General features: G+C 53.4%; 51 protein-coding genes and 3 pseudogenes (1 of these 54 running past the window's edge). 23 read left to right on the top strand and 31 right to left on the bottom strand.

What is annotated here, in order from left to right; genetic code table 11:
- Positions 1-135: 135 nt before the first annotated feature.
- Complete coding sequence (locus ACWWFX_RS19120; RefSeq protein ID WP_473224491.1) at positions 136-999, top strand: LysR family transcriptional regulator; 864 nt, start codon at positions 136-138, stop codon at positions 997-999.
- Between the two features lie 165 nt (positions 1,000-1,164).
- Here the strand turns inward: ACWWFX_RS19120 and ACWWFX_RS19125 are convergent, their stop codons facing one another.
- Both ACWWFX_RS19125 and ACWWFX_RS19130 read right to left on the bottom strand, forming a co-directional pair.
- The gene (locus tag ACWWFX_RS19125; RefSeq protein ID WP_473224492.1) at positions 1,165-2,466 is read right to left on the bottom strand and encodes an HNH endonuclease; all 1,302 of its coding nucleotides are present in this window, start codon (positions 2,464-2,466) and stop codon (positions 1,165-1,167) included.
- A 22-nt stretch (positions 2,467-2,488) separates the two neighbouring features.
- Positions 2,489-2,995 (bottom strand): hypothetical protein, encoded by a 507-nt coding sequence (locus ACWWFX_RS19130; protein WP_473224493.1) that lies wholly within the window; start codon positions 2,993-2,995, stop codon positions 2,489-2,491.
- A gap of 551 nt (positions 2,996-3,546) precedes the next feature.
- Here ACWWFX_RS19130 and ACWWFX_RS19135 point away from each other — a divergent pair.
- From ACWWFX_RS19135 to csiR, 8 genes are all read left to right on the top strand, one after another.
- Positions 3,547-3,804, top strand: coding sequence for a YjhX family toxin (locus ACWWFX_RS19135; RefSeq protein WP_276220308.1), 258 nt, complete (start codon positions 3,547-3,549; stop codon positions 3,802-3,804).
- A gap of 15 nt (positions 3,805-3,819) precedes the next feature.
- Positions 3,820-4,566, top strand: coding sequence for an SAM-dependent methyltransferase (locus ACWWFX_RS19140; RefSeq protein ID WP_473224494.1), 747 nt, complete (start codon positions 3,820-3,822; stop codon positions 4,564-4,566).
- A 205-nt stretch (positions 4,567-4,771) separates the two neighbouring features.
- Complete coding sequence (gene glaH / locus ACWWFX_RS19145; protein WP_473224495.1) at positions 4,772-5,749, top strand: glutarate dioxygenase GlaH; 978 nt, start codon at positions 4,772-4,774, stop codon at positions 5,747-5,749.
- A gap of 19 nt (positions 5,750-5,768) precedes the next feature.
- Complete coding sequence (gene lhgO, locus ACWWFX_RS19150; RefSeq protein WP_473224496.1) at positions 5,769-7,037, top strand: L-2-hydroxyglutarate oxidase; 1,269 nt, start codon at positions 5,769-5,771, stop codon at positions 7,035-7,037.
- A gap of 22 nt (positions 7,038-7,059) precedes the next feature.
- Positions 7,060-8,508, top strand: a complete 1,449-nt coding sequence (gene gabD, locus ACWWFX_RS19155; protein ID WP_473224497.1) for an NADP-dependent succinate-semialdehyde dehydrogenase — start codon at positions 7,060-7,062, stop codon at positions 8,506-8,508.
- 13 nt (positions 8,509-8,521) lie between these two features.
- A complete protein-coding gene (gabT, locus tag ACWWFX_RS19160) occupies positions 8,522-9,802 on the top strand; it encodes a 4-aminobutyrate--2-oxoglutarate transaminase (protein ID WP_473224498.1) in 1,281 nt (426 codons plus the stop codon).
- Positions 9,803-10,038: 236 nt separating this feature from the next.
- Positions 10,039-11,439: a GABA permease gene (gene gabP, locus ACWWFX_RS19165; RefSeq protein WP_276220312.1), complete on the top strand. Its 1,401-nt coding sequence runs from the start codon at positions 10,039-10,041 to the stop codon at positions 11,437-11,439.
- A 46-nt stretch (positions 11,440-11,485) separates the two neighbouring features.
- Positions 11,486-12,163: a DNA-binding transcriptional regulator CsiR gene (gene csiR, locus ACWWFX_RS19170; protein WP_473224499.1), complete on the top strand. Its 678-nt coding sequence runs from the start codon at positions 11,486-11,488 to the stop codon at positions 12,161-12,163.
- On the opposite strand, the gene ACWWFX_RS19175 is transcribed toward csiR, so the two are convergent.
- Positions 12,160-13,077, bottom strand: coding sequence for a LysR family transcriptional regulator (locus tag ACWWFX_RS19175; RefSeq protein WP_473224500.1), 918 nt, complete (start codon positions 13,075-13,077; stop codon positions 12,160-12,162). The genes csiR and ACWWFX_RS19175 overlap by 4 nt on opposite strands.
- Positions 13,078-13,243: 166 nt before the next feature.
- Here ACWWFX_RS19175 and ACWWFX_RS19180 point away from each other — a divergent pair, with 166 nt between their 5' ends.
- Positions 13,244-14,353, top strand: coding sequence for an AI-2E family transporter (locus ACWWFX_RS19180; protein WP_473224501.1), 1,110 nt, complete (start codon positions 13,244-13,246; stop codon positions 14,351-14,353).
- A gap of 234 nt (positions 14,354-14,587) precedes the next feature.
- Here the strand turns inward: ACWWFX_RS19180 and ACWWFX_RS19185 are convergent, their stop codons facing one another.
- Entirely contained in the window at positions 14,588-16,105 is a 1,518-nt protein-coding gene (locus ACWWFX_RS19185; protein ID WP_202212812.1) for a DHA2 family efflux MFS transporter permease subunit, read from the bottom strand.
- A complete protein-coding gene (locus ACWWFX_RS19190) occupies positions 16,105-17,136 on the bottom strand; it encodes an HlyD family secretion protein (protein WP_473224551.1) in 1,032 nt (343 codons plus the stop codon). Before ACWWFX_RS19190 ends, ACWWFX_RS19185 begins: the two co-directional genes overlap by 1 nt.
- Positions 17,137-17,253: 117 nt before the next feature.
- On the opposite strand from ACWWFX_RS19190, the gene ACWWFX_RS19195 reads away from it, so the two are divergent.
- Complete coding sequence (locus tag ACWWFX_RS19195; RefSeq protein WP_276220316.1) at positions 17,254-18,042, top strand: AraC family transcriptional regulator; 789 nt, start codon at positions 17,254-17,256, stop codon at positions 18,040-18,042.
- Positions 18,043-18,181: 139 nt separating this feature from the next.
- On the opposite strand, the gene uraH is transcribed toward ACWWFX_RS19195, so the two are convergent.
- Positions 18,182-18,583 (bottom strand): hydroxyisourate hydrolase, encoded by a 402-nt coding sequence (uraH, locus tag ACWWFX_RS19200; protein WP_473224502.1) that lies wholly within the window; start codon positions 18,581-18,583, stop codon positions 18,182-18,184.
- A gap of 349 nt (positions 18,584-18,932) precedes the next feature.
- Here uraH and ACWWFX_RS19205 point away from each other — a divergent pair, with 349 nt between their 5' ends.
- Complete coding sequence (locus ACWWFX_RS19205) at positions 18,933-19,535, top strand: TetR/AcrR family transcriptional regulator (protein ID WP_473224503.1); 603 nt, start codon at positions 18,933-18,935, stop codon at positions 19,533-19,535.
- Between the two features lie 80 nt (positions 19,536-19,615).
- Complete coding sequence (locus tag ACWWFX_RS19210) at positions 19,616-20,770, top strand: MFS transporter (RefSeq protein WP_276220319.1); 1,155 nt, start codon at positions 19,616-19,618, stop codon at positions 20,768-20,770.
- 21 nt (positions 20,771-20,791) lie between these two features.
- On the opposite strand, the gene ACWWFX_RS19215 is transcribed toward ACWWFX_RS19210, so the two are convergent.
- The 21 genes from ACWWFX_RS19215 to ACWWFX_RS19315 form a co-directional block, all read right to left on the bottom strand.
- Positions 20,792-21,700 (bottom strand): LysR family transcriptional regulator, encoded by a 909-nt coding sequence (locus ACWWFX_RS19215; RefSeq protein ID WP_473224504.1) that lies wholly within the window; start codon positions 21,698-21,700, stop codon positions 20,792-20,794.
- Positions 21,701-21,784: 84 nt separating this feature from the next.
- The gene (ccmI, locus tag ACWWFX_RS19220) at positions 21,785-22,588 is read right to left on the bottom strand and encodes a c-type cytochrome biogenesis protein CcmI (RefSeq protein WP_473224505.1); all 804 of its coding nucleotides are present in this window, start codon (positions 22,586-22,588) and stop codon (positions 21,785-21,787) included.
- Positions 22,585-23,043, bottom strand: coding sequence for a cytochrome c-type biogenesis protein (locus ACWWFX_RS19225; RefSeq protein WP_473224506.1), 459 nt, complete (start codon positions 23,041-23,043; stop codon positions 22,585-22,587). Before ACWWFX_RS19225 ends, ccmI begins: the two co-directional genes overlap by 4 nt.
- Positions 23,040-23,597 carry a DsbE family thiol:disulfide interchange protein gene (locus ACWWFX_RS19230; RefSeq protein ID WP_276220323.1) on the bottom strand — a complete coding sequence of 186 codons (558 nt, stop codon included), beginning with the start codon at positions 23,595-23,597 and terminating at the stop codon, positions 23,040-23,042. Before ACWWFX_RS19230 ends, ACWWFX_RS19225 begins: the two co-directional genes overlap by 4 nt.
- The gene (locus ACWWFX_RS19235; RefSeq protein ID WP_473224507.1) at positions 23,587-25,548 is read right to left on the bottom strand and encodes a heme lyase CcmF/NrfE family subunit; all 1,962 of its coding nucleotides are present in this window, start codon (positions 25,546-25,548) and stop codon (positions 23,587-23,589) included. The genes ACWWFX_RS19230 and ACWWFX_RS19235 overlap by 11 nt, the downstream gene beginning before the upstream one ends.
- A complete protein-coding gene (gene ccmE, locus ACWWFX_RS19240; protein ID WP_276220325.1) occupies positions 25,545-26,012 on the bottom strand; it encodes a cytochrome c maturation protein CcmE in 468 nt (155 codons plus the stop codon). The genes ACWWFX_RS19235 and ccmE overlap by 4 nt, the downstream gene beginning before the upstream one ends.
- Positions 25,996-26,229 (bottom strand): heme exporter protein CcmD, encoded by a 234-nt coding sequence (gene ccmD, locus ACWWFX_RS19245; protein ID WP_473224508.1) that lies wholly within the window; start codon positions 26,227-26,229, stop codon positions 25,996-25,998. The genes ccmE and ccmD overlap by 17 nt, the downstream gene beginning before the upstream one ends.
- Positions 26,226-26,963 (bottom strand): heme ABC transporter permease, encoded by a 738-nt coding sequence (locus tag ACWWFX_RS19250; protein ID WP_456145216.1) that lies wholly within the window; start codon positions 26,961-26,963, stop codon positions 26,226-26,228. The genes ccmD and ACWWFX_RS19250 overlap by 4 nt, the downstream gene beginning before the upstream one ends.
- A 31-nt stretch (positions 26,964-26,994) precedes the next feature.
- Complete coding sequence (gene ccmB, locus ACWWFX_RS19255; RefSeq protein WP_231827785.1) at positions 26,995-27,651, bottom strand: heme exporter protein CcmB; 657 nt, start codon at positions 27,649-27,651, stop codon at positions 26,995-26,997.
- Positions 27,648-28,271: a cytochrome c biogenesis heme-transporting ATPase CcmA gene (gene ccmA, locus ACWWFX_RS19260; RefSeq protein ID WP_276220328.1), complete on the bottom strand. Its 624-nt coding sequence runs from the start codon at positions 28,269-28,271 to the stop codon at positions 27,648-27,650. The genes ccmB and ccmA overlap by 4 nt, the downstream gene beginning before the upstream one ends.
- A 41-nt stretch (positions 28,272-28,312) precedes the next feature.
- Positions 28,313-29,641, bottom strand: a complete 1,329-nt coding sequence (locus ACWWFX_RS19265) for a c-type cytochrome (protein ID WP_276220329.1) — start codon at positions 29,639-29,641, stop codon at positions 28,313-28,315.
- Between the two features lie 11 nt (positions 29,642-29,652).
- Positions 29,653-31,437: a GMC family oxidoreductase gene (locus ACWWFX_RS19270; RefSeq protein ID WP_276220330.1), complete on the bottom strand. Its 1,785-nt coding sequence runs from the start codon at positions 31,435-31,437 to the stop codon at positions 29,653-29,655.
- Positions 31,438-31,439: 2 nt separating this feature from the next.
- A complete protein-coding gene (locus ACWWFX_RS19275) occupies positions 31,440-32,177 on the bottom strand; it encodes a gluconate 2-dehydrogenase subunit 3 family protein (protein ID WP_276220331.1) in 738 nt (245 codons plus the stop codon).
- 181 nt (positions 32,178-32,358) lie between these two features.
- Entirely contained in the window at positions 32,359-32,772 is a 414-nt protein-coding gene (locus tag ACWWFX_RS19280; RefSeq protein WP_015965035.1) for a DoxX family protein, read from the bottom strand.
- Between the two features lie 558 nt (positions 32,773-33,330).
- Positions 33,331-34,362, bottom strand: coding sequence for a methionine synthase (locus ACWWFX_RS19285; protein ID WP_473224509.1), 1,032 nt, complete (start codon positions 34,360-34,362; stop codon positions 33,331-33,333).
- Between the two features lie 27 nt (positions 34,363-34,389).
- Positions 34,390-35,367, bottom strand: coding sequence for a DUF1852 domain-containing protein (locus tag ACWWFX_RS19290; protein ID WP_276220333.1), 978 nt, complete (start codon positions 35,365-35,367; stop codon positions 34,390-34,392).
- Between the two features lie 289 nt (positions 35,368-35,656).
- Entirely contained in the window at positions 35,657-38,887 is a 3,231-nt protein-coding gene (locus ACWWFX_RS19295; protein WP_473224510.1) for a peroxidase family protein, read from the bottom strand.
- Positions 38,888-39,313: 426 nt separating this feature from the next.
- Positions 39,314-41,161: a diol dehydratase reactivase subunit alpha gene (locus ACWWFX_RS19300; RefSeq protein WP_473224511.1), complete on the bottom strand. Its 1,848-nt coding sequence runs from the start codon at positions 41,159-41,161 to the stop codon at positions 39,314-39,316.
- Positions 41,162-41,173: 12 nt separating this feature from the next.
- Entirely contained in the window at positions 41,174-41,605 is a 432-nt protein-coding gene (locus ACWWFX_RS19305; protein WP_456145211.1) for a diol dehydratase small subunit, read from the bottom strand.
- Positions 41,602-42,192 carry a propanediol/glycerol family dehydratase medium subunit gene (locus ACWWFX_RS19310; protein WP_049273373.1) on the bottom strand — a complete coding sequence of 197 codons (591 nt, stop codon included), beginning with the start codon at positions 42,190-42,192 and terminating at the stop codon, positions 41,602-41,604. Before ACWWFX_RS19310 ends, ACWWFX_RS19305 begins: the two co-directional genes overlap by 4 nt.
- A 13-nt stretch (positions 42,193-42,205) precedes the next feature.
- Entirely contained in the window at positions 42,206-43,873 is a 1,668-nt protein-coding gene (locus ACWWFX_RS19315; protein ID WP_276220336.1) for a propanediol/glycerol family dehydratase large subunit, read from the bottom strand.
- 393 nt (positions 43,874-44,266) lie between these two features.
- On the opposite strand from ACWWFX_RS19315, the gene ACWWFX_RS19320 reads away from it, so the two are divergent.
- The 4 genes from ACWWFX_RS19320 (at position 44,267) to ACWWFX_RS19335 (ending at position 46,881) form a co-directional block, all read left to right on the top strand.
- A complete protein-coding gene (locus ACWWFX_RS19320) occupies positions 44,267-44,695 on the top strand; it encodes a GlcG/HbpS family heme-binding protein (RefSeq protein WP_473224512.1) in 429 nt (142 codons plus the stop codon).
- A 37-nt stretch (positions 44,696-44,732) separates the two neighbouring features.
- Positions 44,733-45,896, top strand: a complete 1,164-nt coding sequence (gene dhaT, locus ACWWFX_RS19325) for a 1,3-propanediol dehydrogenase (protein ID WP_004098891.1) — start codon at positions 44,733-44,735, stop codon at positions 45,894-45,896.
- 69 nt (positions 45,897-45,965) lie between these two features.
- Positions 45,966-46,331 carry a glycerol dehydratase reactivase beta/small subunit family protein gene (locus ACWWFX_RS19330; protein ID WP_473224513.1) on the top strand — a complete coding sequence of 122 codons (366 nt, stop codon included), beginning with the start codon at positions 45,966-45,968 and terminating at the stop codon, positions 46,329-46,331.
- A 1-nt stretch (position 46,332) separates the two neighbouring features.
- A complete protein-coding gene (locus ACWWFX_RS19335) occupies positions 46,333-46,881 on the top strand; it encodes a cob(I)yrinic acid a,c-diamide adenosyltransferase (RefSeq protein WP_473224514.1) in 549 nt (182 codons plus the stop codon).
- Here the strand turns inward: ACWWFX_RS19335 and dhaR are convergent.
- Both dhaR and ACWWFX_RS19345 read right to left on the bottom strand, forming a co-directional pair.
- Positions 46,859-48,784 carry a dihydroxyacetone kinase operon transcriptional regulator DhaR gene (gene dhaR, locus ACWWFX_RS19340; protein ID WP_473224515.1) on the bottom strand — a complete coding sequence of 642 codons (1,926 nt, stop codon included), beginning with the start codon at positions 48,782-48,784 and terminating at the stop codon, positions 46,859-46,861. The genes ACWWFX_RS19335 and dhaR overlap by 23 nt on opposite strands.
- Before the next feature lie 139 nt (positions 48,785-48,923).
- A complete protein-coding gene (locus tag ACWWFX_RS19345; protein ID WP_049273380.1) occupies positions 48,924-50,024 on the bottom strand; it encodes a glycerol dehydrogenase in 1,101 nt (366 codons plus the stop codon).
- A 596-nt stretch (positions 50,025-50,620) separates the two neighbouring features.
- On the opposite strand from ACWWFX_RS19345, the gene dhaK reads away from it, so the two are divergent.
- The 4 genes from dhaK to ACWWFX_RS19365 all read left to right on the top strand — a co-directional run bounded on the left by dhaK (position 50,621) and on the right by ACWWFX_RS19365 (position 55,514).
- Entirely contained in the window at positions 50,621-51,691 is a 1,071-nt protein-coding gene (dhaK, locus tag ACWWFX_RS19350; protein WP_049273383.1) for a dihydroxyacetone kinase subunit DhaK, read from the top strand.
- Between the two features lie 11 nt (positions 51,692-51,702).
- Positions 51,703-52,335 (top strand): dihydroxyacetone kinase subunit DhaL, encoded by a 633-nt coding sequence (gene dhaL / locus ACWWFX_RS19355; RefSeq protein ID WP_049273384.1) that lies wholly within the window; start codon positions 51,703-51,705, stop codon positions 52,333-52,335.
- Positions 52,336-52,351: 16 nt separating this feature from the next.
- Positions 52,352-53,779, top strand: a complete 1,428-nt coding sequence (gene dhaM / locus ACWWFX_RS19360; RefSeq protein WP_473224516.1) for a dihydroxyacetone kinase phosphoryl donor subunit DhaM — start codon at positions 52,352-52,354, stop codon at positions 53,777-53,779.
- 76 nt (positions 53,780-53,855) lie between these two features.
- Positions 53,856-55,514 carry a glycerone kinase gene (locus ACWWFX_RS19365; RefSeq protein ID WP_473224517.1) on the top strand — a complete coding sequence of 553 codons (1,659 nt, stop codon included), beginning with the start codon at positions 53,856-53,858 and terminating at the stop codon, positions 55,512-55,514.
- 477 nt (positions 55,515-55,991) lie between these two features.
- Here ACWWFX_RS19365 and ACWWFX_RS19370 read toward each other — a convergent pair whose 3' ends face one another.
- A complete protein-coding gene (locus ACWWFX_RS19370) occupies positions 55,992-56,291 on the bottom strand; it encodes a DUF2502 domain-containing protein (protein WP_276220345.1) in 300 nt (99 codons plus the stop codon).
- 205 nt (positions 56,292-56,496) lie between these two features.
- Between ACWWFX_RS19370 and ACWWFX_RS19375 the strand changes: the two are divergent.
- Both ACWWFX_RS19375 and ACWWFX_RS19380 read left to right on the top strand, forming a co-directional pair.
- Positions 56,497-56,643, top strand: a pseudogene (locus ACWWFX_RS19375) (DUF4942 domain-containing protein); the annotation flags it as partial.
- A gap of 104 nt (positions 56,644-56,747) precedes the next feature.
- Positions 56,748-57,500 (top strand): annotated as a pseudogene (locus ACWWFX_RS19380) (tyrosine-type recombinase/integrase); the annotation flags it as partial.
- Here ACWWFX_RS19380 and ACWWFX_RS19385 read toward each other — a convergent pair.
- Positions 57,495-57,671: pseudogene (locus ACWWFX_RS19385) on the bottom strand (ISAs1 family transposase); it runs 840 nt beyond the window's last position. The pseudogenes ACWWFX_RS19380 and ACWWFX_RS19385 overlap by 6 nt on opposite strands.

The raw sequence follows: 57,671 nt of genomic DNA on the forward strand, positions 1-57,671 counted from the left end.
GGCGAAGAAACGGTCTAAATAGGCTGATTCAAGGCATTTACGGGAGAAAAAATCGGCTCAAACATGAAGAAATGAAATGACTGAGTCAGCCGAGAAGAATTTCCCCGCTTATTCGCACCTTCCTTAGCAGAAACATTGCAAGTGTCTAAAGCCGCCAGTCGTTGTCACGTTTCACAGTCCTCCATGACGGTTGCATTGCGTAATCTGGAAGAAGCACTTAATGCACAGCTCTTTCTGCGTCAGCCCAAAGGGATCCGGCTCACTTTGGCAGGGGAGCGCTTTCTGACACATGCCCGCACGATCATAAGCAACAGCCACATCGCCCTGGAGGATCTGCATCGCCAACCGGAAACGACTGCCGGAAAAGTGCGGATAGGGATAGCTCAGACGCTCTCGGCATACCTACTACCGGAAATGCTTAGTGACATTGAAAACCGTTTTCCCTTACTGGAAATCGACTATTTCGAGACCACGGCACCTGAGCTGCTGACCGCTCTGCGCCAGCAGCAGGTTGATTTTTGTCTACTGCTCACTTCAAATATTGAGCGCGATAGCAACCTTGTGGTCGAAACCATTCTTCGATCGCTGCGCCAGTTGTGGATCGCCCCGGGACATGCTTTGCTGAGTCAGTCTGTTATCAGACTACGGGATATCGAGAAGCTGCCCTTTTTGATGCTCGAAACCGACCAATATCCCACGGTGATCACCCAAGTCTGGCAGCACGCTGGCTATCAACCCAGCATCCACTTCCGCAGTAACTCCTTTGAAGCTGTTCGCAGCCTCGTTGCCCAGGGCAACGGTATAACCATCTTATCCGACCTGGTCTACCGCCCCTGGTCGCTAAACGGTCAGCGTGTCATTCGCCGGACGATTGAGGACTGCATCACCTACATGGACGTCGGCGTGGTCACCAACGCCGGACAACAGTTGTCAGTTCCGGCTCAGAGATTAAGGGATTTTCTACGTACGCTGATTGTGAGACTTGAGGGTAAGAGCTAAGTGCGTTGTCAAAAATCGGTTCAGGGAAACTAAAGAATGAATAGCTACCGCAGCTGTAGCTATCTTTTAAGTTGGCAGATTAGTGTCAACTTCCGCTTTTCGCTCAAAGCAGCCTATCAACCTCTAACAGCTTAAAAACAAGAGTGTTCGTCATTGCCAGCCCCTTCACGCTGCATTCTGACTGAATTCCGCCCAGCGGGCTAGCAGGTAAGCCGGGTTAATCGGACGCTGGGTATCAGCAATGAGCTTACCTTCAAATTGCGCCAGGTCGGGATCGTCTGCCAACACTCCCGCGTCAAAGTGAACGGTCAATGTCTCTGGGTTAATCGCCATCAGGCCCGCATCAAACAAGCGATGCAGGTCAACGCGCATAAGCAGCCCGTTAGTGTAATGGTCGATACCGTCATTGCAGTGCTCCACAAGATGGGCCGCTTCCGTGCGCTGGCGTGTGCGAACACCGGAAATCACGCAACAATTAAAACAGTTCAGACGAACTGTCTCGGTGAATTCCACCTGATCAGGACGAGTGATGATCTCCACTTTATTGCCTTCTCGTTTAGGCTTCACAGGAAGTTCTGCAATGGGTGCTACCGGTTGTTGCATATCTATCGGTTCGATAGGCTGACTGACTGGTGCTGGCTGTACCTGTTTATGCACACGTGCAGCCATAAAATCACGGGCGCTTTCGAGCATAGTTTCAGCGGTGCCGCGGAACTGTAAACGGAATTCGAGCAGCAGATGCGTCGGTAGAATCTGGCGCAATTTTTCGTGGATATCTTCACGGCTGGCTTCATCATTGATGCGTTTTTTATTAGCCTTCCGCTCTTCTTCTTCACGGCGAAGGCGTGACGCTTTATGTAGATCCTCCAAACGCTGCAAGTCCTCAGCCTTAGTAGCGGCTTTTTTCCCCTTTTGGATTTTCCCGACAGCATCACGCCGGAAGCAGTACTTTTCAAAAATGGATGAGGAGAGAATAGCCGCGATGATTTCCTGTACTGGAAGACCTTGATTCCGAAGGCCACTCACCCATTCGTGAAGCTGTTTCGAATACGGCACACCCTTTTCAATCACCCCGCCACTGGCAAGGCGCAGAGCTTCATCTTTATGGCATTCAACAATCTGGAAACGCCGTTCCTGTTCCAGTTGCTCATTTTCATGTTGGTGGACCTCAACCTGCTGTCGTTTGGCCTCCGCTTTCTCCAGTGTTTCCCGCGTTAATTCTCGATAGTTTTCGGTGGAGGCTTGCGCCTTTAGATAGCGAGCATAAGCAACGGATTTAGGAACATTGCGGAGGATATATTCCTCATCTTTACCAACGGCAAGTTGACGCTTAATTTCTAACATGAGGCCGCTGCGATCAACCTTTGGCCCCGCAGGAAGGATGGCATTCAACAGTTTGGTAATGCGTACACTGCCAGTGCCACTTAATTTGGTAATACGATTATTTTTGAAAAATTTCTTTGCCATACTCAAAAGTTCCAGCCCAGACCTACAACGCACCAGCATAATTATACCGACAAATCGTATTAATCCCTCGCTGATGACTTTTAATCCCCGTATGCAGGTGTAACGCTTTCGCTTCATGCACCCAGAAACTGCCGCCTGCCTGCGCCTGTGGGTGGAAGAGACGAGCTTGCGGATACCTTTCGCTCAGTTGACCGTGACTCAAGCCAAACCATTTCCTCGACACCTCACGGAATTCGCGCGTCGTTAACAACCGCCCGCCCATTCGCTGACAGCGTTCGCGGGCGGTAGAAAAATTATTATCAACCGTGCCCTCACCGATAAGCCAGGTATTCACAACGAAAGGATAGTGCTGCGTATTGCCCGTTTTACGGTTGCGCAACGTCAAGGTATTGGAAAGTTCATGTTCCTGTGGTTGCCGTTTCATCACCAGCGTTACTCGCCCTTCCTGATGCGGTCGAATGTCGAGCCAGTCATGGGCAATGCTAAAGACGACATCGTTCAGATTGAGCCCTTCATGATTGCTGCTCATGGTGACCGTGGCCCCGGTAAAACCGGCGCTTAGAATACTGGCGGTGCGAAAACCGGAATTGGTTGGCGAGTGAAAGCTTATACGCTTGAAATAGTCTTTTTTTTCAGTCGCACTCACAGACGGTAAAAAGATGAACGGTAATACACAAAAACACCAGGCGGGCGGCTTCATAGGCTTCCTTTCATATCATCGCGATACCTGAAGGCAGCATAGCGTTACCTGTTACGGCATAAAGCATTTTTACCTAATTTGAAAATACAATTGAGTTCTTCACTTCCGGGAATAGGTCAGTAGACATCACCGCGTCCTCCTTCGTGATCTCCCTCACACAACCAAACATCGCCTATTCCCCTGTAAAACCTGCGTGTTAACATTCACGCTGTAAATACCTTTCAACTCATACCGAGGCTTTGATGCTGGAGAATGTAATCATCCGATAATCAGCTCCCCGACCTTTTAAGGCCGGTCTGATTATCAATGCGCCGAAATCGAATGCGGACACCGCTGTGTGTTTGCACGTTTTGCACATGATGATTAACAGGTTCACCAGTATGAATTTATCCCGTCAGGAACAACGTACCTTACACGTTCTCGCCAAAGGTGGTCGAATTGCGCACGTTCGCGATTCCTCTGGCCGCGTTACCTCCGTCGAATGCTATAGCCGCGAAGGGCTTTTGCTCAGCGACTGTAACCTCGCCGTCTTCAAAAAACTCAAAACCAAAAAGCTGATTAAGTCCGTCAATGGGCAACCGTACCGTATTAATACCACGGGGTTGCAGAACGTCCGCGCCCAACTGGACAACCGTTAAGCAAGGAGCAAGTCTATGGATATCCCACGTATTTTTACGATTAGCGAAAGCGCGCACCGCATTCATAACCCCTTCACGGCAGAAAAGTACGCCACGCTGGGGCGCGTACTCAGGCTTACGCCAGAGATGCACATTCTTGACCTCGGCAGCGGCTCCGGTGAGATGCTCTGCACCTGGGCGCGCGATCATCAGATAACCGGCACTGGCGTTGATTTAAGTCCGTTGTTCACCGGGCAGGCTAAAGCACGTGCGCAGGAGCTGAAGGTGAGCGAACGCGTGAGCTTTATCCATCGCGATGCCGCAGGTTATGTGGCTGCTGAACGCTGTGATATCGCGGCCTGCATCGGTGCAACCTGGATTGGCGGGGGCCTTGCAGGCACGCTGACCCTTCTGCGTCAAAGCCTGAAACCCGACGGAATGATGCTTATCGGCGAACCTTTCTGGCGTCGTATGCCTGAATCCGACGCGGTTGCGCAGGCGTGCGGCGCAAACGCACCAGAGGACTTTTTGGCACTGCCCGAACTGGTCGGTTTATTGGATGAGCGCGGCTATGACGTGGTGGAGATGGTGTTGGCCGACCAGGAAGGCTGGGACCGCTATGAAGCTGCAAAATGGCTCACCCTACGCCGCTGGCTGGAAGCCAACCCGAACGATCCGTTCGCGCCGGAGGTTCGCACACTATTAACCGCATCACCGAAACGGCATGTCACTTACACCCGTGAATACGTCGGCTGGGGCGTGTTTGCCCTGATGCCGCGATAATCCCTCCCCCTAAAGCCGGGTAACGCTGTTACCCGGCATCGCATACCCACACAAATAAGACGTTTAATTCCTGCCGCATTTGATCACAAAAATGAAACAAATCGACCTTCTTGTGCACGTTTTCTAAAAATGTAGATATTTTTTACTTATGGCTACGAAATGAGCATCACGCACTCTCCCTGAAACCTCAAGAGGATCGCTTCTGATGAATGCACTGACCGCCGTACAAAACAACGCTGTCGATTCAGGCCAGGACTATAGCGGATTCACCCTCACCCCGTCGGCGCAATCCCCGCGTCTGCTGGAACTCACCTTCACCGAACAGACGACCAAACAGTTCCTCGAGCAGGTTGCCGAGTGGCCCGTGCAGGCGCTGGAGTACAAATCGTTTCTGCGTTTTCGGGTAGGCAAAATTCTTGACGACCTCTGTGCGAACCAGCTGCAACCGTTGCTGTTGAAGACGTTGCTAAACCGCGCTGAAGGTGCGCTGTTGATCAATGCGGGGGGTGTCGATGATGTGAAGCAAGCGGATGAGATGGTGAAGCTGGCAACGGCGGTGGCGCATCTGATTGGTCGTTCCAATTTCGACGCAATGAGCGGTCAGTACTACGCGCGTTTTGTAGTGAAAAATGTCGATAACTCAGACAGCTATCTGCGTCAGCCGCACCGTGTGATGGAGTTGCATAACGACGGTACCTACGTTGAAGAAATCACTGATTACGTGCTGATGATGAAAATCGACGAGCAAAACATGCAGGGCGGAAATTCGCTGCTGCTGCATCTCGATGACTGGGAACATCTGGACCACTATTTCCGCCACCCGCTGGCGCGTCGCCCAATGCGCTTTGCCGCGCCGCCGAGTAAAAACGTCAGTAAAGATGTATTCCATCCGGTGTTCGACGTCGATCAGCAGGGTCGCCCGGTGATGCGCTATATCGACCAGTTCGTCCAGCCAAAAGACTTCGAAGAAGGCGTGTGGTTGAGCGAGCTTTCCGATGCCATTGAAACCAGCAAAGGCATTCTTTCTGTGCCCGTTCCCGTTGGCAAATTCCTGTTGATTAACAACCTGTTCTGGCTGCACGGTCGCGACCGCTTTACCGCGCATCCGGATCTGCGTCGTGAACTGATGCGCCAGCGCGGCTATTTCGCTTACGCCACTAACCACTACCAGACGCATCAGTAAGCGCAAAGGAATTGAGCGGATGTATGATTTTGTGATTATTGGCGGCGGCATCATCGGCATGTCGACCGCCATGCAACTGATTGATCTCTATCCGGACGCCCGCATTGCGTTGCTGGAAAAAGAGTCCGGCCCTGCCTGTCATCAGACGGGCCACAACAGCGGCGTGATCCATGCCGGGGTTTATTACACGCCCGGTAGCCTGAAGGCGCAGTTTTGCCTGGCGGGGAACCGCGCCACCAAAGCCTTTTGCGATCAAAACGGCATTCGCTATGACAACTGCGGCAAGATGCTGGTCGCCACGTCCGATCTCGAAATGGAACGGATGCGCGCCTTATGGGAACGCACAGCGGCAAACGGTATTGAGCGCGAGTGGTTAAACGCCGACGAACTGCGCGAGCGCGAACCGAATATCACCGGGCTTGGCGGTATTTTTGTGCCGTCCAGCGGCATTGTCAGCTACCGCGAAGTCACAGCGGCGATGGCAAAAATCTTCCAGGCCAGAGGCGGTGAGATTATTTATAACGCCGAAGTCAGCGGCCTTAATGAGCATAAAAACGGCGTGGTGATACGTACCCGCCAGGGCGGCGAATATGAAGCATCGACGCTGATTAGCTGTTCCGGGCTGATGGCTGACCGGCTGGTGAAAATGCTCGGCCTCGAACCTGGCTTTATTATCTGCCCGTTCCGCGGCGAGTATTTCCGCCTTGCGCCGGAGCATAACCACATTGTTAACCACCTGATTTACCCCATTCCCGATCCGGCAATGCCGTTTTTGGGCGTGCATCTCACCCGCATGATCGACGGCAGCGTCACCGTCGGGCCAAACGCGGTGCTGGCGTTCAAACGCGAAGGCTATCGCAAGCGCGACTTCTCATTTAGCGACACGCTGGAGATTTTGAGCTCGTCGGGGATTCGCCGGGTGCTGCAAAACCATCTACGCTCAGGACTGGGCGAGATGAAAAACTCGCTGTGCAAAAGCGGCTATCTGCGGCTGGTGCAAAAGTATTGTCCCCGGCTTTCGTTAAGCGATCTCCAGCCCTGGCCTGCCGGTGTGCGGGCGCAGGCGGTATCGCCGGACGGCAAGCTGATTGACGATTTTCTGTTTGTCACCACCCCGCGCACGATCCACACCTGCAATGCGCCCTCCCCGGCAGCGACATCAGCAATTCCTATTGGTGCGCATATTGTCAGCAAGGTACAAACGCTGTTGGCAAGCCAGAGTGACCCCGGACGCACGCTGCGAGCGGCACGTAGTGTGGATGCCTTACACGCCGCGTTTAATCAATAACCTTTGAAAACAGGATGTAGCGATGAAACTTAACGACAGTAACTTATTCCGCCAGCAGGCGTTGATTAACGGGGAATGGCTGGACGCCAACAATGGCGAGGTCATCGACGTTACCAATCCGGCGAACGGCGACAAGCTGGGTAGCGTGCCGAAAATGGGCGCTGATGAAACCCGCGCGGCTATCGACGCCGCCAACCGCGCCCTGCCCGCCTGGCGTGCGCTCACCGCCAAAGAACGCGCCAACATTCTGCGTAACTGGTTCAATTTGATGATGGAGCATCAGGACGATTTAGCGCGTCTGATGACCCTCGAACAGGGCAAACCGCTGGCTGAAGCGAAAGGCGAAATCAGCTACGCCGCCTCCTTTATTGAGTGGTTTGCCGAAGAAGGCAAGCGTATTTATGGCGACACCATTCCCGGTCATCAGGCCGATAAGCGCCTGATTGTGATCAAGCAGCCGATTGGCGTTACCGCCGCCATCACGCCGTGGAACTTCCCGGCGGCGATGATTACCCGTAAAGCCGGTCCGGCGCTGGCGGCAGGCTGCACGATGGTGCTGAAACCCGCCAGTCAGACGCCGTTCTCTGCGCTGGCGCTGGCGGAGCTGGCGATTCGCGCGGGCATTCCGGCTGGCGTATTTAACGTGGTCACCGGTTCGGCGGGCGCGGTCGGTAACGAACTGACCAGCAACCCGCTGGTACGCAAACTGTCGTTTACCGGCTCGACCGAAATTGGCCGCCAGTTAATGGAACAGTGCGCGAAAGACATCAAAAAAGTGTCGCTGGAGCTGGGCGGCAACGCGCCGTTTATCGTCTTTGACGATGCCGACCTCGATAAAGCCGTGGAAGGCGCGCTGGCCTCGAAATTCCGTAACGCCGGGCAAACCTGCGTTTGCGCCAACCGTTTATACGTGCAGGACGGCGTGTATGACCGCTTTGCCGAAAAATTGCAGCAGGCGGTGAGCAAACTGCACATCGGCGACGGGCTGGATAAAGGCGTTACCATCGGGCCGCTGATCGATGAAAAAGCGGTAGCAAAAGTGGAAGAGCATATTGCCGATGCGCTGGAGAAAGGCGCGCGCGTGGTTTGCGGTGGTAAAGCGCACGAACGCGGCGACAACTTCTTCCAGCCAACCATTCTGGTGGACGTGCCGGCCAACGCCAAAGTGTCGAAAGAAGAGACGTTCGGCCCCCTCGCCCCGCTGTTCCGCTTTAAAGATGAAGCCGATGTGATTGCGCAAGCCAATGACACCGAGTTTGGTCTTGCCGCCTATTTCTACGCCCGTGATTTAAGCCGCGTCTTCCGCGTGGGCGAGGCGCTGGAGTACGGCATCGTCGGCATCAATACCGGCATTATTTCTAATGAAGTGGCCCCGTTCGGTGGTATCAAAGCCTCGGGTCTGGGTCGTGAAGGTTCGAAGTATGGCATCGAAGATTACTTAGAAATCAAATATATGTGCATCGGTCTTTAACTGGAGAACGCGAATGAGCAGCAATAAAGAGTTAATGCAGCGCCGCAGTCAGGCAGTTCCTCGTGGCGTTGGGCAAATTCACCCCATTTTCGCTGACCGCGCGGAAAACTGCCGGGTGTGGGACGTTGAAGGCCGTGAGTATCTTGATTTCGCGGGCGGGATTGCGGTGCTCAATACCGGGCACCTGCATCCAAAAGTGGTTGCGGCAGTGGAAGCGCAGTTGAAAAAACTGTCGCACACCTGCTTCCAGGTGCTGGCCTACGAGCCGTATCTGGAGCTGTGCGAGATTATGAATCAGAAGGTGCCTGGCGATTTTGCCAAGAAAACGCTGCTGGTAACGACCGGTTCTGAAGCGGTGGAGAACGCGGTGAAAATCGCCCGCGCCGCCACCAAACGCAGCGGGACCATCGCCTTTAGCGGCGCGTATCACGGGCGTACGCACTACACGCTGGCGCTGACCGGCAAGGTGAATCCGTACTCTGCGGGGATGGGCCTGATGCCAGGGCATGTTTATCGCGCGCTTTATCCTTGCCCGCTGCACGGCATCAGCGAGGATGACGCTATCGCCAGCATCCACCGGATCTTCAAAAATGACGCGGCGCCGGAAGATATCGCCGCCATCGTGATTGAGCCGGTTCAGGGCGAAGGCGGTTTCTACGCCGCAACGCCAGCCTTTATGCAGCGTTTACGCGCGCTGTGTGACGAATACGGGATCATGCTGATTGCCGATGAAGTGCAGTCCGGCGCGGGGCGTACCGGCACACTGTTTGCGATGGAGCAGATGGGCGTTGCACCGGATCTCACCACCTTTGCGAAATCGATCGCAGGCGGCTTCCCGCTGGCGGGCGTCACCGGGCGCGCCGAAGTGATGGACGCTGTCGCACCTGGCGGTCTGGGTGGCACCTATGCGGGTAACCCGATTGCCTGCGTGGCCGCGCTGGAAGTGTTGAAGGTGTTCGAGCAGGAAAATCTGCTGCAAAAAGCCAACGACCTGGGGCAGAAGCTGAAAGACGGATTGCTGGCGATCGCCGAAAAACACCCGGAGATCGGCGACGTACGCGGGCTGGGGGCGATGATCGCCATCGAGCTGTTTGAAGATGGCGATCACAGCAAACCGAACGCCAAACTCACCGCCGACATCGTGGCGCGCGCGCGCGATAAGGGCCTGATTCTTCTCTCCTGTGGCCCGTATTACAACGTGCTGCGCATCCTGGTACCGCTCACCATTGAAGATGCTCAGATTCGTCAGGGTCTGGAGATCATCGGCCAGTGTTTTGATGAGGCAAAGCAGTAGCACCGCACCATGCCGGAGGCGACGCTTTGCGTCTTGTCCGGCCTACGAGAATCCAGGTCGGATAAGGCGTTTACGCCGCATCCGACAATCTGTACGTGAACAGGAATAAATCTATGTCGGCCGGATAAGGCGGAGCCGCTCTCCGGCAAAAAGAATTAATAACAATTAAACGCGTGACCCGACGCGGGAAATGTCGGGGCGCTCTCCCAAGTGACACACTTTCGAGAGGATTCAGGATGGGGCAATCATCGCAACCACATGAGTTAGGCGGCGGGCTGAAATCACGCCACGTCACCATGTTGTCTATTGCCGGTGTTATCGGCGCAAGTCTGTTTGTCGGTTCCAGCGTCGCCATCGCCGAAGCGGGCCCGGCGGTATTACTGGCCTATCTGTTCGCCGGATTACTGGTGGTTATGATTATGCGAATGCTGGCGGAAATGGCGGTTGCCACGCCCGACACCGGCTCCTTCTCCACCTATGCCGATAAAGCCATTGGCCGCTGGGCAGGTTATACCATCGGCTGGCTGTACTGGTGGTTTTGGGTACTGGTTATCCCACTGGAGGCTAACATCGCCGCTATGATCCTGCATTCATGGGTTCCCGGCATTCCCATCTGGTTGTTTTCCCTGGTCATTACCCTCGCCTTAACCGGCAGTAATTTATTAAGCGTTAAAAACTATGGTGAATTTGAGTTCTGGCTGGCGCTGTGCAAAGTCATCGCCATCCTGGCCTTTATCGCGCTGGGTGCAGCGGCGATTAGTGGTTTCTACCCGTATGCCGACGTGAGCGGGATCTCAAGATTATGGGATAGCGGCGGCTTTATGCCCAACGGCTTCGGGGCGGTACTAAGCGCGATGTTGATCACCATGTTCTCATTTATGGGCGCGGAAATTGTCACCATCGCCGCAGCTGAATCTGACACGCCGGATAAACATATTGTCCGCGCCACCAACTCGGTTATCTGGCGTATCTCTATTTTCTATTTGTGTTCTATTTTTGTCGTCGTGGCACTCATTCCGTGGAATATGCCAGGACTGAAAACCGTGGGTTCCTACCGTTCTGTGCTGGAGTTGCTGAATATTCCGCACGCGAAATTCATTATGGATTGCGTTATTTTGCTGTCAGTAACCAGTTGCCTGAACTCGGCGCTGTATACCGCGTCAAGAATGCTCTACTCCTTAAGCCGTCGCGGGGATGCGCCTGCGGTAATGGGTAAAATCAACCGTAGCAAAACCCCGTATGTGGCAGTATTACTCTCCACCGGTGCGGCGTTTTTAACGGTGGTGGTCAACTATTACGCGCCTGCGAAAGTGTTTAAATTCCTGATAGACAGCTCCGGCGCTATCGCCCTGCTGGTTTATTTAGTCATCGCCGTTTCGCAGTTGCGGATGCGTAAAATCCTGCTGGCGGAAGGCGGCGAAATTCGCCTGCGCATGTGGCTTTATCCGTGGCTTACCTGGCTGGTGATTGGCTTTATTACCTTTGTGTTGGTGGTGATGTTATTCCGTCCGGCTCAACAATTAGAAGTGATATCCACCGGCTTATTAGCGATAGGGATAATCTGTACCGTGCCGATTATGGCGCGCTGGAAAAAACTGGTATTGTGGCAAAAAACTCCACTACACAATACCCGATAGATTGTTATCCCGGCGCAAGCCGGGATTGCTACACAGGAGCAAGGCCATGACCGCTATTCCTCAACCAACGGCCATTGATGGCTATCGCTGGCTGAAAAACGATATTATTCGCGGCGTTTATCAACCCGATGAAAAGCTGCGCATGAGCCTGCTAACCGCCCGCTACGGCCTTGGCGTAGGGCCACTGCGCGAGGCGCTTTCCCAACTGGTGGCAGAGCGGCTGGTGACGGTGGTGAATCAGAAAGGATACAACGTCGCTTCCATGTCGGAAAAGGAGCTGCTCGACATCTTCGATGCGCGCGCCAACATGGAAGCCATGCTGGTGCGCCTGGCCATCGAACGCGGCGATGACGCCTGGGAGGCCGAAATCCTTGCCCGCGCGCATATGCTCAGCAAGCTGGAAGCCAATGACGCCAGTGAAAATATGCTTGATGAGTGGGATCGCCGCCATCAGGCGTTCCATACGGCGATTGTCGCGGGCTGCGGTTCGCATTATCTGCTGCAAATGCGCGAACGATTATTTGACCTGGCCGCGCGCTATCGCTTCATCTGGCTGCGCAGAACGGTGCTGTCCGTCGAAATGCTGGAAGATAAACATGACCAGCATCAGCAATTGACTGAGGTAATACTGGCGCGCGATGCGGCCCGCGCCAGTGAATTAATGCGTCAGCATTTGCTGACGCCGATTCCGGTGATTCAGCAGGCTATGGCCGATTCGCGTTAGGGTATTTGAACGATGTCGGGATTATCGGAATATCTGAGTGCGTCAATCAGTAAGGCGAATGCTGGCAGGTGCTGTTTTCGGCTGGGATAATAGAGATAATATCCCGAAAAAACAGGACTCCACTCGGACAAGACGGTCACAAGTCTTCCGTCGGCAATTTGCTGACGGATGCTATCCTCAGGAATAAATGCCAGGCCAAATCCGGACTCCGCAGCATCGATTCGTTCGGCAATGGTATTAAATGTTAGCTGGCCGTCGACCCTCACCTTTAGCTGTTTCCCTGCTTTTTCGAACTCCCAGTGATACAAACCACCCGCCGTTGGCAAGCGCATATTGATGCAGCGATGATGCTGGAGATCGTGCGGCGTTTGCGGCATACCATACTGCGCAAAATAGTCCGGCGAACCGGCAACCACCAGGCGCACGTCGGGACCAATGCGCACGGCGATCATGTCTTTATCGACACTTTCGCCCAGACGCACACCGGCATCGAAGCGCCCTTCCACAATGTTGACGAAGCCGTTATCCACCACCAGCTCAACGTTGATATCGGGGTATTGACGTAAAAACGGTTTCAGTTTTGGCCACACCAGACATTTGGCCGAATGTTCGCCCGCAGAGATACGGATATTCCCCGCCGCAACGCCGTTCAGTTGTACAAGCTGTTCCAGCTCTTCATCCAGCTCGGAAAGCCGGGGCTCCAGACAGGCGATGATCCGCTCACCGGCTTCCGTTGGGGCTACGCTGCGGGTGGTGCGCGTTAACAGGCGAATGTTCAGCCGGGCCTCCAGCGCTTTCATTGCATGGCTGAGTGCCGACTGCGAAACACCAAGCTTTCCCGCCGCTTTGGTGAAGCTACGCTCTCGCGCGACGGCGAGAAAGAGCTGAAGCTCATTGAAATTTTCTTTAAGCATGGGCGCGTCTCATACTCCCTGAACTTTGTGCTGAAATGATGAATCATTTTCATAGATTTAAGCATTCTAGCGCTATTAAATACATTAATCCCCACTGATCTTAATGTTGGTAAATGCGCCGCACGGTTCTATAGTCGATACAGACATTCAGTTACAGGATTTACTAATGCGTTTTAATGGACTTACTAAAGGTTTCTTTCTTTTCATCCTGGCCCTGGTCACCTGGGCTTTCTTCGATGTGTTATCGCCATACTTCTCCGCCATTCTATGGGCGGCGGTATTAACCGTTATTTTCTACCCGGTGAAAAACAAATTGCGCGATGCCATGGGCGATCGTAACGGGTTAGCCTCACTGCTTACGCTGGCGATTATTTGTCTTATTGTGTTCATCCCGTTAATGGTTATTCTCTCATCGCTCGCCTTCGAGCTGAATGTGGTTTACACCAAGTTACAGCAGAACAATACGCAGTTCCCGGAGGTGGTGGCCGCGATATTCTCGCATCTCCCCGACTGGGCGCGCGGGTTCCTGACGGAGCACAATCTGGATGATGCCGCGCAGATCCAGAAAAAACTGTCGGAAGTGGCATTGCAGGGCGGGCAATATCTTGCGGGCAGCGCTTTCCTGATAGGTAAAGGCACCTTCGGCTTTGCCATTAGTTTCGGCATCATGCTCTATCTGCTCTTTTTCCTGCTCAAAGATGGGCCGTATCTGGTTAATCAGATTCTGGATTCACTGCCGCTTTCCGACTTTGTGAAACAGCACCTGTTCGCCAAATTTGTTGGCGTAACGCGCGCCACGGTAAAAGGCACGGCGGTCGTCGCCATTGTTCAGGGTGCACTGGGCGGTATCGCCTTCGCGATTGTCGGCATCGACGGCAGTATTCTGTGGGGCGCGCTGATGGCGTTTCTGTCGCTGGTGCCTGCCGTGGGTTCAGCCATTGTTTGGGTCCCGGCGGCGATTTTCCTCTTCGCTACCCACCAGCTGTGGCAAGCCCTGTTTATTGTCGGCTTCTTTGTGATTATCGTCGGTCTGGTCGACAATATTCTGCGTCCACTGCTGGTCGGGAAAGACACCAAAATGCCCGATTACCTGATTCTTATCACCACGCTTGGTGGCATGGAAATTTACGGGATTAATGGTTTCGTCATCGGCCCATTAATTGCCGCTCTGTTCCTTGCCAGCTGGAATCTTTTCTCTGGCCGCGATCATGAAGGTAATGCCGAAGAGCTTGACGAAGCATTTATTGAGGAAGGGAAAAAAGGGCCGGATTTGTAATGGGGGCGGATATCGGCGGCGGTGTTGGTCGCCGATATTGCTAACCGTACAACGGGTCGTTTCCTGCGCTACATGGCAGAACCCGCGGCGACAACTTGCCGTAAATGCTGGTATAGATTAGAGAAACGAGCGAGTCAGGTCTGGTATTGAAAAGTTTGATATGTCCGCTCAGTGCCAGGTGCGGACGTCCAGTTTGACCTGTGAGTTGAGGACGAGCGAATCATCAAATCATCATTACTGTTTTCTACCCATTGCAGGAACCAGCGCGAAAGCCATAAACAAGAGGAGACTAACCAGCAAAAAAGCATCAGAAAATGCCATTGTTTGAGCTTCCTGCATCATCATCTGACCCAGTAATTTTGTTGCTGCCAGTGGCCCTGCGGTACCGTCACTTCCTCCCTGAATGAAAATTACAGTGTAACGGGTAATGAATTCATTGACAGTTTGTGGCACGGACACAATCTTCTCCCCAATTCTTTGGTAATGAAAATTAGTCCGGTTATTAAGAATCGTCCCACACAGGGCAATTCCGATAGCGCCACCAAGATTACGCGTCAGGTTAAATACTCCCGATGCCAGCTTCAGCCGTTCTTTTGGTATACCGCCCAGGGTTAATGTGACGATCGGCGCCATCGCAAATTGCTGTGAAACACCCCTGATAGCCTGTGGTAGCAGTAGTTCTTGCCATCCCCATTGATGAGTTATGGGGGTGAAAAGAAACATAGAAAACGCAAATCCGCCCAGTCCAGCCATCAGTAACCATTGCAGGTTTATTCTTTTACTCAAATATAAATAAAGAGGCACTGACAGAATTTGAAATATACCGGTTGTGCATACCGCTAGGCCAATATCCATCGCGCTAAACCCTCTGACCTGCCCCAAAAATACCGGGGTCAGGTAAACGGTTGAGAATATCCCCACACCTCCAGCAAAAGAGAAAAAACAGCCCAGCGAAAAGTTTTTATCACTGAACGCATAAAGATCCATAATGGGATTCGATATTGTCAGAGTGCGTGTCGCAAATAAAAGCGCACTCACCAGCGTTAGACCTGATGTCACTATAATCGTACTGTCGTCAAACCATCCCCACCTGGCCCCTTCCTCAAGAGAGTACTCCAGGCATCCTAGCGTAAGCGCAAGTAAAGCAATGCCCAGATAATCTGCACCTTTAAGGAGTGACAGGTTGGGTTTATCAATATCCACCAGCAAAGGAATGCTCATCACCAGATAAAGACCCGGCAATATGTTGATATAAAAAAGCCAACGCCATTCAAGATTATCGGTAATCCATCCTCCCAGGGTTGGCCCAAGCGTTGGAGATAAGGATGCCAGCGCGCTGACAACGGCGGCAGCTAACCCCAACTCTTTGCCCTGGTAATAAATAAAAGCAGTGGTAAAGACCAACGGAATCATCGATGCACCTGCGGCTCCCTGCAAAGCGCGGAATACAATCATGCTCTGTATATTCCACGCCAGAGCGCAGGCAACGCTCATAACAGTAAAAACCCCGGCAGAAAGCGTAAAAAGCCAGCGGGTTGAAAATACCCGCGACAACCACCCAGAGAGAGGGATAATAATGATTTCCGCAATCAGATAGCTAGTCTGAATCCATGCCATCTCATCTTTGCCTGCTGAGAGACCACCGCCGATTTCATTAAGTGAGGCCGAGACAATCTGAATATCAAGCTGGGCAATAAACAGCCCAATACACATACTGGCGAAGGCGATATGTTTTCGCATAGCGGCCCCCATCAGTGTCGTTCGTTGACGCTAACGGTCACTGAAAGTCCGGGGCGAAGGATGCGCGCCAGTTCATCCACTTTATCAATAGCAATCCGCACCGGAACGCGCTGCACAATTTTAGTAAAGTTGCCGGTGGCATTTTCTACAGGGATCAGGCTAAAACTCGATCCCGTTGCCGGTGCCAGACTTTCGACATATCCGTGAAAAACTTTGCCGTGTAGGACATCTGCCTGTATCTCCGCTTTCATCCCAGGTTTCATCCCGGCAATCTGGCTCTCCTTAAAATTCGCATCTATCCATAGGCCGCTAACCGGTACAACGGAGGCTAACTGCGTGCCTCCCGCCACCCAGCTACCGTCACGGGCGCGACGGTTCGCAACAGTACCCGTTATAGGGGATCGGACAACGGTGTACTCCAGATCGAGCAACGCGCGGTCGAGTGCCGACTTCGCCTCACGGTAGCTTGCCCTTGCGGCTTCCAGTTCGGCAGATAACATTGTCAAACGCTGTTTCTCAGTCTGGTAATCATTCGCCGCTTTGCGTTCTCTGGCTATCATTCGTTGATAATCAAGCCGTGCGTTATCTTTGATTTGTTGAGAAATGGCCGCTGACTTTGCCAACAGTTCGTAACGCTTGCTGTCTTTCGAACTCTTTTGCGCATCGAATTTTTCCGCCTGCCAGGCTTCACCGGCACTCGCGATGACCGATTGTTGCATCGTGATACTGGCACGAATACTGTCTAGATTGGCTTTGCTCCTCGATACTTTCGCCTGAGATTGAGCAACAGCGGCGCGATAATCCCTGTCATCAAGAGTAAGGATAATTTCGCCAGCTTTAACTAGTTGATTGTCGCCAACCTCAATCCGCGAGATATAACCCGAGACTTTACTGGCGACCACGGTAATATTCCCCCCTACATAGGCATCATCCGTGGATTGTATAAAACGACCATTTATTAACCACCATCCGTAAATAATCGCGCAAACCACCAGACAAATTATTCCCACTGTGCGGGTAAGGTGTCTTTTAAAAAAAATCATCATTAATGACCGTCGCTCAGAATGTCTAAATACCGTGCATCCTGATGAGGTTGCACATCCATGGCAGAAAAATTATCATGTCTTTTATGATGATAAATGCCAATAAACACATCCAAAATGACAATCACACTACAGCCAGAAGCACTGCCGGGACATCACATCATCGGACTGGATTCTGAACATCTGAACGGTGGGATAGTACCGTGGCATAAGCACATCTATGCCCAACTGCTCTATCCTGCGGAAGGCGCCGTGCGGGTGTGGGCGGGTGGTAGCGTCTGGATGGTCCACGCCAGCTGTGCACTCTGGCTGCCGCCACAGATGCCGCATAAATTTGTCGCGACAGGCAACGTGTTGCTTAAAACCATTCTGATCAATGAAGCACAGAGCAAAATAGTCGGAAATCGGTGTTTCACGACCGGGATTTCACCGCTGTTAAGGGAATTGCTGATTGCGATAAACCAACTGACGCATCAGCAACAAAATAGTCCTGACAGCGAACAGCAGCAGCGTTTTTCTGCCTTAGAGACATTAATTTTGCAGGAAATAAAAGCCGGTGGAAAAGTCTCTCTGGAACTTCCCTGGCCACGTGATATGCGGCTCCAGTCGCTGTGCGAAGAGTTAATGAACCATCCAGGATATCTTCCCTCACTGGATAATCTGGCCGATAAAATCAGCGTCAGTAGTCGCACGCTTATGCGTCTTTTCGTGAAAGAAACTGGCCTGACTTTTCGACACTGGATCCAACAGATGCACGTCATAAGCGCAATTTCATTACTGGAAGAAGGAAGCTCTGTCGCGAAAATAGCTCACCATTTAGGCTATTCCTCAGCGGAATCATTCGGGAATATGTTTAAACGCAGGACAGGTTATTCACCAAGTAAATATAGCGCCTCGATAAAGTAAGAGGTGTTATAACGTTTTTATAGAAATCCTACGTCCGCTCTTCGCACATAGCGGCCTTTTCGTGTCTTCGGCAAGGCTAATCCCTATCCAGAGATAGCGCTTGCCGCATCCATCGGAATATATCCTTAAACTCAGCGAATTAGCTACCGCGATAGGTTGAATAGCCGTATTGACTCAACAGAAGAGGGATATGAAGTTTTTCATTATTTTTAGAAACGTTGAACGTCACTGGAATACCAGGGAAAAATGTCTCCATTTTCTGGCTTTTAAAATAGTCACCTGTTTCAAAGGTTACTCTGTAAATCCCCGGTGTCATATCACTGTCTGCGGGATAAAGTGATTTAATTCGGCCACCTGCATCGGTTTTTCCATCGGCAATATGCTTCCAGTTCACTCCCTCTTGTTTATCCAGCACAACCTTCACGCCAGAAGACGGCAAACCCGTTTGCTGGTTAAGAATATGAACGCTGAGAGTCCCTTCAGGGGCAGCTAATACACTCAAGCTACACAGGGATAAGGCAACAACGATTATTTTTTTCATTGACTCTGTTCCATGACATTCAAAGTGTCTGAAAACTATAGATGCTCTTGTCTACTTTAAAAATTAAACATTTTGTTAACTTTGGATCGCCAACGAAGAGTTGCTCATGACGGCCCCCTGGCTTGGTGAGCTTCTCCGCTCTGTTCAGGAGCGGAAGTTGTAGTGACACCCCCGCAATTACCACAGTAATTAAATGGTCATTGCACATAAAAACTAACGCCGTGGTGCATGGCAATTCACATGAAAATCTGTCTGCGCATCACCGCTGATTTTTTTATGAAAATTATTTGACTGATCGTTCCATAATCAATACTATGCCGCCTCTACTCATTTTAAGTCCCACATCCCTATGAGTGCTGACAAACCAACCTTTCCAGGTCGTCCACGAAAGTTCGAAGATCAGGATGTCATCGATGCTGCCGTCGCTGTTTTTAGCGCCAATGGCTATGCAGGCACCTCTGCGCAAGATTTATGCAATGGTACGGGATTAGGGCGAGGAAGCTTATACAATGCCTTTGGAAGCAAACAAGCCCTGTACGAGCAAGCTTTGTTGCGCAGCCATGAACAAACTATGTCCGCACAGTTAGCAATACTTACACAATCAGGTCCGGTGAAAGAGCGTTTGCATACCCTCCTGCTCTGGGGCATTGCCGAAGATCTTTCTCAGCCAGAGCAGCATGATGCGATGCTCTTATTTTCAGCCCTGGAGATGGGCAGTAAAGATGAAGCCGTTGCCAGCCTGAATAATGAATATCGTGAGCGTTTAGAAAAAACGTTGGTGGCGGTATTTATCGAAGGTCAACAAAGTGGTGAACTCAACAATAAAGCATCAGCCGTCGAAATGGCGAGAGGCTTTTTGGCTGGCTATTACGGTTTACGTGTACTGAATAAAAACATTTCTGATAGAAAAATCCTCGAAGATGTCGTCGCTGGTCTGTTAATCAATTTATAAATTCTAAGCATAAAATTTCATTAATTACTAGCGTTCATTTTTTTAACGATCATTCCAATACAATGGAGAAATAAAAAAACATGCCATTAGTCGTATATATTTTAGGGTTAGCCATTTTTTCATTAGGTACAGCAGAATTGATGGTGGCGGGTATGATGACCACGCTATCTGAAGCATTTGGTGTTACCGTCGGCGAAGTCGGGCATTTGATTTCATATTATGCATTCGGTGTAATGCTAGGTGGACCGGTATTAACCTACGCTTTCCTTAAGTTTAAAGCCCCCTATCGCTCAACATTATTATGGTTATTAGGACTATATGTTCTCGTTCAAGGATTAAGCGTCTTTGTCTCTGATTACAATGTGTTAGTTGCTATTCGAATCGTGACAGGTATTTTGTGTGCAGGGTGCTTAAGTCTTTCGCTCGCGACAAGTATGGCCCTTGTCTCTGTAGAAAATCGCCCTCGCGCCGCGTCAATAGTCATAGCAGGTTTTATGGTATCTAATGTCTTTGGGGTACCTATCGCGACAATCATTGACCAGCACTGGGGCTGGAAAATGAGTTTTGGGCTGGTCGCGGTCCTGGTTTTCATATGCCTGTTAGCATTAGTGCGTTTATTACCACATATGAGCGGCGGCTGTGCTATCAAGATGGCTGAAGAGATAAAGGCATTTAAAAACAAAGCCTACTGGAAAGCCTGCGCTACCAGCTGTTTGATTTTGGGCGCAAGTTTTGCAGCATTCAGTTATTTTGTTCCCGTACTGACGGATGTCAGTGAATTTACAATGCAGACGGTTCCCTTCATCCTGATGCTTTATGGGCTGGCCAATATTATCGGGAATATGGTAACGGGACGTCTTGCCTATCGCCATAGTTTAGCGGTTATGGTTGTCGGATTAACAATATTAAGCATTTCTTTGCTCGGCATGGCACTCTTTGTTCAATACCAGGCGATTGCTATTCTGGCTGTCATACTCATCGGTTTATCAGGCGTACCAATGAACCCGGCAATGATGGCAAGAATTGTCAGCGTGGCTCATCCAGGCCCAATGGTCAATGCCGTTCATACTTCCGTTATCAATATTGGATTAGGTGGCGGTTCTTATTTAGGTGGAATGGCAATTTCATCAGGGTTCGGTTTACGTTCAGCTTTATGGATTGGAATGGTCTTAGCGGTTCTGGCTTTATTATCCGTATTACCTTATATCCGTCGCAGTAAACAAGGCTGGAGCTAATATAGCCGCATAAACCGCGATTTATATTTCATCACCCGCATCTTCATCCACTATCCCTGCCACCCTTTCCGCCAGGAATGAGAGCAATACGCGTGTCACCGCGCTATTCTGTCGATGTTTGGGATACAGCGCGCTAAGTGTCAGATGCGGGGGTGAGCATTCCGCTAATATTTGCACCAGTGAGCCCTGACGCAGCGCATCTTCCACAATAAAGGCGGGCAATAGCGCGATACCCGCACCGGCCTCGGCGGCGTCGCGAATCACTTCACCATGATTACTGCTGAGCGTGCCTTTTACGGCGAAGGTGTTAAGCGCACCGTCCGATTTTAATTTCCAGCCCAGCTGTCCTTCACGCCCGTATAGTAAGCAATTGTGCTGGCTTAAATCGTCGCACGATCGTGGCGTGCCGTGAATATTCAGGTAGTCCGGGCTGGCACAGAGCACCATGGCCAGTTTTCCCAGACAGCGGGCAATCAGCGTAGAGTCCATCAGGTTGCCAATCCGCAGGACCATATCATAGCCCTCGCCGACCACATCGACATAATGATCGCTCATATCGATATGCATCGCTAATTCCGGATGTGCAGCCTGAAATTCCACCACCAGCGGCGCGAGGCGGCGCACGCCATAAATCATCGGCAGGCTGATACGATAGGACCCCGTCAGTTTTTGCTGACGAGCGGAAATAACCTGTTCGGCTTCATGAACTTCGTCGAGAATACGCTGCGCGTGATGAAAAAAAACTTGCCCGGTGTCGGTTACCGACAGCTTTCGCGTATTACGTACCAGTAAACGAGCGGCGACTTTTTTCTCCAGCGCCGCCATGCGTCGGCTGACATATTGTTTCGACAGCTGCAAATGTTCCGCCGCTGCCGTAAAACTTCCCATATTCACGATTGTGACAAAAATTCGGATATCTTCTAACTGCATTATTCCACCAGGTACGGGATGCACAATACATCCGTCAATTAACGCTACTCATTGTAAGCGCCAACGCGCCAGGCTGCACGTTTGTTACGATTTATCTCCCCGCGCCAGAATGTCGAGGAAACGGTGTACCATCACATCGCAGCGCATGCCGGTATTGTTCAACAAATTGAGCGGCGGCTGAGTACTGTTCATTGCTGCCGCGCGCACGCTATTGGGGTATTTTTTCAGCAGTTCATGCAGCTTCATTTCGCCTTGTCGGTTAGCGCTTTCATCACCCGTACACAATAAGGCTCCGGCGTAATCCAGCGCGATGGCCGGGCTATCTGGCGCGAGCTGGCTGGCTCTGGCATACGCGCCTATCGCCATGTCGCCGTTATTGAGCACCATGCCTACCCGCCCCAGCAAACGCCAGGCATCCAGATCGTCGGGCGCAGCCTGGACATGGCTGCGCAGGCCGAGCCCCAGTTGTTCCACTTCATCCGTACGCAATGGACGCTCGGCAGGATTTAACGCGCGTTGCACAAGGCCGCGAAGTTCATTTTGTGCCAGACGTAACGACAGCACTTCACCGATATCGGTCGTTTTCAGAAACACGCCGAGGCTGATAACCACCAGCGCCAGCGCGCCGGGTAACAGCAGCCAGCGGCTTTGAGGGCGTGCTGTCGGCGAGGCCGTTTCCGGGATATCCGACAGCAGCGTACGTTGCAGTTCCACCACCATTGCGTCACGATCCTGAGGCGCTTCCTGCTCAATTTCCCGCAGGCGCGAGTGATAAAACGCGCGGTTCAGCGCATCGTGATTAACGTCATCACGCGAAGACCACGGGAAGTACAGCAGCGCGAGTGCGCCTACCAGCAGCAGCGCGGCGACGATTAAAAACAGGGTCATAGCTCTTTCTCTTTGTTTAACAGGGCAGCCAGGCGTTCGCGCTCTTCGTCACTGAGCGTATCGCTCTGCGTCATGCGTCGCCGGGCGCGCGTCACCACAACCGTCGCGCCCGCCACAATAAACAGCGCCGGGATCAGCCACAGGGCAATCGTCCCCGGCGTGACGGGCGGTTCATAGCTAACAAAATTACCGTAGCGCGCCACCATGTAATCAATAATCTGCTGTTTACTCTGCCCCTGGCGCAACAGTTCATAGACCTTCAGCCGCATATCGGCGGCGATCATCGCATTGGAGTCAGCGACGCTGTTGTTCTGGCATTTCGGGCAGCGCAGTTGAGAGGTGATTTCGCGAAACGTCTGCTCCTGGACGTCATCTTTAAACTGCCAGGTGTCGATGGCCGCCAGCGCATTGCAGGCCAGCAGCAGCGCGACAATACCGAGTATCCAGCGCCTCATGATGACGCCCCCTCATTGTATTGCTGCCAGAGTGGCGCCAGCTGTTCCCGCCAGACACGATCGTCCAGCGCGCCCGCATGACGCCAGCGAATTACGCCCTGCCCATCAATGAGAAATGTCTCTGGCGCGCCGTAGACGCCGAGATCCAGCCCCAGCATACCGTTGCCGTCAAACAAGCTCAGAGAATAAGGGTTACCGAGGCGATTCAACCAGTCGACCGCTTTCTGGCGATCGTCTTTATAGTTCATCCCCACCACTCTCACGCCCTGCGCAGAGAGCTGATTGAGGAACTGATGCTCCGCGCGGCAGGTTGGGCACCAGGTGGCCCAGACGTTGAGCAGCAGCGGCTTCCCGCTGACCAGCACCGAACGATCGTACACCTCGCCGGGATTACTCAGCGATTCAAGACGAAAAGCGGGAACCGGCTTGCCGATAAGCGCCGATTCAAGCGACGTCGGATCATCCCCGCCCGCGTTACGCATTAATTGCCAGAGCAATGCAACGGCCAGCGCCAGAAACAGCGCCAGCGGTAGAAAAAGCGCTTTACGCGTCATGACTGACCTCCTGACGTGATTTACGCATCCGGTAGCGCGGATCGAGCATGCAGCAAAGCCCACCCAGCGCCATCAGCACACCGCCGTACCAGATCCAGCGAACAAACGGTTTGTAATAGAGACGAACTGCCCAACTGCCGTCATCCAGCTCTTCACCCAGCGCCGCGTACAGGTCACGCGTCAGGCCGCCATCGATGGCGGCTTCGGTCATCATCATGCGGCTGGCGCTGTAAAAACGTTTTTCCGCATACAAGGTGGCTTCCGGACGGCCATGGCGAGTAACCTCAATAACCCCTTCTCCGCCAAACCAGTTCGGCCCGACAATATCGCGCACGCCTTTAAAGACGAAGTGATACTGGTGGATATCAATGCTGTCGCCCGCCTTCATGCGCACATCGCGCTCGACGCTGTAGCTTTGACTAAAGGCGATACCGGTGACGGTCACCGCCACGCCAATATGCCCCAGCACCATGCCCCACTGGCTGCGAGAAAGTTTCGTCAACCCGCGCCAGAAACCGTGGCGATGGGTGGCGCGTTCATGCAGTTCAATCAGCACGAAGATAAAGACCCACAGTGCCATCATCAGACCGATGACCGTCATTGCGGCGATGCGGTCCTGTAGCCACCACGGCAGAACAATGGACAACACCAGCGTCAGCAGCAGCGAAATGACCAGCCGCTTAATCTGTTTCTTCGCACCATCGCGACGCCAGCGCACCAGCGGGCCGATCCCCAGCAACAGCGCAAACGGTGCCATCAGCACGGTAAACAGGGTATTAAAGAACGGCTCGCCGATAGAGATACTGCCCAGCCCCAGCTCTTTATGTACCAGCGGCAGAAGCGTACCCAGCAGCACTACCAGCATGGCGGCAATCAACAAGATGTTGTTGCCCAGCAGGAAAGATTCCCGCGACCATAATGTGTGTTCGACCCGCGCCCGCACGCTGCCGCCTTTCAGGGCATACAGCAGCAGCGAGCCGCCAATAACCAACACCAGCAGCGCCAGAATAAACATACCGCGCGCCGGATCGGAGGCGAAGGCATGCACCGACACCAGCACGCCGGAGCGCACCAGGAAGGTGCCTAACAGACACAATGAGAAAGCACCGATCGCCAGCAGCACCGTCCAGGCACGGAAACTGCCGCGTTTTTCGGTTACGGCCAGGGAATGCATGAGCGCGGTCCCCACCAGCCACGGCATAAACGAGGCGTTTTCGACCGGGTCCCAGAACCACCAGCCGCCCCAGCCCAGCTCGTAATAGGCCCATGCCGACCCGAGCACGATACCCATCGTTAAGAATACCCATGCCGCCTGCGTCCACGGGCGCGACCAGCGGGCCCAGGCGGTATCGAGTCGCCCGGCCAGTAATGAAGCTATCGCAAAAGCAAACGCCACCGAGAAACCAACGTAGCCCATATAGAGCAACGGCGGGTGGAAGATCATGCCGATATCCTGCAACAACGGATTCAGATCGCGCCCGTCGATGGGATATTCAGGCAGCCCGCGGGTAAACGGGTTAGAGGTGAACAGAATAAACAGCAGGAAACCGGCGCTGACCATGCCCATCACCGCCAGCACGCGCGCGACGGCGTCCAGCGGCATCCGGCGGCTGCCCAGCGCAACGGCGAAGGTCCAGCCGCTCATCAACAGCACCCACAGCAGCAGCGAACCTTCGTGCGCGCCCCAGGTGGCTGCGACGCGATACCAGACGGGCAGCGCAACGTTAGAGTTGTCCGCGACGTAGCGCACCGTGAAATCGTTGACCACGAAGGCGTGCACCAGCACCAGAAACGCGGCAAGAATCGCGAAAAACAGCCCCCAGCTTAAGGGACGCGCCAGCGCCATCAGCCAGCGGCTCTGGCGATAGGCGCCCCATAACGGGTAAATCGCCAGCAGTAGCGCAAGCCCTAATGCCAGACAGAGTAAAAAGTTGCCCAGTTCCGGCATCATTGGCGAGTATCCTTTTGCGCGGTTGGCGCGGTGGTCATGGCGTTATGAATTTCCGGCGGTGTGTAGTTTTCATCGTGTTTCGCTAACACCTGCTGTGCGGTAATATGCCGTTCACCGTCGAGAACACCCTGCGCAACCGCCCCCTGCCCTTCACGGAACAGGTCCGGCAAAATGCCCTTGTAGCTGACTGAGACCGCGCCGCGCGCGTCGTACAGGCGGAAGGTGACATCCAGCGTTTTATCATCACGTTTGATGCTACCCGGCTCAACATACCCCCCTACGCGCAAGCGCTGGCCGATATGCGGCTTTTCCTGGGTCTCATTTTTGCCGTTAAGGATTTCTCCCGGCGTATAGAACAGGTCAATATTGGTGCTCAGAGCGTACAGCACCAGGGTCACCGCCAGCCCGAGCCCTGCCAGCACGGCCAGTACCAGATAAAGGCGAGTTTTACGGCGTGCCTGCATCGGCCTGCTCCTTATTCATGTGTTCACGCGCGCGGCGAAGCCGTTGCTCGCGACGCTGCTGACGCCGTACAGCCTGCAATAATGCGTGATGCTGCCATAGCGAATACCCCACCAGCCCCAGCAGCACAACCAGCGTCGTTGCCAGCGAAAGCCAGACATAAAAGGCGTAGCCGCCCATCGCCAGAAAATCGGCGAATGATGAGAAAGCAGGCGTCATTGCGCGTCTCCTTTGCTTGCGAGCGTCGCCACCCATGGACGACGACGCTCCTGCCAGAGGATCAGGTTGCGCAGACGCAGCAGCGTTAAGGTGATAAACAGGCAGAGAAAACCGAGGATACAATACCGCAGCGGCATGCGCATACTGACGTCAATGGTCTGCTGCATATTGGTTGAACCCTGGTGCAGGGTGTTCCACCATAAAACCGAGTAATGAATGATTGGCAAATTTACGACGCCAACCAGCGCCAGGATCCCCGCCGCGCGTCCGGCCAGGCGTCGGTCATCGAAGGCGTTCCACAATGCGATTATCCCGGCGTAAAGAAACAGCAGCACCAGTTCAGACGTCAGACGCGCATCCCAGATCCACCAGGTGCCCCACATCGGTTTGCCCCAGGCTGCGCCCGTCACCAGAGCGATTAGCGTATAACCTGCGCCAACCGGTGCCAGCGCAATAAGCGTTAAGTCAGCCATTTTCATCTGCCAGACCAGGCCGATGAACGCCGCAACCGCCATCATGGCGTAGATCCCCATCGACCACATCGCCGCCGGTACGTGCACGTACATAATGCGGTAGCTTTCACCCTGTTGATAATCGGCTGGCGCGTAGATGAACCCCCACCCTAGCCCGACAATCAGCAACAGCGCGCTGAGCATTGCCAGCCACGGAAGCCAGCGGCCGCAGAGCGTGTATAACCGCTCCGGTATCGCCAGTTGATGTAATAATTTCCACATAAAATTGCCCTTCCTGGTGAAAACAGGCCCGTTAAACGGAAAGCCGCAATGCGGCAGCGGTGGCGAACGGACATAGCGTCGCGCTCCCCGCCAGAAAAGCGCCCAGCACCGCGAGATAGCCATCAACGGGTAGACCCGCAGCGGCCGCTTCGCAGGCGGCGGAAGCAAAAATCAGCATCGGAACAGAGAGCGGCAGCACCAGTAAACTGAGCAGAACGCCACCGCGTTTCAAACCCACCGTGAGCGCCGCGCCGACCGAACCAATAAAACTCAGCGTGGGCGTACCCAGCAGTAACGTCAGAAACAGCACGCCTGCGCTGTGTGCGTTCATACCCAGCAGCAGCGCCGCCAGCGGTGAAACCAGCAGCAGCGGCAGCCCGGTCATCATCCAGTGCGCCAGCACTTTCGCCATCACCACGCCCGGGAGCGGCGTCGGCAGCAAGAGTTGCTGCTCCAGCGAACCATCCAGCAGGTCATCGCGAAATAAGCGGTCCATCACCAGCAGCGCGGCCAGCAACGCCGCGACCCAAATAACGCCCGGCGCGATTTGCGCCAGCAGGGCGCTTTCCGGCCCAACGCTAAAGGGAAAGAGCGTGATGACAATCAGGAAAAACCACAGCGGGTTAAGGATGTCCGCGCCTCGCCGCCAGGCCAGGCGCAGCTCGCAGAGAAAAATCGTGCGGATCATGAAACGTACGCCTCCCCGCCGGATAACGTTAAGACGCGTAACGGGCAGTTGAGCGAACGCAGCGGCTGATGGGTGGTCAGCACCACGCTGCCGCCCCTGTGCACGTGTTTTTCCAGCCGACGGGTCAGTATCTCAATCGCTGACACATCAAGTGCCGCCAGCGGTTCATCGAGGATCCATAACGCGGCATCGCTTAACCACAGCCGTGCCAGCGCGCTGCGTCGTTGCTGCCCGGCCGAGAGCTGAAACAGCGGCAAGTCTTCGAATCCTGCCAGTCCTATCGCCGCCAGCGCCGTTTCCCGCGCCGCAAGCGTCGAGCGCGGATAAAAGAGGCGCAGATTCTCTTCGGCAGTGAGCGAGGTTTTGACGCCCGGTTTGTGCCCAATCCACAACAGCTGTTGATGAAACGTGTCACGCGCGCGCGAAAGCCGTTCACCGCCCCAGAACACATCACCGTTTTCGGGCTGAGTCAGTCCGGCTAACAGGCGTAGCAGAGAGGTTTTACCTGAGCCGTTCGCGCCCGCTATTTGCACCACTTCCCCGGACTCTACCGTGAAAGACAGCGACTCAAATAGCACCCGTTCCTCGTAGACGCAGGTCAGTTGATTTGCGTGCAGCATGAAAAACCCTTTAACGGGGAGCGAGGCTCCCCGTTTGTCCATTACGGCGTTGGTAGTTTGGAGATATCGGCGTTGCCCATCGCTTTTTCATCGTGAGAAAGCGATTTGCGCACCTTCGCCACATCCGATGCACTGACCGGAAGCGCGTTGTTGCCCCAACTGGTGCGGATAAAGTTGGTCACGTCCGCTACCTGTTGATCGTCCAGACGCCAGCCGAATGATGGCATGGTCAGGTTGGAAACCGCTCCTTTCACCGCCGGCGTCGTGCTACCGGTGAGGATGATGTGAATCAGCGAAGTGGCATCTTCCGTCTGCACCACCGGGTTGCCTTTCAGCGACGGGAATGCACGTTTGTAGCCTACGCCATCGGTACGGTGACAGGCTGCGCAGTTATCCACATACAGCGACGCACCAGGCTTGCTGTCGTTCCCTTTCCACAAATCTTTCGCCACGCTGTCTTCAACAGGCGCAGGCGTTTGCTTGCCGTCGCGCGGCGGCAGCGATTTGAGGTAGCGGGAAATCGCCGTAATGTCATCGTCAGAGAGATATTGCAGGCTGTGTTCAACCACATCGCTCATGCCGCCGAAGACCACGGATTTGTCGTTACGCCCGGTTTTCAGGAATTCCGCCAGTTCCGCTTCGCTCCAGGTGCCCAGTCCATCGCGATTTTCACCGCGCAGGCTGGACGCTACCCAACCATCAATCGGGCTGTTGCTGCCGGAAAGATAGTTATCGCCGTCTTTTTCGCTCAGGGCTTTTTCCTGCATGGTCAGGCTACGCGGCGTATGGCATGCGCCACAGTGCCCCAGCCCTTCAACCAGATAACGACCACGTTCCAGCACCGGATCGGCGTTTGGATTGATGACGAAGTCTTTCGGCGTTGGCGCAAACATCAGACGCCAGATGGAGAGCGGCCAGCGCATGGAGAGCGGCCACGGGATATCGGAGTCGCGATTTGGCTCGGCCTGCGGTTCCACGCCATGCATAAAGTAGGCGTACATCGCGCGCATATCCGCTTCGCTCACGCGGGCAAACGACGGGAATGGCATCGCCGGATACAGCGTTGAGCCATCTTTGCGGACCCCTTTGCGAACCGCATCGTCAAACTCTTCGAAGGTGTAATCGCCGATGCCGTTCTTTTTGTCCGGCGTAATGTTGGTCGAATAAATGGTGCCGATCGGTGTTTCCATCGGCAGACCGCCGGCGAACGGTTTCCCGTCTTTACCGTTGGTATGGCAAGCCACACAGTCGCCCGCCCGCGCCAGGTATTCCCCCTGACGAATGAGATTGCTGTCGGTTGACGCATCCTGCGCGAAGCTTGCGAAGCTCAGCGCGCCCAGCACCAGCGCCGATAACAGTTGAATTTTCATCGTTGCCTTCCTTATGCCTGTACCAGTGGGCCTGGATTTCTCAGATACTGTTCACGGATCGCTTTTGCTGACCAATACGCCAGCGCGGCAACCGTCCCTGTCGGGTTATAACCCAGCCCCTGCGGGAAGGCCGATGCGCCAATGACGAACACATTGTGCACATCCCAGCTTTGCAGATAGCGGTTCACCGCGCTGGTTTTCGGGTCTTCACCCATCACCGCCCCGCCGTTCATGTGGGTGGTCTGATAGCTGGTCGTATCGAAATGGCTGTTGGCATTTTTCGGGCTACCGAGCATATATTTCGGGTTCATCGCTTTGGCGATAGGCGCCATCTTGTCGAACATGAACTGCGCCATCTTGATGTCGTTTTCCTGCCAGTCAAACGTCATACGCAGCAGCGGCTGGCCGTAGATGTTTTTGTAATTAGGATCGAGGTCAAGATAGTTCTGACGATAGGACTGGTGTGCACCGTGGGCATCCATCGACAAATGGTGCGTATAGGTATCAGCTACCGCCGCTTTCCATTTGCTTCCCCATGCCGGGGTTCCCGGAGGCACAGGCAGGCCGGAAATCGGTTTGGTACCGGCCTGGTTTACCCAGAACGGTGAGCCGCCAACAAACCCGACTTCACTGTGATCAAAGTTATCGGCGTTGAAGTCATCGATACCGACGCCGTTACCACCAGCCCCGATAAACGGGTTGGTGTAAGTGTCTTTATCAAAGATCGCTTTAATCGTCGTCATGTTCTGGTAAGCGAAGTTACGCCCTACCACGCCTTCCCCGGTTTCAGGGTTATAAGGCTTGCCAATACCCGACAGCAGCATCAGGTGGACGTTGTGGAACTGGAACGCACCCACGATCACCAGATCGGCAGGCTGCTCAACTTCACGCCCCTGCGCATCGACATAGGTCACGCCCGTCGCGCGGGTTTTATCATCGGTCAGATTGACTTTAAGTACGTTCGAGTTGGTCCGCAGTTCAAAGCGTTTTTCCATCCGCAGCGCAGGCAAAATGTTCACGTTTGGCGAGGCTTTGGAATACATGTAGCAGGCATAACCGCTACAGAATCCGCAGAAGTTGCACGGCCCCATCTGCGCGCCGTAGGGGTTAGTGTAAGAATCTGAAGTATTCGCCGACGGCAGGTTGTACGGGTGGTAGCCCACTTCACGCCCGGCTTTTTCGAACAACTGTGCAGACCAGGTATTTTTCTGGGCTGGCAGCGGGAAATCGTCTGAACGATCCGGCGCAAACGGGTTGCCGCCGCGATCTTTGCCGACCACTTTGCCTTTCACCGTCCACGCCGTTCCCGATGTCCCGAAGACTTTTTCGGCTTTGTCGAAGAAGGGTTCAAGCTCGTCGTAGGTGACGCCGAAATCCTGAATGATCATGTCCTGCGGAATGAAATTCTTACCGTAGCGCTCTTCATAGTGGCTGCGCATGCGTAATTCGATCGGGTCTGCACGGAAGTGAACACCTGACCAGTGTAGCCCTGCGCCACCCACGCCGGTGCCTGGCAGAAATGCGGCAAGCTGGCGATAAGGCACGGCGGTCTGGCTGGTGTTGTGACGAATCGTGACGGTGCTTTTTGAGAGATCCTGGAACAGCTTGCGGCGAATGTTGTAGGTCAGTTCATCAATAACCTGCGGATATGCGCCATCCGGCCACGTATCGCGCATCGGACCGCGCTCCAGCGCCACCACATTCAGCCCGGCTTCGGTCAGTTCTTTTGCCATAATCGCGCCAACCCAACCGAATCCGACGATCACCGCGTCGGTTTTTTTCATTACTGTAGCCATCGTTATGCCCTCTCCCCATTAATTGATACCGGCGGGAAGGGGTAACGCTCGCCCCGTTCAACCCAGTCCATAAAGTCGGCGCGTGCGCCTGGAAAATTAATCAGCGTCCAGCCCACCATGCCTTTGTTACCGCCATGAATCGGGTCGCTGAAGAATCCTTCGCGGGTGTTCTGGAGTAAGTAGGAGAAGAACAGAGAGGCGGGAAGCTGTTTAAAGCTGGCAGCGCCCGATTCAAATTGGCTCAGGGCGGCATCCTGCTTTGCACTATCCAGTTCAGCAAACGGTTTGCCATACTGCTGGCGACACCAGTCATTCGCTTCGACAATGCCCAGGTTATAGATTTGCTTTGGTACCAGCGGAAGTTGATAACCCATCTCTTTCGGCACATCCGGGTTAAATGGCCCCTGCATGTACCAGATGGAGCCGGTGGCATATGGCGTATTCATCTGACGATCGATGAACTCAGGTACGCCTGCTTCCAGCGCGCCAGGGCCCCGCTCATCCGCAGGAATAAGCCGCGCGACAGCGGCTTTTACAAACGCCCACTCATCACTGTTAAAAAACCGTGGTGTCCACTCACCCTGATCGGGCGCTGAGTGAGGCTTACTTTCTGCGGCGACGGCGTTTTCAACCATCCCCAGGGCACCAACACTGCTGCCGCCCACCACTACCGCAGGAATTAACGTCATCGACTTGACCAGAAAGTCACGTCTCGAACTGTTCGTTTTCTCGCTCGACATTGTCACACATCCCTTCAATTAATTTGCACACGCTACCGAATAAGAAAATACCTAGCCAATAAAAGAATATTACCATTCCAACAAGATCGTTCGAATGGCAATATGAGTCATTAACCTTTCAGCCTCTCATGGGCCTGTAGGTATTATTATTGCATCAATGATAGACCATTAATGCTAAGTGTTATTTGCGATCGAGTGAATAGCTACCCGGGCCGGTGAAAGCCAGCAGCAAGAACCCACCGCAGATACTGACGTTTTTAAAGAAATTGGTCATTGCCATGTACTGGTCCATTCCGGTCATGCTCCAGTAAGGGTGGCCGATAATTGCCGTTGCCACGGTATAGACTGCCAGAAGCAACGCCAGCGGGCGGGTGAAATAACCGGCAACAATCAGTAAGCCGAACACCAGCTCAACAATAACAGCAATAATCGCGGAAAGCTGCGGCAGCGGTGCGCCAACTGACGCCATATAGCCCACAGTGCCTTCAAACCCCATCATTTTCTGCCAGCCAAATAACACAAACAGGATTGCGAGTAAAATACGGGCAACCAACAAGAAACCATTTTTATATTTGTCCAGCGATAAGTACTGCATGATATTTCCCTAGATGAAACAATAAATTACAAAACACTCTTTTACGACATTGAGTGATGGCGTTCCAGATGCATCTGAAGGCCATTCCCTGTAAAAAGCGATATCGGCGATGAGATAACACTACTTTTTACATGCGCATTCTATTCCTTCAGAATAACCTTACAACATCAAATCAGGATACTCAGTGTCTCAGTTTAGTTGACGAACCCCGGATTGCCTTAACGTTTCAACATGCAAAAAGTGCTATTTAGAAATTTGCCTTTACGGAGGGCGTATTTTTTTCGCCATTGATAACATAGCTAAAAAGTTTCACCTATTTATCATTATCACGCTATACGGATAAAACGAAGTGGAACGGGGAAACGTTGAAGGGATAACAGCAAAGGTATTGGCTATTAATAACAATTAATTCATTACTATTTGTAAATTGCAGGTAATTGCGTTGAGTGCTAAGCCTGTCATCTTAGCACTCATCTTGATTAAGTCGCGAGGCCAAAATACCGCATTCGGTTATTTCAGCATGACCGCATTACATCTTTAGCATCGAAAGCGATAACACTATTTCGCCAGTAACTCTCGTCGAATAATTTCCGCACCTGCGCTCAACGCATTGAGTTTACCTGCCGCCACCTGACGGGCCAAAGGCGCCATTCCACAGTTAGTCGAAGGATACAGCTTATCTGCATCAACAAACTGAAGCGCTTTGCGTAGGGTACTGGCAACCTCTTCCGCCGTCTCAATGGCAGAGGTCGCCACATCGATAGCGCCGACCATCACTTTTTTACCGCGAATCAGCTCCAGCAAATCCATCGGTACGCGCGAGTTGTGGCATTCCAGCGAGATGATATCGATAGTCGATTGTTGCAGTTTCGGGAACGCTTCTTCGTATTGCCGCCACTCAGATCCCAGCGTCTTTTTCCAGTCGGTGTTGGCTTTGATGCCGTATCCGTAGCAGATGTGCACCGCCGTTTCGCATTTCAGCCCTTCAACGGCCCTTTCCAGCGCGGCGATGCCCCAGTCATTCACTTCATCAAAAAACACGTTAAAGGCTGGTTCATCAAACTGGATAATATCGACGCCCGCCGCTTCTAACTCTTTGGCTTCCTGATTGAGGATTTTGGCAAATTCCCAGGCCAGCTTCTCACGGCTTTTATAATGCGCGTCATACAGCGTGTCGATCATAGTCATCGGCCCAGGCAGCGCCCATTTAATGGGTTGTTTCGTAAGCTGGCGCAGATAGCGTGCATCATCGACAAACACCGGTTTTTGACGTTCAACGGCGCCGACAACAGTGGGAACACTGGCGTCATAGCGATTACGAATTTTAACGACTTCGCGTTTTTCAAAATCCACGCCGCTGAGGTGCTCAATAAACGTGGTCACAAAATGCTGACGCGTTTGCTCACCATCACTGACAATATCAATACCCGCACGTAATTGATCGTCCAGTGATAAACGTAAAGCATCTTGCTTGCCTGCAACTAATTCCTCATTTTGCAATTTCCACGGCGACCAGAGCGTCTCAGGTTGAGCAAGCCATAACGGTTTCGGTAAACTGCCAGCAGTCGAGGTTGGGAGCAATGTTTTCATAACAGGTGACCTTATCTTTTCAATTAATCAAAGCGCGTAGTGAGCGGACCATTGCTCAAGAATATGCTGGTAGGGTTTAATAAAGTGTTGCTCAGTGAACTTCCCTTGTTCAATCGCCAGCTGGCTGCGTTCTTCGCGGTCATAGACAATTTTCGTTAACGAGTGATCGTCATGATTGAGATCCGGTTGATAGTGCAACCCGGCAGGTGAATTCGCGTTATAAATTTCCGGACGATAGATCTTCTGGAATGTCTCCATCGTGCTAATCGTGCCGATCAATTCAAGATCGGTATAATCGCTCAGTAAATCGCCGGTGAAATAAAAGGCGAGCGGTGCCACGCTGCCTTTCGGCATAAAATAGCGTACCTGTAACCCCATCTTATTGAAGTATTTCTCCGTTAACGAGGTGCCTTCCTGCTGGTATTCATAGCCGAGCACTGGATGTTGATTCCCGGTTTGTTGATAGGTGTCTTTGCTCGACACGCTAAGACAGATAACCGGCGATTTTTTGAAGTTATCGCTGTAAACATGGGAGTGGATAAAATGCCTGAAGATATTCCCGTGCAGCTCACCGAAATTCCCCGGAATACTGAATTGGGTGGTGTTTTTATTATGCTCTAACAGCAATACGCTGAAGTCATAATCACGCACGTAGGATGAGAAATTATTCCCCACAATACCGTTGATACGTTCACCCACCTTCTTGTCGAGAATCGCGGTTTGTAATATTTCGATCACCGGGAAGACGCCGCTCTGGCCTTTGATGCTCATGTCTACGGAGATAATTTCCAGCTCGACCGAATAACGATTGCCTTTCGGGTTATCCCAATAGGCCAGCGAGTTAAATCGGTTATCGATCATCTTTAAGGTGTTGCGTAAGTTCTGCTGACGATTTTCCCCACGCGCCAGATTCGCAAAGTTAGTGGTAATACGCGTGTTTTCTGAAGGGTTATAATTCTCATCAAAACGACTGCGCTTGATGGTAAAAGTAAATTCATTATTCATCGTCTTCTGGCACCCTGGGTTCAGACATGAAACCGCGCATCAGCTTCGCCAACCAGATGTAACCGGCTTGTTGGCGCTGCGGCACTCATGTTGTCAGTAAGTTATGGTGATATTAATGACAGAGCCGCCGGGGGAGAGAAAGCGAGTTAATTTCAATGCAACATGAGCGATGTTCATGTTGGCGTTTGGGTCAATGCAGGACGTAAGCATTGAAGAGTGTCGAGAAGCACAACCCCGGACAATTTCTTGTCCGGGGTTGTGTATTTGGCCAGGCCCAGGAGACCTTCCTTTATCCGATCAGAATAAAATCATTAACATCAACGCTTTTCACGTTTACATTTTCTAAAGTAATAACATTGCCATCAATCGGATTGCCGAGGGTAATAACGGTGCTGTTACCCGCTCCCCCGGCAATAATGACGCTGCTGGCAAAATTCACCACACCAATGCCTAATAAGCTCAAATCGAGGTGGTCCTGTCCACCGCTGGGATTACTATCGAAACCGCTGGTAATACGGTCTCGGCCAAAGCCTTTGCTAAAGACAAAGGTGTCATCTCCGGCACCACCGGTCATGATATCAGCGCCCTGGCCACCCTCGAGTCTATCGTTACCCGCACCGCCTGTTAGGTTGTCGTTACCAGCCCCGCCCTTGAGAATATCGGCACCGTCTCCTCCCTCCAGGGTGTCATTTCCTGCCCCACCATTGAGGGTGTCGTTGCCTTCCATTCCATATAAAACGTCATTACCGCTGCCACCGGTGAGGGTATTGGCAAGGGCATTCCCTCTGCCGGTGAAAGCGCCAGTCCCACTGAATACCAGAGTCTCAACGTTATTGGTTAAGGTGTAATTTTGGAGGGTAGTCTGGACAACATCCGTCCCGCTATTACGATCCTCCGTGACAATATCACCATTTTTATCAACGATATAAGTGTCATTTCCGAGACCACCCTTCATCACATCAGCGCCAGCGCCGCCGTTGAGTGTGTCGTTACCAGCCCCGCCGTTGAGCGTGTCGTTGCCGCCACCGCCATTGAGGATATCATCGCCGAGCCCACCATTGAGAACATCAATGCCATTTCCACCGTTGAGGACGAGGTTGTGACCGACAACAACCGGCGGATTATCGAGCTGACTGGTCCCGAAGATATTCTCAGGAAGATTAGTCAGGCCCGTATTGCGTGCCACAATCCCGGCAAAGCCTTGCTCCTCGATGGCCTCGTAGAGATCCAGATGCTCCACGCGGTCGAGATAATACAGTCGATCACCTTCCTGAATTCGGTCAAGTTGCTCGTGGATGATGGCCCAGAAAGTCTGGCCAACCACGCCGCCATTGATGTGCTTCTCGGCGAGCCCGCCAACGAACAGATCAACTCTGTCGATGCCTTTGACCGTGTTTCCGTTAACAAATTTATAGCCAGGGTTCGCCGCCAGGAAGCCTGCAATCTGAGACTCCTCCAGCACGAGGTCGGGATAAGCCTGCCGGAATTGCCCAATGATGGTGTCGCTGAGATTGTTCCGCGCCTGGAAATCCTCCCACGAACTGTAAGGTGTGAGGGAGCCGGCAAAGCTGACCGCCTCCTTCACATACGGATCCTGAGAGGCCATCAGGTCGGCCCGGATCTGGTTCATCGACCCCAGACCGACGTCCCACTCGCGGGCGACGTCGAAGGCAAACACGTCAGCACTCATACGAACGAGGTCGTTTCGCACAGCATCGACGATATTGACGTCAACTTCTTCCGCCTGCTGGACAACCCCACCGGCAATGATCCCGGCAGCGCCCAGTTGCTCATAGCCCGGCTGTGGAGAGTAGGGTAATTGCGCTTTAGGGAAGGTGAACGCACTCGTATCGTTGGTCGGGTTGAGGAATGCGTCGAACAGCGGGACCTGCGTTGCATTGCCCTGAGCGTCAAGCACCGTTAGCGTCTGCCCTATCAGCGAATGACCAAACCGGTAAGCGGCCGTCGCGAACTCGTGCGAGACGCGTGCATCAACCTCCGGATTGTACCCGGCGAAGCCGTGATCGCCCGTACCTCTCATCCCACCCAGCAACTTGTCGGCAAAGTCGGTGTAAATCACGCGCTGATATTCAGCCTCGTTGATTATCTTGGCTGCCTGGAAAAGCTCTTCAGCGGTTCCTTCAAACCCGGCGTCGAGCAACCCGTTGACATGGAAGTTGTGATTCCGCTCCCAGATGTTATGAATAGCGGTGAGTGCAATATTCTCGTTCGCCCGTCCATCACCCGCCACGTAGTGGTCGAGCAGGTTAATAAAGGGGTTGGTGTCGAGCAGCAGCGCAAAGCCACTTCCCATGAAATTAGAGGTCATGGCAGGGAGCATCGCTTGGTTGATGACGCCATTGCTGTCAACAAGCCCAGCGAAGTACTCCTGGAAGGTCACGCTGTGGTCGCCCGGCAGTGAGTTGTCGGTGAACTGCGTGTTGTTGTTCCAGTGATGCAGGATCAGTTCTCTGAGCGTAGGCAGCAGCGTGAAATCCGGATTGGAGGGATCCACTCCGCCCTCCAGCAGCTTGCCCGAAAACCCGCCCAGTCCGTCGCCTTCACGCAGGAACTGGCCGACAAGTTCGTTCGAGCCATACGTTTGGTTCTGGTCAGCGAATGGCGATGTTTTATTGAGATGCTGCGGAATACCATTGGCATCAATACTGTCAACGGTGCCGCGAGTCAGGTCTGCGGGGTTTGGAAACGAGCCCGGAGCGCCAATCTGGATCGTTCCATTACCTCCCTTACCGAGAAAATCGAGACCGTGATCGAAGTACTGACCGAAGGCCGTGAACAAGCTGTTCACCCCGGCGGCGTTGCCTGAAAGGTTGGCTTCCTGTGCGCCAAGGATATTACTGATGGCACGCGGATCCAGCCCGGAGAACAGAGGGTTGATGTCGCGGTTGTGCGTCATCTCATTGTAAGCACCGTAGTGCGCCTCGGTGAGCCGTATGAACGGTTGATCGGCGGAACCATAGTCAAGATGAGCACGGTTATTGCCGGTGCCTTCGAGGTCGCGGATCCCGAGCGCATCGTTGTCTTCACCGCCTTCAAGCCCGTTGACAAGATTCTTCAGGTTGGCGATGTCACTGGCGTTGAGCGGGAAAGCGCCGTCGCCGCCGACATCATCATCATCATCATTGTCTTTATCATCGTCATCCGACGACGCTTTCTTGCTGGCTAAGAGAATGGGATCGGTAACGTTGTTCACATCAGCTGCGGGTAAGATACTGGCGGTCTTGTTATTGCTCGTTCCTGACGGCGGATCGATAACCGACTTACTCCCTGCGAATCCCCCCTGAAACGAGGAATCAAAAACGCGCAGGAAGGAGAGATCGACGGTAGCAAACTTGACTTGCCCTGTGACCAGGTAGCTAAAGCTGACATCGAACGCAGGTATACCGAACGGCATCAGACGGTTGGATAACATATTCAGGTTGCCACCATCGTCATCCGTTTGTGTTGCAGGGATTTGCTTGAGTATATATTTCAGGTCAGGCTTTTTTACATCGTTCATTTTCATTTCTCTCAATAATGACTATGAACAGGCACGAAAAGGCGAAGCCGGTACGAGGCACTCGAATTACGCGCCTGGAATAGCTAACTGAACGAGTAGACAGAGCAGCTCCGTACCCCGGGGGCAAACGTTCTCGATTCCCCCTTCACTTCAAAAAACGACCATAAGATGGATATATGCTCAGCCCCCACCGGAAAATCGCGATGACTTAGTCTGCTAACATAATAGCAGGCTTCAGACGCGCGCTTCCCTCACATTGAATAAAGCCAAAAAGATAATAACCGTCAATTATTAAACTCAGCATAAAGAGAAAATTAATTATTAATAGCGTCACGATAAAATCAATAATATAAAAGTTTATAAGTAAACCCTGAAAATAATACGTTATTAGTACCGTTTCATTAACATACCGCGACTAACTTATATTTATCTGTCATCGCAAACCCGGTCATTATCTGTATCGCAGCGATACACGAGTCCGGTTGCCACCGCATTACGCGGGCCTTCCGTTCCGCGAATGTTGCCCTGCCCGGCGACCACACCATAATGGGATAACGCATCGGTGATCATTTGCGGGATTTCGAAGTCCAGCGATGACCCGCCTACCAGCACCACAAAGGCCATGTCACGGATTTCGCCCCCCGGCGAGACCTGCCGCAGAGCCCGCAAGCAGTTGGTCACAAAAACTTTTTCTTTTGCCTGTCGGCGCACCAGACGGATTTTTTCCAGCGAAGTGTGATTATCAATCGGGATCAGGGTGCCGTTTTTGATATACACCACTTTAGCGAACACGGCCGGGCTGAGCGGTTCGCGGAAAAACTCCACCGCCCCATTTTCATGGCGAATACTGAACAGGCTTTCAACTTTGGCGAGCGGGTATTTCTTAATCTCCTCCGCCAGCGTCAAATCGCTTAATCCAAGCTCGGTTTTGATAAGCAGGCTGACCATATTACCCGCCCCCGCCAGATGCACCGATTTTATCTGCCCTGCTCTATTGATGGTGGCGGCATCCGTAGAACCCGCGCCTAAATCCAGGATAGCCAGCGGTGTGTCGCTCCCCGGTGTGGTGAGCGCCCCGGCAATCGCCATATTGGCCTCCACGCCGCCCACTTCCACACGGGTGTTTAAACGTTGGCTGAGTTCGCGCGCAATGACCTCCATTTGCAGTCGGTCAGATTTCACCATAGCCGCAATGCCCACGGCATTTTCCATCGAGAACTCATCCGCCAGCCCGCCCTGAACCTTGCAGGGAATGAATGTGTCCACGGCAAGTAAATCCTGAATAAAGACCTCATGAGCACCGTGACCGCTCAGGGAAGCCATCACCTGGCGCACCCGTTCCAGCATCCCGCCAGCGTGGGTGCCGGGTTCACCGCGAATATCGCAAATTGGGGCACACCCGGCGACCGCGCGCATAATCGACTCGGCTCCACGTGCCACATCCGCCTGGACGGTACGTTTTTCCCCACGCACGGTGATATGCCCCGCCGGGATCACCCGCGATTTCACATCGCCTTTCGGCGTTTTCAGCACCACCGCCGAACGGTTGCCGATAAGCGCTCTCGCCACGGGCACAATCATCCGTGTCTCTTCCGGGGTGAGCGCAAACCAGGTGGCGATGCCATAGGGATTAGACAACAGCGAAATCACCTGCCCGGTCGCCGCCACTTCTACCGCCGCCAGCACGCCTTCGGGTACCTGGTCGATAAGCGTCACTTCGTCAACAATCGGCAAGGTACGCTGCAGGCGATTATTGATCAGCACGCCGTCATCCTGCTGGAGGATCACCGCCACCACGTTGATGCCCCGCGTGAGCGCCTCATTCAGTTGCCAGGCGGCATCCATAAAATCGACCTGATGGTCCACCAGCGGTATCCATCCGCTGCTGTATTCTTCGGGCGTCAGCGCGTCCAGATTTTCCAGACGGATCGTGGTCCCAACGCCCAGTCCCTCACCGCCCGGCGTCTGGGGGTTATGACCAATCATCGTCGATTCGGTGATAATGGTTTCGGTAATGGTCTCCATCGCCACATCGCCAATGACCGGCGCGGCCTCATTCAGGCAAATGAGCGCCACATCCTGCTGACTGCGCCCGGCTTTATCCAGCGCCTGCGTGAGGGAGCCAATCACCCCGCTGATGTTGTCCCGTGTCCCTTTCGTTCCGGTCGTCGGCACAATTCCGCTGGTAAGAAACCGCAGCCCCTGACTGGTGGACTCGGCCAGGGCGACTTCTGTCGTGGCGTTGCCAATATCAATCCCCGCAATCAATGCCATATCAGCTCGCCCTTATGCTTCTTTTTTGCGCAGCTTATCGCGCTGGCGATAGACTTCTGCCGATTCGCGAATAAACGCGGCGTTAATCGTCGCCTGATACTGGTTTTCCAGTTCATCGGCAATCGCCAGCAGCTCCTCGGTGGAAGAACGATAGGGGCGCAGCGCATTATAGATTTCGAGGATCCGGCTATCAGGAATGGCAATTAACTCCCCGGCGCGACGCAGGTTGCGGGCGATAGCATGGCGCTGCATCTGTTCTGCGATTTGCGCCTGATACTCCAGAGTTTCCCGTGAGATACGCACATCCTGCGGACCCACCTTTCCGGCGAGAACATTTTCAAGCGTGATATCGGTAAGCGGTTTTCCGGTCGGCGTCTGAATACGCTCCGGGCAGCGGGTTGCCAGCGGGTAATCTGCGGCCGTCATTGTGGTTTTGGTGGTCATTTTTCCTCCCGGATAATTTCAATATTCAGCGCAACGGGTTTGGCATCCGGCACCACATGTTTTGTCTCTTTGATGTGGAACAACGCCGCCTTCGCCATAAATTTCGGACGCACCATCTGGTCATTCACCACCGGCACCGGCGAGGGCGATTCTTTACGGGCATAGCGCGCGGCGTTTTTGCCAATCTGACGATAGGTTTCGAGCGTTAACAGCGGAGCCTGAGAGAACAGCTCCAGGTTACTGAGCGGCAACAGATCGCGTTGGTGGATAACCGTTGTCCCTTTAGACTGGATACCGATTCCAATCCCCGAGCCGCTGAGATTTGCCGCATCCCAGGACATAAAAGAGACATCCGAGGTGCGCAGGATCCTGACCACTCTGGCATGCAGCCCCTCTTCCTCAACGCCCGCCACCAGCTCTTTGATAATTGCTTTATGCGGCATATCAATGAGGGTTTGATGCTGAAATTTATCAAATGCCGGGCCAACGCCAATGACGACTTCATCGGCACGTTCACCCGCACCGGCAACGCCGTTTTCAACCAGCGTCAGGGTAAAAACCGGGCTCTTTTTCTTTTTCGTTTCCATGATGCAGTTCCCCTTACTCGATGCTGTCAGGCTGGATAACCGTGGCAATGTTTTTGATCTCTTCCCAGCGTTCCGGGGAGATTCGGTAGCCCGTACCCGGCCCCTGGTAATCGTTGACATCATTTACGGCGCTGACCACGTCAAAATCACGGTCGAGGATCGCGGAGGTTTGCAGATAATCCCCGGTCACACGCTGGCGCAGCATATTGAGAATATTGTCGGCCACATCATCAAATCCGTTAACGCTCAGGGCCTTAACAATATCCAGCCCGGTGATATTGCGCTTCATCATCTCTTCCACCGCACTCAGATCGTCCACCACATTACGCGGCGGCATGTCTTTACTGCCGTGCGCATAGGTCGCCGCCGTCACTTCTTCATCGGTCACCGCAGGCAGCCCCAGTTCACGGAATACGGCCTGTACCGCGCGGGCCGCTTTATTGCGGATGGCGATGGTCTCTTCTTCCGATACCGGACGCAGACCGCCATCGACCATCAGGTCACGTTGCAGAATGTTGTAATCATCAAAGTCTTCCGCGTCGAAATTCGACCCGGCAAACATGTTGTCGTAGTTCGGTACGGCGCTATAGCCTGAGAAGATAAAGTCCGTCCCCGGCAGCATCTGCATCAGCGTGCGTGCCGTGCGGCGAATATCAGAGTGGGAGAACGTCTGGTCATTGGCGGAGGCCACTTCCAGGTCGAGCATGGAGGCAATCAGGTTTTCCGCCAGCACCGCACGAATACCAGAAGGCACCGCCCCGGTCATGCCAATGCAGCTTACCGCGCCATTTTGCAGCCCCTGCACCCCGGCACCTTTGGTGATAAAGATGCAGCGCGACTCCAGGTAAAGCATCGATTTGCTTTCGGAATATCCCATCAGCGCTTCCGAGCCTGTGCCAGACGTGTAGCGCATTTTCAGCCCGCGAGACGCGTAGGCAGACGCCAGAAAGGCTTTCGACCACGGTGTGTCATCGCCATCGGTGAACACCGCTTCAGTACCGTACACGGAGACCGTCTCCGCATAGCTGGTAAACCCGCGCATCCCTAACTCCAGTTCGGTGGCTTCTTCCACTGAGCACTGGGTTAATACGCCAGGGCGGCCAGATTGCGAGCCCACCAGCAACGCCAGGGCATTAAACGGCGCATAGCGGGCAATGCCGACGGTGGTCTCCTGTTCGGAGAATCCGCGGATCCCCGCTTCGGCGGCATCCGCTGCAATTTGCACCGGGTTGTCTTTCAGGTTGGTCACATGGCACTGATTGGAAGGCGTACGCCGCGCGCGCATTTTCTGCAACGCCATCATCATTTCCACCACGTTCATGTGGGCCATCACTTCCACCGCTTTCGCCGGGGTAATGGCGGTGGTGATGTTAATGATTTCTGCCCGCCCCACGTTGATATCCACCAGCATGCGTGAAATCGTCAACGCATCCAGGGCCATTGCGCGTTCTGTCTGTTCAATGTTGATGGCGTAATCGGCGATAAACCGATCAATCATGTCGAAATCGGCCCGGGCTTTGCCGTCCAGTTCAACAATGCGCCCGTTTTCGACTTTCACGGAAGATGGCGGGTCCCAGGGGCTACCCATTGCAATCAGCCCTTCTTCAGGCCATTCACCAATCAGGCCATCCTGGTTAACTGGCCGCTTTTCGAGGACTTCGAATCGTTTTGATCGTCTCATTTTGCTCTGGCTCATAAGATTAAAAAATTGTGCCCGGTAGTGCTCTCCGGGTGAGAATTACCGGCAACTTAAAGGGCGCAGCGCAATAAAAAAATTAAATAAATTCGGTTTCATTTTGGGACATCTTTTCGTTAATCCGTTTCACAGTGGAACGCATTAAAACAGCCTCACAAATAAATGTGATACACGACCGACGTCAAATCAAAATATCGCTAAAAAAGCCTTACCTATAAAACAACCTGCTCATTTCGCCCTGTTGACTTACGTTCATTAAAAGCAAAAATAACACCAAAGGATTAATGTGGTTTTCGTCCATTAACTATCCAGCATTTAAATATTTATTAAATTAACACCACTCCCATTAACAATCTGCGGATGATTTCAGGAGTACGTATGAATAAAAGTCTTCCCCGTGCCACCATCAGCCTTGCCATGGCAAAAGCGATGACGGCAGCCGCTGAGAGTAAAGCCAGTGAAATCAATGTTCCGGTGGTCATCTCCATCGTCGACAGCGGCGCAAACCCGCTGTTAATGCAGCGAATGGATGAAGCCTTTGTCACCAGTTGCGATATTTCGCTGAACAAAGCGTGGTCCGCATGCTGCCTGCAACAACCGACGCATGAAATTACCGCAGGCGTTCAACCGGGTCAGTCGCTCTATGGTTTACAGCTTACCAATCAGCAGCGAATTGTTATTTTTGGCGGTGGTTTCCCCATTATTGAAAACAATCAGGTTATTGGCGCAATCGGCGTCAGTGGTGGCACGGTTGAACAGGATATGGAAATAGCCAGGTCAGCGCTCGACTATTTCGACAAGCATTAATCAACTTTATTTCTAACTCAATTTTCTGAGGCTTATTATGAGCGATCGTATGTATGACTTTCTTGTTCCAAATGTGAACTTCTTCGGCCCGGGCGCGGTGTCTGTTGTGGGCGAACGCTGCAAACTGTTGGGCGGGAAAAAAGCCCTGCTGGTGACCGATAAAGGCCTGCGCGCCATTAAAGACGGCGCAGTCGATCAGACCGTAAAACATCTGCGCGAAGCCGGTATTGACGTGGTAATTTTTGATGGTGTCGAACCGAACCCGAAAGACACCAACGTGCGCGATGGTCTGGCGGTCTTCCAGAAAGAGCATTGCGACATGATAATCACCGTGGGCGGCGGCAGTCCTCATGACTGCGGGAAAGGTATCGGTATCGCCGCGACCCACCCAGGCGACCTTTATAGCTATGCGGGTATCGAAACCCTGACCCATGCGCTGCCACCGATTATTGCCGTCAACACCACCGCCGGCACCGCCAGCGAGGTCACCCGTCACTGCGTACTGACGAATACCAAAACCAAAGTGAAATTCGTTATTGTGAGCTGGCGTAACCTGCCTTCTGTTTCCATCAATGACCCGCTGCTGATGGTTGGCAAACCTGCCGGTTTGACCGCCGCAACCGGGATGGATGCGCTGACTCATGCCGTGGAAGCCTATATCTCCAAAGATGCCAACCCGGTGACGGATGCTTCTGCTATCCAGGCTATTAAACTGATTGCGACTAACCTTCGTCAGGCCGTGGCGCTGGGCACCAACATCAAAGCGCGTGAAAATATGGCCTGCGCGTCACTGCTTGCCGGGATGGCGTTTAACAATGCTAACCTCGGTTATGTCCATGCGATGGCTCACCAACTTGGCGGCCTGTACGACATGGCTCACGGTGTGGCAAACGCCGTGCTGTTACCGCACGTCTGCCGCTACAACCTGATAGCCAACCCGGAAAAATTTGCCGATATCGCCACCTTTATGGGCGAAAATACCACCGGGCTCTCCACGATGGACGCCGCTGAGTGCGCGATTAACGCCATTGCCCGTTTGTCCAAAGACGTTGGCATCCCTCAGCACCTGAATGAACTTGGCGTAAAAGAGGCTGACTTCCCGTATATGGCGGAAATGGCGCTTAAAGACGGCAACGCGTTCTCTAACCCGCGTAAAGGGAATGAGAAAGAGATTGTTGAGATTTTCCGTCAGGCGTTCTGAAGCACGTCACCAAACCATTCGCGGGCCTCTGTGCCCGCTTTTGTGATTTAACTGACGTGGAGAACGCGTATGCAAAACCCTGGTATTCCCGACTCACCCGCAGTGCATCTGTTTTACCATCCAGGCCTGCACGACAGCGAAAGGCTGCGTCAGATAAGCCTCGGTCTTGAGGAACAGGGTGTACCTTGCCGAACCATCTCCTGTGCTGACATCGATAACGCACTGGCGCTTGCCCATCAGGCCGCGCAGCACTCCGCGCTCCGTACCGGGATCGGCGTTTCCGCCAGCGGCGATACCGTACTGACACATGCCCAGTACCCTGCCGATCGCCCCCTGCGTCACTGCCCTCCTGACAGTGGCTACGCCCGTTTACGTAATCTCGGCGCGAATGCGGGCCAGTTGGTGAAAGTCATCCCCTTTAGCGAGGCGCTATAACATGTATCGCATCTATACCCGAACCGGTGATAAAGGCACGACGGCGCTGTTTGGCGGTAGCCGAATCAATAAAGACGATATCAGAGTGGAAGCCTACGGCAGTGTGGATACGCTAATTTCACTGCTGGGTGTCTGTCATGCTGCCAGCGACGATCCTGACCTGCGTGCCGGGCTGCACCGCATTCAGGAGGAGTTGTTTGTGGTGGGCGCTGAACTGGCCTGCGATGAACGGGGGATTACTCGTCTCAGCCGCGTTATCGATCAGGCGGATATTAACCGACTGGAACAAGAGATCGACCGAAATATGACCGCAACGGGCCCACTAAAAGCGTTCGTCATCCCCGGCAAGAACCTGGCTTCGGCTTACCTGCATGTGGCGCGCACGCAGGCCCGACTGCTTGAAAGGATTCTGGTGGCAATGGACAGAACTGTGCCCCTGCGCGAATCGTTAAAAAGTTACATCAACCGTCTGTCTGATGCGTTGTTTGCGATGGCGCGCGTGGCGGAGTGCCAGCCAGAGGAGAACCTTAATCCTGATGTCGATGCTTGAACTGAGTGACATCAATATCAAACTGCTTCATTTTACGCCACAGGGTGGTGCGGCCAATATTCAGCAACCGTGACATCTCCTGTACGCGCCCACTGGTCACTCTGGCGGCGTGAATAATCGCTTCTTTCTCTATTGCCGAAATGCTCATACTGGCGGGCATTAATGTACTGTTTCCCGCCACACCGGGGTGTTCGCTGAATAGCCACCCTGGCAGATTGCTTAACCGGATGTGCCCGTGCTCGCTGCTGATAGCAATATTCTCCACGATGCTATTCAGCTCAAAATCATTTCCCGGCCACGAATAGGCCACCAGATGCGCCAGCGCATCGTCGTCAACTTTCAGTCGGGATGAGAAACGCCGCTCCAGCGTGCGCAAGCGGCTATGCACCAGCGACGGGATACTGTTCCGCCGTTCACGCAGCGGTGGAATGCTGATTTCAAACGAGTGTAAAGCGTAATAAAGCTGACGGCTAAAGCGGTTTTGTTCCACCAGATTGCCGAGATCCATCGTCGTGGTGGCAATCACTTTAACATCCACCGGAATCAACCGGCGCGCATCCAGACGCGTCACCACACCCTGCTTGATCACCTGAAGTAAAATGGACTGTAGCTCCGGGGCCAGATATTCGATCTTCTCCAGAAAAAGTGTGCCACCGGACGCCAGCTCAAGGCGACTCAGACGCCCATTCTCTTCTTCCGTTGCCGAACTGCCCATGAAATCCACGCCAAGGGCATTATCGGCATACAGCTGGCAGTTAACGGCAATAAACGGGCCCGCCGCCCGTTCGCTTTCGTTATGAATTGCCTGCGCGATTAACTCTTTACCAACTCCCTCTTCCCCGCACATGAGTACCGGGAAATTGCCCCGCGCGGCCTGACGACCAAAATGAATCAACCGCCGGGTTTCCGGATCGTCCGCCGACATCTGCGAAAACGTATGGCTCACCTTACCCAGCTGGCTGGTCATTAACTGGCGCATTTGTTCAACCGGATGGAGCAGCAGAATGAAACTGGTTCCCTGCGCTTCGACAATCGGTTTTAGCGTGATGACCGCATCGACAAACTGGTGCTGGCTTTCGAACGTGACTTCGGCGTGGCTGAGGGAGCGCGCCTGTTTGGTGGCCCGCCGAAGCAGGGCGGGCAGCGTGACCAGATCGTTAATATTTTTCCCCTGACACGCCTGCGCATCGAGGTGTAATAACCGCGCCGCCTGGGGATTAAGAAACTGTAATATGCCCTGCTCATTCCAGGCCATCACACCGTCATCCATGCTCTCGAGAAGGCCGTACATCTGATTGAGATGGCGGTTAGACTCCGCCAGTAAGCTATCCGTCAGCAACGAATTCCCCACTTCTCTGGCCATCGCCAGGGTCAAAGAGAGATCTGCCACGCCCGAGTCCTCAGCCAGACAACACAGGGCAATCGAGCCAAATAAACGCCCATTGTTATCAAAAATAGGCGTGGAGCAGAACGCCCACGGGAATAAGGCCTGTTTAAAATGTTGATCGCCCAGAGTTTTTATCGGCTGCCCGATCATTGACGCCAGAGAGAGAGAACAGGTACCAATAATGCTTTCCGCGCAGTAACTACCGGCCATGAACCCCAGAGAATCCAGCGCCTCCAGGGTATCCGGGTGGCCGCAGCGGGTCAAAACACAGGCAGACTCATCCAGAATAAACAGGGCGCACGGGCGACCGTCCATATACTCCCAGGCATCCTCCAGCGCCGCCTGGCCGATGGTCAACAGCGCAGTCTTACGACGGCAGATAGACTGGAACGTCAGCCCCTGAGCCTGATGCGGCGTACTCCAGAATTCGCGCTTCATCATCTTGCCGCAGCGGTGCCAGGACTGGTCAATAAATGACGTCAGGGCCTGTTCGACGTGCTCATTCTGCGTGGTCATAGCCTTATTACTCTCTTCTCTGCCTGCCTGAAAAGGCCGGTCCATAAAAACAACAACCCCCGGCACCGGTAACGGCAACGCCAGGGGAGATCCACAACGCAGGTGGAACGCTGGCCGGATTAGCGACCAGCGGTAATCGTTACTCAGTAGCCAACCATTGTGCGCCCAGGCGATCGGCCGTCAGGATCGCGCCGTAAACGCTTTCCGGGCTCACCGGGAACGGCATATTGTGGATGGTTTCCCCTTCAGCGCAGGTCGCTTTAGCCACGGCAAGGATTTTCTCCTCAATGCCTTCTTTCACGCCCATCTGCGCCAGCGTCATTGGTAAGCCCACTTTCTGGCAGAAACGCAGTACCGTCTCGATTTCTTCCATTGGGCTGTTTTGCAGCACCAGTTGGGCCAGCGTACCGAAAGCCACTTTCTCACCGTGATACAGATGGTGACACTCTTCCAGAATGGTGAAGCCATTGTGAATGGCGTGAGCCGCTGCCAGGCCACTGCTTTCGAAACCGATGCCGCTCAGATAGGTGTTAGCTTCAACAATGCGTTCCAGCGCAACGGTAACAACACCCGCTTCGGCCGCCAGGCGTGCTTTTTCACCCTCCGCCAGCAAGGTGTCGTAACATAAGCGTGCAAGACTCAATGCGGCGGCCGTTGACTGACCTCCCGCCATACTGACCGCACGTGCGTCGTAGCAGGCTTTCGCTTCAAACCAGGTAGAGAGTGCATCACCCATACCCGAAACCAGTAATCGTACGGGGGCTTTGGCAATAATCGCCGTATCCATCACCACCATATCGGGGTTTTTCGGGTAGATCAGATACTCTTCAAATTCCCCGGCTTCGGTATAAATAACCGACAGCGCGCTGGTCGGCGCATCCGTAGAGGCAATGGTCGGGATAACCACAACCGGCAGTTTATGGTAATAGCCAATGGCTTTTGCTGTATCGAGCGTTTTCCCGCCGCCAATACCCACCACGCCTTTGCACCCTTTCTGCTGCAAAATCGCGCCAAGGCGATTGATTTCCGCATGGCTGCATTCGCCGTTAAAGCGTTCTGCATGGCAGCTTATGCCGTTTTCATGCAGACCATTCAGTACCTTGTCACCCGCCAGTTTCATGACGAAATCATCGGCAATCACAAAAAAACTGTCTGCCAGGTTTTTGGCATACTCGCCGAACAACGCAGCTGCATCAGGACCCTGAAGATATTTTGCCGGAGACTGAATAACTTGTAGCATTCTCTACACCCTCACATTGAACTCGTTTCCATGATGACGCCGGGTGACGCTCGCTCCTGTTTATCGCGTTTCCAACGGGAGATTGAGCACGACCGACGCGGTAGCACTCACTGTAGAGCGGGCGCAGAACAAAAAAATGCTTCACTGTTTGGTTCCACATCGGAACGCGATTCAGAAAATAACGTTTCAGAATGGAACATTAACCACGACAAAACATCAGGATTGAGATCAAGGTCTGGATCGCTATCACACAATTCAACGACAGAAAATTCTGTATCACCGCCATTTTGACCCTAATGGGCAAAAAAAAATAGTCTCTGCGGCGCTCATCGTCTCCGACGAATACCGAAACACACCTTGAAATATTGTCCGGCTTCTCACTTTTAGCGACAACCCATTAATACCGTTCCAATATGGAACGTTTTCACCTATTTCCGTTCCGACTTGAAACCAAAATCAACAGGGATTTTCTTTTTTACCCGCCAGGGGAGAATCAATTCATCGGCCAGGATACTGGAAACGCCAATACCGCAGCCGAAACCCTACAACGGGCTCACTGACCAGGTGGCCCAATAACCTCCAGCGGAGTATGCATAATGAAAAAACTGATTAACCGTGTGGAAGATGTACTGACTGAACAACTTGCCGGGATGGCGAAAGCGCACCCTGAACTGAAACTACACCAGGACCCGGTCTATGTTACCCGGGCAGATGCGCCCGTCGCGGGTAAAGTGGCCCTGCTTTCCGGCGGCGGAAGCGGCCATGAGCCAATGCACTGCGGGTTTATTGGTATGGGGATGCTGAGTGGTGCCTGCCCGGGAGAAATTTTCACCTCTCCGACCCCGGATAAAATGTTTGAATGCGCGATGCATATCGACGGTGGCGAAGGCGTGCTGCTGATCATCAAAAACTACACCGGCGATGTGCTGAACTTTGAAACCGCCACCGAGCTACTCCACGAGAGCGGCGTGAAAGTCACCACGGTGGTGGTCGATGATGATGTCGCCGTCAAAGACAGCCTCTATACCGCCGGCCGGCGCGGCGTGGCGAACACGGTGCTTATCGAAAAACTGGTGGGCGCAGCCGCAGAACGTGGTGACAGCCTTGAAGCCTGTGCCAGCCTGGGCCGCAGGCTGAACAATCAGGGTCACTCTATCGGCATTGCGCTTGGCGCATGTACCGTCCCCGCCGCCGGAAAACCATCGTTTGAACTCAATGATAACGAAATGGAGTTTGGCGTGGGCATACACGGCGAACCAGGCATCGACCGCCGCCCCTTCACCTCGCTGAACGACACCGTTGACGCCATGTTTACCACCCTGCTGGAGAACGGCAATTACAGCCGTACGTTACGCCAGTGGGACCCGGTAAAAGGCAGCTGGCAGGAAGTTACCCAGACCAAACAGGCGCTGCAACAGGGAGATCAGGTGATTGCGCTGGTCAACAACCTTGGTGCAACCCCGCTTTCCGAACTCTACGGCGTCTATAATCGCCTGGAAACACTGTGCGATGACGCCGGAATCACTCTTGCCCGCAGTCTGGTCGGTTCCTGGTGTACCTCGCTGGATATGTCCGGTTTTTCTATTACGTTGCTGAAAGCCGATGCCGAAACGCTCGCTCTTTGGGATGCCCCCGTTCACACCCCTGCCTTCAACTGGGGTCATTAAGGAGATCTGCGATGTCACTGAACAGAAATAACATTGTCGACTGGCTGTATCGCTGTGGCGAAATTTTCACCACCCAGAGCGATTTTCTTACCGGCCTCGACCGCGAAATCGGCGACGCCGATCACGGCCTGAATATGCACCGCGGGTTCAGCAAGGTGGTAGAAAAATTACCGTCCATTGCCGACAAAGACATTGGCTTTATTCTGAAGAATACAGGCATGGTACTGCTTTCCAACGTGGGGGGAGCCAGTGGCCCGCTGTTCGGAACCTTTTTTATCCGCGCAGCCCAGGTCACCCAGGCTCGCCAGAACCTCAGCGTTGAGGAGCTCTATTTGATGATCCGCGAAGGCGCTGACGGTGTGGTGAGCCGGGGGAAAGCCGAACGAGGTGATAAAACCATGTGTGACGTCTGGCTCCCGGTGGCGGATTCACTGCGTCACGCCAGCGAAAACCATCTATCAATGACCGCCGCGCTGGAAGCGGCCTGCGAGGTGGCAGAACAGGCCGCGCAATCCACCATTACCATGCAGGCGCGTAAAGGACGTGCCAGCTACCTGGGGGAACGCAGTATTGGTCATCAGGATCCGGGCGCCACATCAGCGCTGTTTATGGTGCAAATGCTGGCTGCTGCGGCTAACGCGTAATACAGAGGATAAGGCGATGGTAAACCTGGTAATTGTCTCGCACAGTGCCCAACTGGGCCAGGGCGTCGGGGAACTGGCTCGCCAGATGTTAAGGGGTGATAGCTGTAAGCTGGCTATCGCCGCAGGCATTGACGACCCAACCAATCCTATCGGCACCGATCCGATTAAGGTGATGGACGCAATCCTCTCCGTGGCGGATACGGACGCGATTCTGGTGTTAATGGATATGGGTAGCGCACTGTTGAGTGCCGAAACCGCGCTCGACCTGCTGGAACCGGAGGTGGCCGCACGCGTGCATTTATGCCCGGCCCCGCTGGTCGAGGGCGCGCTGGCCGCCACGGTCAGCGCCGCCAGCGGTGCGAGTATCGACAAGGTTATCGAAGACGCGCAAAGTGCGTTGCAGGCAAAGCGTGTTCAGCTCGGTTTCCCCGCGCTGGAAGAGTCCCGTAATAGCCTTTCGTCCGCAGAAATCGATGCTTGCGATGCGCAGGCCGAGTCCGTTACGGTGGAGATTAACAACCCTAACGGCCTGCACGTTCGCCCTGCCGCCCGGCTGGTTGAGGGGCTTTCCGGGTTTGATGCGGTGCTACTGCTGGAAAAAGAGGGCAAATGCGTCAAACCTGACAGCATCAATCAAATTGCACTGTTGAAAGTTCGCTGCCACGATCGGGTTCGGCTGGTAGCCAAAGGGCCGCAGGCCGCAGACGCCTTGATCGCATTTCAGGCGCTGGCCGCCGACAATTTTGGCGAACATTGCCAGGCAGACGCTGAGGTTGATAACGCACAACCCGCGCTGACAACGGTGAGTGGACAGGTGCTGCATTACGCCCCCGTTCATCATCGCTTCGATGACCTTGCCGACGGTACGCAGGAAGAGGAGTTTCGTCGTCTGAAAATAGCGGTAAGTCATACCCTGGACGATCTCACCGACTTAACCCGCCTGGCGGCTGAAAAATATTCGGATGACATTGCCGCCATCTTCTCGGGGCAGCATACCCTGCTTGACGATCCTGACCTGTTGAAGAGCATCAGTGAAACACTCTGCCGACAGAAATGCAGCGCCGAGCGTGCCTGGCAAGAGACCATGATGGCCCTCAGCCAGCAGTATCGTGAGCTTGATGATGACTATCTTCAGGCGCGCTATATCGACGTCGAAGACATTATGCATCGCACGCTGGGGCATCTGACGGATGTGACCGACAACGCCCCTGTTCTGCTGCATCGCACCATTCTGATTGCCGATGACATCTACCCGTCCGTCGTGTTGCAACTCGACACCAGCCACACCGCCGCTATCTGCCTGCGGCACGGCAGCCCATTAGCCCACGGCGCGATTATTGCCCGTCAGGGCGGCATTCCCTGGCTGTGCCAGCAGGGTAACGCCTTTGATAACCTGCACAACGGCGACCCACTCACGTTAAACCGTCTGAATACCAGACAGTAACGACCCGTTCACTCTCTGACACGCGCTGCGCAGTTCACTGTGCAGACGTGTCACACCCTAAGCTCAGGAAACTGTTATGTCGCAATTTTTCTACAATCAACGCGAAAACCTCGTTAATGACGCTATTGAAGGGGCGATAATCGCCAGCCCATGGAACAACCTTGCCCGACTGGACTGCGACCCTGCTGTCCGCATTGTGGTGCGCCGCGATCTGGATAAATCCAGAGTCGCCGTCATTTCCGGTGGTGGCGCAGGGCATGAACCGGCCCATGTCGGTTTCGTCGGGAAAGGCATGCTCACGGCGGCGGTGTGCGGCGATCTCTTCGCCTCTCCCAGCGTTGATGCAGTGCTTACCGCTATTCAGGCAGTCACGGGCGATGCGGGCTGCCTGCTTATCGTGAAAAACTACACCGGAGACCGGCTGAACTTTGGCCTCGCCGCTGAGAAAGCCCGCCGTATGGGCTACAAAGTGGAAATGGTGATTGTTGGCGATGACATCTCTCTGCCGGATAACAAACACCCGCGCGGGATTGCTGGCACTGTCCTGATCCACAAAGTTGCCGGGTATTTTGCCGAAACCGGCAGTAACCTGGATACGGTCGCCCGTGAAGCTCGTATGGCGATGAACCGGGTATTCAGTATCGGCGTTGCACTCTCAAGCTGCCATCTGCCTGCCGATCCGCAGGATAACGTTCGCCACCATCCGGGCCAGGCTGAACTGGGGATGGGGATCCACGGCGAGCCTGGGGCCGTTGTGGTCGATACACAGAACAGTGCCGACATTGTGCGTCTGATGGTTGAAAAAATCACCGCCGCATTACCGGATACGGGCCGCCTGATGCTCATGCTGAATAACCTGGGCGGCGTGTCGGTTACCGAAATGGCGATTCTCACTCGCGAACTGACCGCCAGCCCTCTGGCTACACGTACTGATTGGCTCATCGGGCCGGCGCCACTCGTCAGCGCCCTCGATATGAAAGGTTTTTCGATTACCGCGATGGTCATGGAAGATGGCATTGAAAAAGCACTGCTGGCAGAGGTGAAAACCGCAGGCTGGCTGCCGCCAGTACGCCTTCGCCCACAGCAAAACATGCCCTGCGATATCCGCAGCGCCCGGGTCGACTTTACGCCTTCCGAAAATGGGCGGGTTGGGCACTACGTTGAAACGGTTACCGCAACGCTCTCAGGGCTGGAAAGCGAACTCAATGCCCTGGACGCCAAAGTGGGCGATGGTGATACCGGCTCCACTTTTGCTGCCGGCGCGCGTGAAATCGCCCGCTTGTTGCACCATCATCAACTGCCGCTGGCTCAACTCGACACCCTGTGTGCACTGATCGGCGAACGCTTAACGGTGGTGATGGGCGGCTCCAGCGGTGTGCTGATGTCCATCTTCTTTACGGCGGCGGGTCAGGCTATTCATGAAGGTAAATCAGTCGTTGCCGCGTTACAGGCCGGGCTCGGTCAGATGAAGTTTTATGGCGGCGCAGATCTGGGGGATCGCACGCTGATTGACGCGCTGCAACCGGCGCTGGAGGCACTGGCGCAACATCCGGGGGATCTGGATGCGGCTTATCGGGCGGCTCAAGCCGGGGCCGATGCCACCAGCCACGCAACCAAAGCCAATGCAGGCCGGGCCTCGTATCTCAACAGCGACAGCCTGGCGGGGAATATGGATCCAGGTGCGCATGCTATCGCCATGGTCTTCAACGCACTGGCACAACGCACAAGCGCGTAATCAAAGACCTCGGGGACGGGCAGAAAGTCGCAGGTGACTGATTGAAATAGACATGAAGGGGGCAATTGCCCTCTTTTCCAGCGTAAACCTGCCAGCAATTCATCCCGGTGCGCATCCCTCTTCGCGCCACAGGCATCAGCGCGGAGCCCGGCACCGACACACCAGTCATTGTCAGCGTGGAACAGGGAAGACGGGTGATCGAGGCAGTTAAGGGCCGCCATGCCTGAAAAGGAAATACCGCATAGAACAAGTGCGACAGCCGCTTGCCGTGGAGAAAACACCATCCATCAATTCCCTGATAATCAATATCATCTTAATAAAAGACACGTGATAAAGAGGGGAATTGCACTTAAGTAAAATCAACTCAATGAATATAATTGTTTGTATTTATCCATAAGATCAGGGAGATATACTGCAACAATTCTGGATAGCTTTATTTATCAAAAGATAAGGCCTGAAACAGGCCTTTTTCCCTACTCAGTTATGGTGATGATGTTTCTTCTGGTCATGCTTATAGGCCTTTTGGCCGTCTTTATAGCCTTTCTCATAAGCTTTGCGCTGTTTCTTCGCTTTTTTACGCCAGTGCTTATCGTGCCATTCATAATGGCGATCCCAGTAATCCCGATTTTGCCAGTGGTTACCATCCCAGTAGTGACCATATGAATCACGATCGCCAATTTGTAGCTTAATTGAAGGTAATAGCGTTATCTCTTCCGCCTGAGTCATCAGTGGCTGTGACGCCAACAGCACAGCGGCCAGTAATAGTATCTTTCGCATTTGCCTCTCCTTAACAAGTGCATATTAATTGATACAATTTATCACATCCCTGTTACCTGAGATCCAGGCTAATTCTGCTTTTACCTTTTCTTATCCCTTAATAGCACCGGTATGATTAAATTCGGTACTGCTCTTTGCTAAGGCCACATTTTCCGTCCTGAGATAAAGCATTTAAGATCATCGTGCAGGGCTGGTGAAATATTTTCATGAAAACAGGCGCAGTAATCACTATAAGGATGAGATGTTTGTGATCACGTACTTTCAGAAGGGAGTCGCACACACCGTATTCAAGCGACCTGAGCGGGTCGAAAAGCTGAATGACATCATCGCCCGACATTATCCTGGAACTTAGGCTGCAAGATAAAACAGATGCTAGTCACGAATCTGTCCGATGTATTCTTGAACTCACCAACGCGAGCCTGACGGAAATGGCATACTGGATTCGCAGGCAAAATCATGGCTGTTATTACCGAAACCAAAGCACGCAACTTAAAACCTGAAGGTAAACCCATCCCTCACGGCATTGTCACAGGGCTTGCTCTGCATCCATCTTCAAAACGTGGTAAGGGTAAATGGGTACTCCGTTTCCTCAGCCCACAAACACAAAAACGTCGTAATGCCGGTCTGGGTATTTACCCTGAAGTCAGCATCGCGGAAGCAGCAAAGTTGGCTAACGCGATGCGGGAACAAATAGCCTCCGGAGTCGATCCACTGGAATTGCTACATGCAGAAAAGATTGTAATCCCATCTTTTGAAACAGCCGCTCGCAAAGTTCATGCGGAACTCCAGCCCGGCTGGAAGAATGAGAAGCACGGCCATCAATGGCTGACGACGCTGGAGAAACATGTTTTCCCTCACATTGGTTCCATACTACTTAGTAACATCACTACTGCAAACGTAGCCACGGTGCTTCGTCCACTTTGGCTATCTCGTTCAGAAACAGCGAGGAGGACTAAGCAACGCATTCATACCGTGATGGCATGGGGTTGGGCACACGGATATTGTTCTGCAAACCCTGTGGACGTGGTGTCGCACTTGCTGCCCCAGCAGCCAAGCGCAAGCCTTCGCCGGGTTCACCAGCCTGCGATGCCCTGGAAAAACATCCCACTGTTTCAAGCTAATCACCTTGATAGGAAAGAAAAGTATGACGTTAGCCGGGCAATTTTAACTTTCGTCATACTGACCTCCTGCCGCAGGGCAAGATTACGAAAGCCCGCACCCCGCAAGGACTGACGCGAGGTAGTTTCTATCCATGGCTGCTTTTCTCATCTTACGCCTTAACCCTGCCTTGAATACCTTATCATTCGTCAAAATATTAATAGCGATATGCCTTATCCCTGAAAATAATTCTGCTGCATTTCCTCTTCTTATTTTGCAGTC

Source organism: Pseudocitrobacter sp. 2023LY-00077 (genome assembly GCF_055796175.1).

What these genes read in the sequence shown, in the direction of transcription:
- gabD (WP_473224497.1), top strand. Translation starts at nt 7,060, where the DNA reads ATGAAACTTAACGACAGTAACTTATTCCGCCAGCAGGCGTTGATTAAC.
- dhaM (WP_473224516.1), top strand. Translation starts at nt 52,352, where the DNA reads ATGGTAAACCTGGTAATTGTCTCGCACAGTGCCCAACTGGGCCAGGGC.
- ccmD (WP_473224508.1), bottom strand. Translation starts at nt 26,229, where the DNA reads ATGACGCCTGCTTTCTCATCATTCGCCGATTTTCTGGCGATGGGCGGC.
- gabP (WP_276220312.1), top strand. Translation starts at nt 10,039, where the DNA reads ATGGGGCAATCATCGCAACCACATGAGTTAGGCGGCGGGCTGAAATCA.
- ccmB (WP_231827785.1), bottom strand. Translation starts at nt 27,651, where the DNA reads ATGATCCGCACGATTTTTCTCTGCGAGCTGCGCCTGGCCTGGCGGCGA.
- ACWWFX_RS19205 (WP_473224503.1), top strand. Translation starts at nt 18,933, where the DNA reads ATGAGTGCTGACAAACCAACCTTTCCAGGTCGTCCACGAAAGTTCGAA.
- ccmI (WP_473224505.1), bottom strand. Translation starts at nt 22,588, where the DNA reads ATGACCCTGTTTTTAATCGTCGCCGCGCTGCTGCTGGTAGGCGCACTC.
- ACWWFX_RS19185 (WP_202212812.1), bottom strand. Translation starts at nt 16,105, where the DNA reads ATGGGGGCCGCTATGCGAAAACATATCGCCTTCGCCAGTATGTGTATT.
- ACWWFX_RS19235 (WP_473224507.1), bottom strand. Translation starts at nt 25,548, where the DNA reads ATGATGCCGGAACTGGGCAACTTTTTACTCTGTCTGGCATTAGGGCTT.
- uraH (WP_473224502.1), bottom strand. Translation starts at nt 18,583, where the DNA reads ATGAAAAAAATAATCGTTGTTGCCTTATCCCTGTGTAGCTTGAGTGTA.
- ACWWFX_RS19320 (WP_473224512.1), top strand. Translation starts at nt 44,267, where the DNA reads ATGAATAAAAGTCTTCCCCGTGCCACCATCAGCCTTGCCATGGCAAAA.
- ACWWFX_RS19175 (WP_473224500.1), bottom strand. Translation starts at nt 13,077, where the DNA reads ATGCTTAAAGAAAATTTCAATGAGCTTCAGCTCTTTCTCGCCGTCGCG.
- ACWWFX_RS19130 (WP_473224493.1), bottom strand. Translation starts at nt 2,995, where the DNA reads ATGAGCAGCAATCATGAAGGGCTCAATCTGAACGATGTCGTCTTTAGC.
- ccmA (WP_276220328.1), bottom strand. Translation starts at nt 28,271, where the DNA reads ATGCTGCACGCAAATCAACTGACCTGCGTCTACGAGGAACGGGTGCTA.
- gabT (WP_473224498.1), top strand. Translation starts at nt 8,522, where the DNA reads ATGAGCAGCAATAAAGAGTTAATGCAGCGCCGCAGTCAGGCAGTTCCT.
- ACWWFX_RS19270 (WP_276220330.1), bottom strand. Translation starts at nt 31,437, where the DNA reads ATGGCTACAGTAATGAAAAAAACCGACGCGGTGATCGTCGGATTCGGT.
- dhaK (WP_049273383.1), top strand. Translation starts at nt 50,621, where the DNA reads ATGAAAAAACTGATTAACCGTGTGGAAGATGTACTGACTGAACAACTT.
- ACWWFX_RS19345 (WP_049273380.1), bottom strand. Translation starts at nt 50,024, where the DNA reads ATGCTACAAGTTATTCAGTCTCCGGCAAAATATCTTCAGGGTCCTGAT.
- csiR (WP_473224499.1), top strand. Translation starts at nt 11,486, where the DNA reads ATGACCGCTATTCCTCAACCAACGGCCATTGATGGCTATCGCTGGCTG.
- ACWWFX_RS19295 (WP_473224510.1), bottom strand. Translation starts at nt 38,887, where the DNA reads ATGAACGATGTAAAAAAGCCTGACCTGAAATATATACTCAAGCAAATC.
- ACWWFX_RS19225 (WP_473224506.1), bottom strand. Translation starts at nt 23,043, where the DNA reads ATGAGGCGCTGGATACTCGGTATTGTCGCGCTGCTGCTGGCCTGCAAT.
- ACWWFX_RS19315 (WP_276220336.1), bottom strand. Translation starts at nt 43,873, where the DNA reads ATGAGACGATCAAAACGATTCGAAGTCCTCGAAAAGCGGCCAGTTAAC.
- dhaT (WP_004098891.1), top strand. Translation starts at nt 44,733, where the DNA reads ATGAGCGATCGTATGTATGACTTTCTTGTTCCAAATGTGAACTTCTTC.
- ACWWFX_RS19370 (WP_276220345.1), bottom strand. Translation starts at nt 56,291, where the DNA reads ATGCGAAAGATACTATTACTGGCCGCTGTGCTGTTGGCGTCACAGCCA.
- lhgO (WP_473224496.1), top strand. Translation starts at nt 5,769, where the DNA reads ATGTATGATTTTGTGATTATTGGCGGCGGCATCATCGGCATGTCGACC.
- glaH (WP_473224495.1), top strand. Translation starts at nt 4,772, where the DNA reads ATGAATGCACTGACCGCCGTACAAAACAACGCTGTCGATTCAGGCCAG.
- ACWWFX_RS19250 (WP_456145216.1), bottom strand. Translation starts at nt 26,963, where the DNA reads ATGTGGAAATTATTACATCAACTGGCGATACCGGAGCGGTTATACACG.
- ACWWFX_RS19190 (WP_473224551.1), bottom strand. Translation starts at nt 17,136, where the DNA reads ATGATTTTTTTTAAAAGACACCTTACCCGCACAGTGGGAATAATTTGT.
- dhaL (WP_049273384.1), top strand. Translation starts at nt 51,703, where the DNA reads ATGTCACTGAACAGAAATAACATTGTCGACTGGCTGTATCGCTGTGGC.
- ccmE (WP_276220325.1), bottom strand. Translation starts at nt 26,012, where the DNA reads ATGCAGGCACGCCGTAAAACTCGCCTTTATCTGGTACTGGCCGTGCTG.
- dhaR (WP_473224515.1), bottom strand. Translation starts at nt 48,784, where the DNA reads ATGACCACGCAGAATGAGCACGTCGAACAGGCCCTGACGTCATTTATT.
- ACWWFX_RS19230 (WP_276220323.1), bottom strand. Translation starts at nt 23,597, where the DNA reads ATGACGCGTAAAGCGCTTTTTCTACCGCTGGCGCTGTTTCTGGCGCTG.
- ACWWFX_RS19195 (WP_276220316.1), top strand. Translation starts at nt 17,254, where the DNA reads ATGACAATCACACTACAGCCAGAAGCACTGCCGGGACATCACATCATC.
- ACWWFX_RS19285 (WP_473224509.1), bottom strand. Translation starts at nt 34,362, where the DNA reads ATGAAAACATTGCTCCCAACCTCGACTGCTGGCAGTTTACCGAAACCG.
- ACWWFX_RS19275 (WP_276220331.1), bottom strand. Translation starts at nt 32,177, where the DNA reads ATGTCGAGCGAGAAAACGAACAGTTCGAGACGTGACTTTCTGGTCAAG.
- ACWWFX_RS19215 (WP_473224504.1), bottom strand. Translation starts at nt 21,700, where the DNA reads ATGCAGTTAGAAGATATCCGAATTTTTGTCACAATCGTGAATATGGGA.
- ACWWFX_RS19305 (WP_456145211.1), bottom strand. Translation starts at nt 41,605, where the DNA reads ATGACCACCAAAACCACAATGACGGCCGCAGATTACCCGCTGGCAACC.
- ACWWFX_RS19300 (WP_473224511.1), bottom strand. Translation starts at nt 41,161, where the DNA reads ATGGCATTGATTGCGGGGATTGATATTGGCAACGCCACGACAGAAGTC.
- ACWWFX_RS19135 (WP_276220308.1), top strand. Translation starts at nt 3,547, where the DNA reads ATGAATTTATCCCGTCAGGAACAACGTACCTTACACGTTCTCGCCAAA.
- ACWWFX_RS19280 (WP_015965035.1), bottom strand. Translation starts at nt 32,772, where the DNA reads ATGCAGTACTTATCGCTGGACAAATATAAAAATGGTTTCTTGTTGGTT.
- ACWWFX_RS19140 (WP_473224494.1), top strand. Translation starts at nt 3,820, where the DNA reads ATGGATATCCCACGTATTTTTACGATTAGCGAAAGCGCGCACCGCATT.
- ACWWFX_RS19290 (WP_276220333.1), bottom strand. Translation starts at nt 35,367, where the DNA reads ATGAATAATGAATTTACTTTTACCATCAAGCGCAGTCGTTTTGATGAG.
- ACWWFX_RS19330 (WP_473224513.1), top strand. Translation starts at nt 45,966, where the DNA reads ATGCAAAACCCTGGTATTCCCGACTCACCCGCAGTGCATCTGTTTTAC.
- ACWWFX_RS19310 (WP_049273373.1), bottom strand. Translation starts at nt 42,192, where the DNA reads ATGGAAACGAAAAAGAAAAAGAGCCCGGTTTTTACCCTGACGCTGGTT.
- ACWWFX_RS19125 (WP_473224492.1), bottom strand. Translation starts at nt 2,466, where the DNA reads ATGGCAAAGAAATTTTTCAAAAATAATCGTATTACCAAATTAAGTGGC.
- ACWWFX_RS19265 (WP_276220329.1), bottom strand. Translation starts at nt 29,641, where the DNA reads ATGAAAATTCAACTGTTATCGGCGCTGGTGCTGGGCGCGCTGAGCTTC.
- ACWWFX_RS19210 (WP_276220319.1), top strand. Translation starts at nt 19,616, where the DNA reads ATGCCATTAGTCGTATATATTTTAGGGTTAGCCATTTTTTCATTAGGT.
- ACWWFX_RS19335 (WP_473224514.1), top strand. Translation starts at nt 46,333, where the DNA reads ATGTATCGCATCTATACCCGAACCGGTGATAAAGGCACGACGGCGCTG.
- ACWWFX_RS19365 (WP_473224517.1), top strand. Translation starts at nt 53,856, where the DNA reads ATGTCGCAATTTTTCTACAATCAACGCGAAAACCTCGTTAATGACGCT.
- ACWWFX_RS19180 (WP_473224501.1), top strand. Translation starts at nt 13,244, where the DNA reads ATGCGTTTTAATGGACTTACTAAAGGTTTCTTTCTTTTCATCCTGGCC.